The organism is Anaerozeibacter quisquiliarum, assembly GCF_051162045.1.
Classification (GTDB): domain Bacteria; phylum Bacillota; class Clostridia; order Christensenellales; family Aristaeellaceae; genus Anaerozeibacter; species Anaerozeibacter quisquiliarum.
On sequence record NZ_JBISDI010000019.1, the window covers coordinates 1 to 56914 of the forward strand.

Annotated in this window: 53 protein-coding genes (1 of these 53 cut by a window edge); 32 read left to right on the plus strand and 21 right to left on the minus strand. The window is 64.9% G+C overall.

What is annotated here, in order from left to right; genetic code table 11:
* Positions 1-120 precede the first annotated feature (120 nt).
* The 7 genes from ACH6CV_RS09690 (at position 121) to ACH6CV_RS09720 (ending at position 6513) form a co-directional block, all read left to right on the plus strand.
* On the plus strand, positions 121-1029 hold the full coding sequence (locus ACH6CV_RS09690; RefSeq protein WP_456357985.1) for a hypothetical protein: 909 nt from the start codon (positions 121-123) through the stop codon (positions 1027-1029).
* 54 nt (positions 1030-1083) lie between these two features.
* Positions 1084-1245: a small, acid-soluble spore protein, alpha/beta type gene (locus tag ACH6CV_RS09695; RefSeq protein ID WP_456357986.1), complete on the plus strand. Its 162-nt coding sequence runs from the start codon at positions 1084-1086 to the stop codon at positions 1243-1245.
* A 1-nt stretch (position 1246) separates the two neighbouring features.
* Positions 1247-1975 (plus strand): class I SAM-dependent DNA methyltransferase, encoded by a 729-nt coding sequence (locus ACH6CV_RS09700; protein WP_456357987.1) that lies wholly within the window; start codon positions 1247-1249, stop codon positions 1973-1975.
* A gap of 136 nt (positions 1976-2111) precedes the next feature.
* A complete protein-coding gene (gene hslO, locus ACH6CV_RS09705) occupies positions 2112-3002 on the plus strand; it encodes an Hsp33 family molecular chaperone HslO (protein WP_456357988.1) in 891 nt (296 codons plus the stop codon).
* 24 nt (positions 3003-3026) lie between these two features.
* Positions 3027-4655, plus strand: coding sequence for a tetratricopeptide repeat protein (locus ACH6CV_RS09710; protein WP_456357989.1), 1629 nt, complete (start codon positions 3027-3029; stop codon positions 4653-4655).
* Positions 4636-5466 carry a hypothetical protein gene (locus ACH6CV_RS09715; RefSeq protein ID WP_456357990.1) on the plus strand — a complete coding sequence of 277 codons (831 nt, stop codon included), beginning with the start codon at positions 4636-4638 and terminating at the stop codon, positions 5464-5466. The genes ACH6CV_RS09710 and ACH6CV_RS09715 overlap by 20 nt, the downstream gene beginning before the upstream one ends.
* 21 nt (positions 5467-5487) lie before the next feature.
* A complete protein-coding gene (locus ACH6CV_RS09720; RefSeq protein WP_456357991.1) occupies positions 5488-6513 on the plus strand; it encodes a zinc-ribbon domain-containing protein in 1026 nt (341 codons plus the stop codon).
* Between the two features lie 81 nt (positions 6514-6594).
* Here the strand turns inward: ACH6CV_RS09720 and ACH6CV_RS09725 are convergent, their stop codons facing one another.
* From ACH6CV_RS09725 to ACH6CV_RS09755, 7 genes are all read right to left on the minus strand, one after another.
* Positions 6595-8268, minus strand: coding sequence for a sensor histidine kinase (locus ACH6CV_RS09725; protein ID WP_456357992.1), 1674 nt, complete (start codon positions 8266-8268; stop codon positions 6595-6597).
* Entirely contained in the window at positions 8265-8942 is a 678-nt protein-coding gene (locus ACH6CV_RS09730; protein WP_456357993.1) for a response regulator, read from the minus strand. Before ACH6CV_RS09730 ends, ACH6CV_RS09725 begins: the two co-directional genes overlap by 4 nt.
* On the minus strand, positions 8939-9595 hold the full coding sequence (gene phoU, locus ACH6CV_RS09735; protein ID WP_456357994.1) for a phosphate signaling complex protein PhoU: 657 nt from the start codon (positions 9593-9595) through the stop codon (positions 8939-8941). Before phoU ends, ACH6CV_RS09730 begins: the two co-directional genes overlap by 4 nt.
* Entirely contained in the window at positions 9595-10344 is a 750-nt protein-coding gene (gene pstB, locus ACH6CV_RS09740) for a phosphate ABC transporter ATP-binding protein PstB (protein WP_456357995.1), read from the minus strand. The genes phoU and pstB overlap by 1 nt, the downstream gene beginning before the upstream one ends.
* Positions 10341-11177, minus strand: coding sequence for a phosphate ABC transporter permease PstA (gene pstA, locus ACH6CV_RS09745; RefSeq protein WP_456357996.1), 837 nt, complete (start codon positions 11175-11177; stop codon positions 10341-10343). Before pstA ends, pstB begins: the two co-directional genes overlap by 4 nt.
* Entirely contained in the window at positions 11174-12025 is an 852-nt protein-coding gene (gene pstC, locus ACH6CV_RS09750; protein ID WP_456357997.1) for a phosphate ABC transporter permease subunit PstC, read from the minus strand. Before pstC ends, pstA begins: the two co-directional genes overlap by 4 nt.
* A gap of 93 nt (positions 12026-12118) precedes the next feature.
* The gene (locus tag ACH6CV_RS09755; RefSeq protein ID WP_456358052.1) at positions 12119-12967 is read right to left on the minus strand and encodes a substrate-binding domain-containing protein; all 849 of its coding nucleotides are present in this window, start codon (positions 12965-12967) and stop codon (positions 12119-12121) included.
* A 226-nt stretch (positions 12968-13193) separates the two neighbouring features.
* Between ACH6CV_RS09755 and cysD the strand changes: the two genes are divergently transcribed.
* The 4 genes from cysD to ACH6CV_RS09775 all read left to right on the plus strand — a co-directional run bounded on the left by cysD (position 13194) and on the right by ACH6CV_RS09775 (position 17636).
* Positions 13194-14075 carry a sulfate adenylyltransferase subunit CysD gene (gene cysD, locus ACH6CV_RS09760; protein ID WP_456357998.1) on the plus strand — a complete coding sequence of 294 codons (882 nt, stop codon included), beginning with the start codon at positions 13194-13196 and terminating at the stop codon, positions 14073-14075.
* A 162-nt stretch (positions 14076-14237) separates the two neighbouring features.
* Positions 14238-16127: an adenylyl-sulfate kinase gene (gene cysC, locus ACH6CV_RS09765; protein ID WP_456357999.1), complete on the plus strand. Its 1890-nt coding sequence runs from the start codon at positions 14238-14240 to the stop codon at positions 16125-16127.
* Positions 16124-17014, plus strand: coding sequence for a sulfotransferase family 2 domain-containing protein (locus ACH6CV_RS09770; protein ID WP_456358000.1), 891 nt, complete (start codon positions 16124-16126; stop codon positions 17012-17014). Before cysC ends, ACH6CV_RS09770 begins: the two co-directional genes overlap by 4 nt.
* Complete coding sequence (locus ACH6CV_RS09775) at positions 16953-17636, plus strand: thiamine diphosphokinase (protein ID WP_456358001.1); 684 nt, start codon at positions 16953-16955, stop codon at positions 17634-17636. Before ACH6CV_RS09770 ends, ACH6CV_RS09775 begins: the two co-directional genes overlap by 62 nt.
* A 9-nt stretch (positions 17637-17645) precedes the next feature.
* Here ACH6CV_RS09775 and ACH6CV_RS09780 read toward each other — a convergent pair whose 3' ends face one another.
* The gene (locus ACH6CV_RS09780) at positions 17646-17768 is read right to left on the minus strand and encodes a hypothetical protein (RefSeq protein ID WP_456358002.1); all 123 of its coding nucleotides are present in this window, start codon (positions 17766-17768) and stop codon (positions 17646-17648) included.
* An 847-nt stretch (positions 17769-18615) separates the two neighbouring features.
* On the opposite strand from ACH6CV_RS09780, the gene ACH6CV_RS09785 reads away from it, so the two are divergent.
* A complete protein-coding gene (locus ACH6CV_RS09785) occupies positions 18616-20379 on the plus strand; it encodes a hypothetical protein (RefSeq protein ID WP_456358003.1) in 1764 nt (587 codons plus the stop codon).
* Positions 20380-20563: 184 nt separating this feature from the next.
* Here the strand turns inward: ACH6CV_RS09785 and spoVAE are convergent, their stop codons facing one another.
* Entirely contained in the window at positions 20564-20932 is a 369-nt protein-coding gene (gene spoVAE, locus ACH6CV_RS09790) for a stage V sporulation protein AE (protein ID WP_456358004.1), read from the minus strand.
* Complete coding sequence (locus tag ACH6CV_RS09795) at positions 20929-21939, minus strand: stage V sporulation protein AD (protein ID WP_456358005.1); 1011 nt, start codon at positions 21937-21939, stop codon at positions 20929-20931. The genes spoVAE and ACH6CV_RS09795 overlap by 4 nt, the downstream gene beginning before the upstream one ends.
* A 114-nt stretch (positions 21940-22053) precedes the next feature.
* On the opposite strand from ACH6CV_RS09795, the gene ACH6CV_RS09800 reads away from it, so the two are divergent.
* A complete protein-coding gene (locus tag ACH6CV_RS09800; RefSeq protein ID WP_456358006.1) occupies positions 22054-22527 on the plus strand; it encodes a GAF domain-containing protein in 474 nt (157 codons plus the stop codon).
* Here the strand turns inward: ACH6CV_RS09800 and spoVAC are convergent.
* The 4 genes from spoVAC to ACH6CV_RS09820 form a co-directional block, all read right to left on the minus strand.
* Positions 22509-22970, minus strand: coding sequence for a stage V sporulation protein AC (gene spoVAC / locus ACH6CV_RS09805; RefSeq protein ID WP_456358007.1), 462 nt, complete (start codon positions 22968-22970; stop codon positions 22509-22511). The two genes, ACH6CV_RS09800 and spoVAC, sit on opposite strands and share 19 nt — an antisense overlap.
* Positions 22967-23122: a hypothetical protein gene (locus ACH6CV_RS09810; RefSeq protein ID WP_456358008.1), complete on the minus strand. Its 156-nt coding sequence runs from the start codon at positions 23120-23122 to the stop codon at positions 22967-22969. The genes spoVAC and ACH6CV_RS09810 overlap by 4 nt, the downstream gene beginning before the upstream one ends.
* Before the next feature lie 90 nt (positions 23123-23212).
* On the minus strand, positions 23213-23401 hold the full coding sequence (locus ACH6CV_RS09815; protein WP_456358009.1) for a hypothetical protein: 189 nt from the start codon (positions 23399-23401) through the stop codon (positions 23213-23215).
* A gap of 68 nt (positions 23402-23469) precedes the next feature.
* Positions 23470-25980, minus strand: coding sequence for a hypothetical protein (locus tag ACH6CV_RS09820; protein WP_456358010.1), 2511 nt, complete (start codon positions 25978-25980; stop codon positions 23470-23472).
* A gap of 317 nt (positions 25981-26297) precedes the next feature.
* On the opposite strand from ACH6CV_RS09820, the gene ACH6CV_RS09825 reads away from it, so the two are divergent.
* The 9 genes from ACH6CV_RS09825 to ACH6CV_RS09865 all read left to right on the plus strand — a co-directional run bounded on the left by ACH6CV_RS09825 (position 26298) and on the right by ACH6CV_RS09865 (position 40435).
* Positions 26298-27725 (plus strand): CapA family protein, encoded by a 1428-nt coding sequence (locus ACH6CV_RS09825; protein ID WP_456358011.1) that lies wholly within the window; start codon positions 26298-26300, stop codon positions 27723-27725.
* Between the two features lie 63 nt (positions 27726-27788).
* The gene (locus ACH6CV_RS09830; RefSeq protein ID WP_456358012.1) at positions 27789-28019 is read left to right on the plus strand and encodes a LysM peptidoglycan-binding domain-containing protein; all 231 of its coding nucleotides are present in this window, start codon (positions 27789-27791) and stop codon (positions 28017-28019) included.
* Positions 28016-29101, plus strand: a complete 1086-nt coding sequence (gene mutY / locus ACH6CV_RS09835) for an A/G-specific adenine glycosylase (protein ID WP_456358013.1) — start codon at positions 28016-28018, stop codon at positions 29099-29101. Before ACH6CV_RS09830 ends, mutY begins: the two co-directional genes overlap by 4 nt.
* Positions 29098-30711, plus strand: coding sequence for a DUF4080 domain-containing protein (locus tag ACH6CV_RS09840; RefSeq protein WP_456358014.1), 1614 nt, complete (start codon positions 29098-29100; stop codon positions 30709-30711). Before mutY ends, ACH6CV_RS09840 begins: the two co-directional genes overlap by 4 nt.
* 90 nt (positions 30712-30801) lie before the next feature.
* Positions 30802-30975: a hypothetical protein gene (locus ACH6CV_RS09845; RefSeq protein ID WP_456358015.1), complete on the plus strand. Its 174-nt coding sequence runs from the start codon at positions 30802-30804 to the stop codon at positions 30973-30975.
* A gap of 1169 nt (positions 30976-32144) precedes the next feature.
* On the plus strand, positions 32145-33251 hold the full coding sequence (locus tag ACH6CV_RS09850; protein ID WP_456358016.1) for a tyrosine-type recombinase/integrase: 1107 nt from the start codon (positions 32145-32147) through the stop codon (positions 33249-33251).
* A 674-nt stretch (positions 33252-33925) separates the two neighbouring features.
* Complete coding sequence (locus ACH6CV_RS09855; RefSeq protein ID WP_456358017.1) at positions 33926-34366, plus strand: MarR family winged helix-turn-helix transcriptional regulator; 441 nt, start codon at positions 33926-33928, stop codon at positions 34364-34366.
* 467 nt (positions 34367-34833) lie between these two features.
* Positions 34834-39666, plus strand: coding sequence for an Ig-like domain-containing protein (locus ACH6CV_RS09860; RefSeq protein WP_456358018.1), 4833 nt, complete (start codon positions 34834-34836; stop codon positions 39664-39666).
* Positions 39667-40018: 352 nt separating this feature from the next.
* Positions 40019-40435: an endonuclease domain-containing protein gene (locus ACH6CV_RS09865; RefSeq protein WP_456358019.1), complete on the plus strand. Its 417-nt coding sequence runs from the start codon at positions 40019-40021 to the stop codon at positions 40433-40435.
* A 301-nt stretch (positions 40436-40736) separates the two neighbouring features.
* Here the strand turns inward: ACH6CV_RS09865 and ACH6CV_RS09870 are convergent, their stop codons facing one another.
* The 3 genes from ACH6CV_RS09870 to ACH6CV_RS09880 all read right to left on the minus strand — a co-directional run bounded on the left by ACH6CV_RS09870 (position 40737) and on the right by ACH6CV_RS09880 (position 43645).
* The gene (locus ACH6CV_RS09870; protein ID WP_456358020.1) at positions 40737-41291 is read right to left on the minus strand and encodes a DUF5317 family protein; all 555 of its coding nucleotides are present in this window, start codon (positions 41289-41291) and stop codon (positions 40737-40739) included.
* Positions 41288-42595: an HD-GYP domain-containing protein gene (locus tag ACH6CV_RS09875; RefSeq protein WP_456358021.1), complete on the minus strand. Its 1308-nt coding sequence runs from the start codon at positions 42593-42595 to the stop codon at positions 41288-41290. Before ACH6CV_RS09875 ends, ACH6CV_RS09870 begins: the two co-directional genes overlap by 4 nt.
* A 375-nt stretch (positions 42596-42970) precedes the next feature.
* On the minus strand, positions 42971-43645 hold the full coding sequence (locus ACH6CV_RS09880; protein ID WP_456358022.1) for a hypothetical protein: 675 nt from the start codon (positions 43643-43645) through the stop codon (positions 42971-42973).
* A 235-nt stretch (positions 43646-43880) separates the two neighbouring features.
* Between ACH6CV_RS09880 and prmA the strand changes: the two genes are divergently transcribed.
* The 10 genes from prmA to ACH6CV_RS09930 all read left to right on the plus strand — a co-directional run bounded on the left by prmA (position 43881) and on the right by ACH6CV_RS09930 (position 53002).
* Complete coding sequence (gene prmA, locus ACH6CV_RS09885; RefSeq protein ID WP_456358023.1) at positions 43881-44825, plus strand: 50S ribosomal protein L11 methyltransferase; 945 nt, start codon at positions 43881-43883, stop codon at positions 44823-44825.
* 3 nt (positions 44826-44828) lie between these two features.
* Positions 44829-45557: a 16S rRNA (uracil(1498)-N(3))-methyltransferase gene (locus tag ACH6CV_RS09890; protein ID WP_456358024.1), complete on the plus strand. Its 729-nt coding sequence runs from the start codon at positions 44829-44831 to the stop codon at positions 45555-45557.
* A 4-nt stretch (positions 45558-45561) separates the two neighbouring features.
* Positions 45562-46875, plus strand: coding sequence for a tRNA (N(6)-L-threonylcarbamoyladenosine(37)-C(2))-methylthiotransferase MtaB (mtaB, locus tag ACH6CV_RS09895; protein WP_456358025.1), 1314 nt, complete (start codon positions 45562-45564; stop codon positions 46873-46875).
* A 115-nt stretch (positions 46876-46990) separates the two neighbouring features.
* The gene (locus ACH6CV_RS09900) at positions 46991-47335 is read left to right on the plus strand and encodes a histidine triad nucleotide-binding protein (protein WP_456358026.1); all 345 of its coding nucleotides are present in this window, start codon (positions 46991-46993) and stop codon (positions 47333-47335) included.
* A 119-nt stretch (positions 47336-47454) separates the two neighbouring features.
* A complete protein-coding gene (gene rpsU / locus ACH6CV_RS09905) occupies positions 47455-47628 on the plus strand; it encodes a 30S ribosomal protein S21 (protein WP_456358027.1) in 174 nt (57 codons plus the stop codon).
* Positions 47629-47773: 145 nt separating this feature from the next.
* Entirely contained in the window at positions 47774-48169 is a 396-nt protein-coding gene (locus tag ACH6CV_RS09910) for a hypothetical protein (RefSeq protein ID WP_456358028.1), read from the plus strand.
* On the plus strand, positions 48126-48779 hold the full coding sequence (locus tag ACH6CV_RS09915; protein ID WP_456358029.1) for a hypothetical protein: 654 nt from the start codon (positions 48126-48128) through the stop codon (positions 48777-48779). The genes ACH6CV_RS09910 and ACH6CV_RS09915 overlap by 44 nt, the downstream gene beginning before the upstream one ends.
* Before the next feature lie 47 nt (positions 48780-48826).
* On the plus strand, positions 48827-51025 hold the full coding sequence (rho, locus tag ACH6CV_RS09920; RefSeq protein WP_456358030.1) for a transcription termination factor Rho: 2199 nt from the start codon (positions 48827-48829) through the stop codon (positions 51023-51025).
* 256 nt (positions 51026-51281) lie between these two features.
* The gene (locus ACH6CV_RS09925) at positions 51282-52154 is read left to right on the plus strand and encodes a DegV family protein (protein ID WP_456358031.1); all 873 of its coding nucleotides are present in this window, start codon (positions 51282-51284) and stop codon (positions 52152-52154) included.
* 2 nt (positions 52155-52156) lie between these two features.
* Entirely contained in the window at positions 52157-53002 is an 846-nt protein-coding gene (locus ACH6CV_RS09930) for a DegV family protein (protein ID WP_456358032.1), read from the plus strand.
* A 122-nt stretch (positions 53003-53124) separates the two neighbouring features.
* On the opposite strand, the gene ACH6CV_RS09935 is transcribed toward ACH6CV_RS09930, so the two are convergent.
* The 4 genes in view from ACH6CV_RS09935 to aroA are tightly spaced (each overlapping or abutting the next) and all read right to left on the minus strand, a layout consistent with a single transcriptional unit that may run on beyond the window.
* A complete protein-coding gene (locus ACH6CV_RS09935; protein WP_456358033.1) occupies positions 53125-54378 on the minus strand; it encodes a shikimate kinase in 1254 nt (417 codons plus the stop codon).
* Positions 54375-55514, minus strand: a complete 1140-nt coding sequence (locus tag ACH6CV_RS09940; protein WP_456358034.1) for a bifunctional chorismate mutase/prephenate dehydratase — start codon at positions 55512-55514, stop codon at positions 54375-54377. Before ACH6CV_RS09940 ends, ACH6CV_RS09935 begins: the two co-directional genes overlap by 4 nt.
* A complete protein-coding gene (locus tag ACH6CV_RS09945) occupies positions 55502-56521 on the minus strand; it encodes a chorismate synthase (protein ID WP_456358035.1) in 1020 nt (339 codons plus the stop codon). Before ACH6CV_RS09945 ends, ACH6CV_RS09940 begins: the two co-directional genes overlap by 13 nt.
* Positions 56511-56914 carry the 3' end of a 3-phosphoshikimate 1-carboxyvinyltransferase gene (gene aroA, locus ACH6CV_RS09950; RefSeq protein WP_456358036.1) on the minus strand. The gene runs 880 nt beyond the window's last position, so 404 of the gene's 1284 nt are visible here — the last part of the coding sequence; its start codon lies off the right edge, out of view — the gene reads right to left on this strand; it ends in the stop codon at positions 56511-56513. The genes ACH6CV_RS09945 and aroA overlap by 11 nt, the downstream gene beginning before the upstream one ends.

Consider the following 56914-nt stretch of genomic DNA (forward strand, 5'->3'; position numbering starts at 1 on the left):
CTCATCATCATTTTCCCCTTTCCATCCGAAATTCGGCGATTCGTGCCGAAAGGCGGCTTTTCACGCGCGGGATTCTGTGGTATGATATAGAATGGCAAATTGCCCTCGGGAGGGAGTCGCATGGCGGGGTTCAATTTTTTCCAGCGGTTCTACTACGGCAAGGCCGGACAGGCCGACTATACGCCCGACCAGCTGCCGGACAACCGGGTGCAGCTATTCTTCGAAATGCTGCGCATCCACTTCGCCCGGCTGTTTACCGTCAACCTGATCTACCTGCTGTTTTGCCTGCCGGCCCTGATCTGGTCGGGCATCAACTTTGCGGTGCTGCAGGCGGGCGACATGCAGAACCCGCAGGGGCTATTGCTGTCCTTCTACCTGCCGGGCATGATCCCCTGCCTCGGCCTCGCGGGCGTGGGCGCGGTCGGCGAGATGCGCATCCTGCGCAACTGGGCGCGCGACCAGCACGTGTTCCTGATGAGCGACTACAAGGACGCCATCGTGGGCAATTGGAAGCAGGGATTGCTGGTCGGGCTGGTCAACGGCTTCTCGCTGTTCATCGCCGCGATGTGCTTCTTCTTCTACGGCCAATTGGCGAAGGAGTCTGCGCTGTGGCTGCTGCCGCAGATGCTGGCGATGACCATCACGGCCGTGTGGTGGATGATGAACATGCTGCTGTTCCCGATGATGGTCACCTACGACCTCAAGTTCAAAGACCTCGTGCGCAACGCCGCGATCATGGCCGTCGCGCGCCTGCCCTGGTCGGTCTTGTTCCTGGCGGGCTCGGTGGGGATTCCCGCGATGATCGCGCTGTTCGTGCCCTACGGCGGGATCGCGATGGTCGTCTTTTACCTGGCCATCGGCTTCGCCCTGACCGGCTTCGTCTATGCGTCCTATGCCAACAGCTGCTTCGACAAATTCCTGAACCCCCGCATCGAGGGCGCGCAGGTGGGCATGGGGCTGCGGGGCCGTACCGAGGATGATTGGGACGACGAGCCCGAGGGCGAGGACGGCCCGGACACATTGGTTTAATCCACCCGCCCCCGCGCATACTACACGTATTCTGTGCGCAAGGGGATGAAAAAAGTGGCGCTGAATTGGGTGCCGATGAGCCGGGTGGAAGTGCTGAAATACGAGGCGGCCGAGGAGCTGGGGCTGCTCGAGAAGCTGGTGGAGGTCGGCTGGAGCGGGCTGACCGCGCGGGAGACCGGCATGATCGGGGCGAGGGTTTCCGGCAGAAGGGGATAGGATGTATCCGGCGGAGTTTGCTTCTGTATACGACCGGCTGATGGACGATGTGGACTACCCCGGCTGGGCGTCGTACTACCGGCGGATCGCCGGGCTGAAGGCGGGCGACGCAGCTTGCGAATGCGGCTGCGGCACCGGCTCCATGACCGTGGAGTTCCATGCGCTGGGCCTTGCCATGATCGGCGCCGACCTGTCCGAGGGTATGCTGCGCGTGGCGGCGGACAAGGCCCGGCTGAGGGGCGCGCAAATCGCGTTTATCCGTCAGGACATGTGCGCGCTTCAACTGCACCGGGGCGTCGACGCGGTGCTCGCGCCCTGCGACGGCGTGAACTACCTGCTTACCGGCGCGCGGGTGCGCGCGTTCTTTGACGGCGCGTACCGCGCGCTGAAGCCGCATGGCGCGCTGGCGTTCGACGTATCGACGCCGGGCAAGCTCAACCGGCTGACCCGTGCGCCTTGTTACGAGGATCGCGAGGACATCAGCTACTTCTGGGTGAGCGAGGCCGATGGCCCGCTCGTGCGCATGGCGCTGACCTTCTTTGCGCGCCAGGGCGGCGGGCTGTACCGCCGCTTTGACGAGCGGCAAACGCAGCGGGCGCACACCCTGCCCGAGTTGATCGCGGCGCTCGAGGCCGCAGGTTTTGAAGACATCCGCGCCTACGGCGAGCAGACATATGAACCCGCGACCGAGGCCGACGGGCGCTGGCATCTGGTCGCGCATAAACCGTAGGGGCGGCCATCTCCATTGCCCTCTTCGGAGGGGTGTCCCCACAGGGGCGGGGCGGCGGGCCTGTAGGCACACCGCCCAGGGGGGGAATGGGGATGAGCCACCCGTAAGCCGCGCAACAAAAGGAGATCAACTTGCGATGGATCACACGCTGAATAACGACGCCCTCATGCGCGTGAGCCTGCTGGACGGGCAGGCGCGCGCGTTGCTCATAAAGTCGACCGCGCTGTGCGAGGCCGCGCGGCGGATTCACAACACCAGCCGCGTGGCGACCGCGGCGCTCGGGCGGCTGCTGACCGCGACCGCGCTGCTGGGCTCGGAGCTCAAGGGCGAGGGCCATTCGGTCACCTGCATGGTCAAGGGAAACGGGCCGCTGGGCACGCTGATCGCCGTGGGCCGCGCGGACGGAGGCGTCAAGGGCTACGTCCAAAACCCCGACGCGGACCTGCCCCGCGCCGGCGACAAGCTGCCGGTCGGCGACGCGGTCGGGCGCGCAGGCACGCTGTCGGTCATCAAGGACCTGGGGCTCAAAGAGCCCTATACGGGCCGGGTGAACCTGGTCTCGGGCGAGCTGGGCGAGGACTTCGCCATGTACTTCACCGCGTCCGAGCAGGTGCCGTCGCTGGTATCGTTGGGCGTGCTCGTAAAGGATACGGTGGTGGCGGCGGGCGGGCTGATCGTGCAGCTGATGCCGGGCGCGAGCGAGGCGGCCATTCAATCGGTCGAGCTGAGCGCTAAGATGTTCACCAACATTTCGGCCACCATGCGGGAATACGATTTGCATGGGGCGGCGCAGCAACTGCTCAGCCACCTTCAGCCGCAGGCGCTCGGCGAAAGCCGTCCGCGCTACCACTGCGACTGCAGCCGCGAGCGCGCCGCGCGGGCGCTGATCTCGCTCGGACGCGAAGAACTCACGCAGATGATCGAGGAGCGTAGGGGGTGCGAAGTGGACTGCCACTTCTGCAATCGGCGTCAGAAGTTTGACGACGGAGAGCTGCGCGAACTGCTCGCGCAGGCGACACGCCCATAACCTGCGATCCGGGAGGATGTTGTTTTGAGCAAAGTTGTGCCCTTTGAGCGAAGCGTTGAATACCTGACCGCGCGCGCGGCGCTGGGCCGGCGCGAGGGGCGGCTGCTGGACGCGCTGTCGCTGTTCCGGCGCGCGGCGGAGCGGGAGCCGCACAACCTGAAGCACCGGATGGATATGGCCGAGACGCTGTGCGAGATGGGCTGCTACACGGAGTCCAACCGGGTGCTGGCCGCGATGCTGCCCGAGAAGTCCGCGCCGGACGACTGCTATTTCGGGCTATGCTGCAACTATTTCGGGATGAGCGAGCCCGAGAAGGCTTACCGCGCGATGGTGCAGTTCCTGGCGCGCGACCCCAAGGCCATGGAGCGCGAGGAAGTGCGCACCATGTTCAAGAACCTGACGCTGCTGCGGGCGCTGGGCGAATCGAAAAACCGGCGCGTCGTGCGCGCGACGAGGCTGCTGACCGAGGCCAACGAGCGGCTGAAGCGCGGCGACTTGGGCGCGGCGGAATTGCTCAGCCGCCGGGCGCTCAAGGCAAACGCGCGGCGGCAGGACGCGGGCGTGCTGCTGGCGCGAGCGCTGATGGGGCAAGGCCGCTCGGCCGAGGCGCGCGACGCGATCGAGCGGGCGCTTTCCTCGGGCCGTGCGCGCATCCGCACGCTGTTCACGGCGGTCGAGGTGTACCTTGCGGCGGGCGACCGGGCGGCGGCGCGGCAGGCGTTTGCGCGCATGAAGATCGACCCGGCTGACGCGGACGAGCGGCGGCTGTTGCTCGAAGCGGCCTGCGCGCTGGGCGACGACGATAAGGTGCGGCCGCTGCTGCCCAAGGCGCTCCGCGCCGCGCCCTACGACCGGTCGCTTTTGCACCTGTGCGCGGTCAACCGGGTGCGCGAGGGGCGCGAGATTTTACAGGCGGTCAGCTTCTGGACGCGCATGCTGCTGATCGACCCGAGCGACCCGGTCGCGCGCCACTACCTGCGCAAGGCCGAGTCCGGACAACTGAGCCCCGAGATGGGCTATGGCTACGCGCTGCCCGACGAGGAGCGCGCGCGGCGGCTCCACGCGCTCAAGCAGGCGCAGGTCATGAGCGACGAGCAATTGCGCGAGGACTGGCAGGTGCGCGCCTTCCGGGGCCTGCTCACTTGGGCGGTGCGCTCGGGCGAGCGCCAGGGCGCGCTGCTGGCGCAGGCGCTGCTCAGCCGCATCGACGCGAGCGACGCGCGCGCCCTGCTGTTCGAGGGCATGCTCGATCCGGGCGCGGGCGTGCCCAACGCCACGATCTCTTGGCCCGAGCGCGGCGGCGAGGTGGTGATGACCATCTCGGGCGGTTCGGGGATGCGCGTGCCGATCGTGCTGCGCAAGGCGATGAAGCTGGCGATTGGCCGGGCGAAGCCGCTGACCGGCGAGCTGTCCACGGTGGTGGTGCGGCTGGCGCTCGAGCGGTTCGAGCAGCTGCGGCGCCCGCTGCGCCCGCGCGACGCGGAGGGCTGGGCCGCGGCGCTGCTGGCGAGCGCGATGGGGGAGACCGGACGGGAAATGCACCCGGCCGCGGCTGCGGCGCTGCTCGATTGTCCCGCCCGGCGGGCCGAGCGCTGCGCGCGGCTGTTGGGACTTGCGGAAAAGGAGGATGCCCATGCGGATCATCGACTTTGACGCGCCGTTCCACCGGTATCTTACGGACTGGATGCGCGAGAACGCGGGCCGGTTCCGGAACGCCGAGGCCATGGAGGAGCAGGCGGGCGAAATCTACCTGCGCTTCATCAACCGGCGCGCCGATTGGCTGGACGGGCGCACGCCCGCCGATTACTTCGCGGCGTTTGAGGATGCGGACGAGCTCGTGCGCGCGCTTGCGGACTACGAGGCGGCGGGCGTGAGCGTGCCGGAGCTCATGCTGTCCCGGATCGTGCAGCTGGGTGAGCCGTCGGTGAAGCCGCTGCTCGCGCTCGTGCGCGACGAACAGGCGGGCGAGGCCGTGCGCCAGACGGCGCTGAATCTGCTGATCGAACTCGATACCGCGGAACCCATGGACGACTGCTTTCGGCTGATCGATCGGGCGGAAGCGGACGATGCGCTGGCCGAGGTGGCGTCGGAGCTGCTGCAAAACCTGGGCGCGGCCGCCGTGCCGGGCATGCTCGAGCGACTGGATTGCGCAAATGAGCACGCGTTGGCGATCTATCTCGACCTTCTGTGCAACTTTCCCGGCGATGAGCGCATCTATACTTATACAATGCGCGAGTTTTTGCGCCGGCACGACCGGCGCGCGCTGTTCGCGTCGCTGCTTTCGCGGCTGGGCGACGCGCGCGCGCTCGAGGCGCTCGGACGGGTCATTCAAATGGAGGACTTAGGGTATCTCGACTACCTCGAGATTGCCAACGCGATCGAGGCGCTGGGCGGCGAGCCCGGCGCGCGCGACCGTGATTTCACGGGCGATCCCTATTACGAATCCTTGGCGAGGATGGAATAACAGCGGATGGGGGGCGGGAGCATGTATTGCGTGAGTTGCGGCAAGGCGAACCCCGACGGCGCGGCGTTCTGCGCGTTTTGCGGAAAGCCCATGGCGGTGAGCGTCGAGGCCATCGAGGCGGAGTTGATGCCGGAGGAACCGGTGCTGGAGTCGGAACCCTGGGAAGCGCCCGCGGCGCCGGCGGAGGTGCCCGAGGCGGCTGCGCCCGAGGCGGAGGTGCCGGAGGCGCACGAGCCGTTCAGGCGGCCCGACCCGTCGCGCCAGGTGAAGCCGCTGGGCGACAACCCGGCGCAGCCGTCGCGGGGCGCTCGCAGCGCGCCCGACCTCAACCCCGATCGTACGGCGAGCGTCGAGCGCCGGGTAAACCGCGCCGCGCGGTCCAATGGGCGCATGCAGGAGCCGCCGGCGCGCAAGGCTCCGATCGCGCCCAAGAAAAAGGCCGGCTGGACGGCGCCGAGCACATTGGTTCCGAAGCGCAAGAAGCGCGGCGGGGACGACCTGTTTTTTGAGGACATCGAGCGTCCGGGCGAGCGCCCCTACGACGAGTTGGACGACGAGGTCGATTGGAATCGGCGGATCAAGTCGGGCGTGGCCGCCGCGTTCCTGTTGGTGGTGCTGGGCTTCGTGTTTTGGCTGTTGGTGATGCCCGGCGGGCAGATGCTGCGCGCCGGTATGGGCTGGGGCGGTTCGGCGGCCGGGTACGCCGCGCTGGGCGACCGGTACTTGAGCGAGAACAGTGTGCGGCGCGCGGCGGACGCCTATTATGAAGCGCTGCGGATGGAGCCGGAGAATTACGATTTCATGCTCAAGGTAGCCAAGACGCAGGCGCTGGTGGGCGACCGCGAGAAGGCGCTGACGGCGTATTTGAAGTGCATCACGCTGAGGGAGTCCGCATGGGAGCCCTACAAGGCGGTCTCCGAGCTGTACGAGCAGATGGGGGACAAGGACCGCGCGCTGAACGCGCTCAAGATCGGGTATGATAAGACCGGGCGGCTGGACTTGTTCCGCGCGTATGAAGCGTTGCAGCAGCGCGTGGAAGAGGGATGAGGATAGGGGGAGCAAAAAAGTTCCCCGCGTGAGCGGTCATGGGAGTCCGGAGGGCAAAGCCCTCCGGACTCCCATCAGCGTTCACGCGGGAAACTCTACCCGCACCTGCGTTCCCTTGCCCAAAACACTCTGCAGCGCAATCGTGCCGCCGCACAGCTGGGCGGCGTGTTTGGCGATCGATAGGCCCAGGCCGGTGCCGGGTACCTCCTTGGAGCGGCTCTTGTCCACCCGGTAAAACCGCTCGAACACCCGGCCTTGCTCGTCCTCCGGGATGCCGATGCCGGTGTCGTCGACCGTCAGCGACACCCCCTCCGGCCCTGTCCGCACGCTCAGCCGCACCGAGCCGCCCGGCACGTTGTACTTGACCGCGTTGTCCGCCAGGTTGAAGACCAACTCCTCCAGCAGCGTCCGCTCGCCGCGCACGCTCGCCGCCTCGCCGCCCGCCTCGATCGTCACCCCGGCCTTCTCCGCCGCAGGGGCCAGCCGCGCGGCCGCCGCTTTGCACAGCGCCGACAGCTCGACGAGCTCGTCCGCGCACGCGGCTGGCCGCTCGTCCAGCCTCGACAGGTGGATGATGTCATCGATCAGCGTCAGCAGCTGCGCCGCCTCCTCATGAATGCGCCCGGCGAACGCGCGCATGTCGCCTTCGCCCGCCAGCCCCCCGCTCATCAGTTCCGCGTAGCCCAGGATCGAGGTCAGCGGCGTCTTGAGCTCGTGCGATACGTTGGCCGAAAACGTGCGCCGCGACTGCTCCGCCAGCTGCTTGTCGGTCACGTCGAGCAGCAGCAGCAGCGCGCCCGCACGTGCGCCGTCCTCCATGACCGGGCTGGCCAGCAGTTGGTATTGCCGGCCGTTCAGCGCCAGATGCTCGGTCGCCGACGCGCCCTCCATCGCTGTGCGCACCGCGGAAAGCAGCGCCATATCGCGGCCCAGCGTCAGTACGTGCCTGCCGATTTGCGCCTGCGGATCGACGCCGAACAGCCGCGCGGCGCTCCGGTTGAGCATCAGCACATACTGCCGCGCGTCCAGCACCACCAGCCCCTCTTCCATGCCGCTTGTGATCGCCGAGAGCTGGTTCTGGCGCGCCGCCAACTCGCGCATCTGCGCGGCCGCGCGCCGGTTCGACTGGTCGAGCCGCGCGATCAGGGGCGAGAGCTCGACGTACGGCTGGTCGCTGGAGAGCGGGTCGTCGAGGTTCAGTTCGTTGATCGGGCGCACGACGGCGCGCGTCAGCCGCTCGGCCGCCCAGGCCGACAGCGACGCAATCACCAGCCACGCAAGCAGCAGCAGCCCCGCGAACCCCAGCGCCAGCGCGAACACGCTGGTGCGCGTGCCCGCCAGCCGCAGCACGCTGCCGTCCGCAAGCCGCCGGGCATAGTAGATCGTGGTCGCTCCGAGCGTCGTCGAGTGGCGCTCGCTGTGCCCGTCGCCGCCGTCCAGCGCCTGCACAACCTCCGGGCGCATCAGGTGGTTCTCCATGGCCCTGGATCCGGTCCGGCTGTCCAGCAGCACCTGCCCGTCCCCGGCGATCCAGGTGAAGCGGACGGATGGATTGGCCACCGCCAGCGCCTTGAACAGCGCCGTCTGGTCCTGCGCGAGTTCCATGGAGGCCGCGGCCGTATTCAGCTGCGTCTTCAGCTGCGCGTGGAAGCGGTCGAAGAACGCGTCGTAGGCGATGAGCGCCGCCGCCAGCACAAGCGCCGCCGCCGTGCCCAGCGTAAGGGCCAACATGCCGCGCATGATCCGCCGCTTCATGGCCCATCCCCCCGGAAGCGGTAGCCGAGCCCGCGGATCGTCTCGATGCGCGCGCCCGCCGCGCCGAGCTTCGCGCGCAGCGTCTGGATGTGCACGTCCACCGTGCGCGAGCCGCCGAAGTAGTCGATCGACCAGACCTCGGCCAGCAGTTTCTCGCGGTCGTAGGCCTTGCCCGCGTGGGTCATCAGGAAGGTCAGCAATTCATATTCCTTGAGCGTCAGCGCCACCGCGCGCCCGTACGCGCGCACGGCGTGTCCCTCGGGGTCGAGTTCGATGCCGCCGCAGGTGACCTTCGCGCGCGCGCCCGGCGCGGCGCTCCGCCTCAGCACCGCCTTGACGCGCGCCACCAGTTCCATCACGCTGAAGGGCTTCGCCAGGTAGTCGTCCGCGCCCGCGTCCAGCCCCTGCACCCTGTCCTCCTCCGCGCCCTTTGCGGTCAGCATCACCACCGGCACCGCCATCGTGCGAGGGTCGGCCTTGAGCCGACGCAGGATCGACACCCCGTCCTCGCCCGGCAGCATGATGTCGAGCAGGATCAGTTCGGGCAGCGCGCGCGTCAGCGCTTCGGAAAGCGCCGCGCCGTTTTCAAATCCCTGCGCCTGATAGCCGGTCTGGGTGAGCGCGTACACGACCAGGTCGCGGATGTTGCGGTCGTCCTCGACGTAGTAGATCACGCGCGCTCCTCCCCCTTGTGTACGCCGGTCACGGCGAACTGCACCCATTCGGCGATGTTGACCGCGTGGTCGCCGATGCGCTCGAGGTATTTGGCGATCATCAGCAGATCGAGCGCCTGCATCGCGCAGGACGGGTCTCGCGCGATCAGCTGCGCAAGTTCCTGTCTTACGGTGTCAAACAGCGCGTCCACTTCGTCGTCGGCCTCGATGACCGCGCCGGCCATGCCGGAGTCGCGCGCCACGAACGCGTCGATGGCCCGCTTGACCATGCCGATCGCGGCGCTCGCCATCGCGGGAATGTGCTCAAGCTCGGTTGCGTGCGGCGTCGCGCCCATCATCAGCACCAGTTCCGAGATGTCGGCCGCCTGGTCGCCGATGCGCTCCATGTCGGTAATCATCTTGAGCGCCGCGGAGATAAAGCGCAAATCGCGCGCCACCGGCTGCTGCTGCAAGAGCAGCTTCAGGCACAGGCTCTCGATATCGCGCTCCTTTTGATCGATCTCGCGGTCGTATTCCATGATGCGCTGCGCAAGGGCCAGGTCGCGCTCGGTCAGCGCCTTTGCGCCCGAGTCGATCGCGTACTCGATCATCGCGCCCAACTCGATCAGCTCGGTGTTCAGCTTCATCAGCTGCTCGTCAAATCGGCTCCTCATCATCCAAACCTCCCGGTGATGTAGTCCTCGGTGCGGGGATCCTTCGGCGTGGAGAACAGCGCCTCGGTCGCTCCCGCTTCGATCACCTCGCCCAGCAAGAAAAAGGCGGTGCGGTCGGAGATGCGCAGCGCCTGCTGCATGTTGTGGGTCACGATCGCGATCGTGTAGCGTTGCTTGAGCGACAGCGCCAACTCCTCGATCCGGGCGGTGGAGATCGGATCCAGCGCGCTCGTCGGCTCGTCCATCAGCAGCACCTCGGGTTCGACCGCCAGCGCGCGCGCGATGCACAGCCGCTGCTGCTGCCCGCCCGACAGCCCAAGCGCGCTCTTTTTCAGCCGATCCTTCAACTCGTCCCAGATCGCCGCGTCGCGCAGCGAGCGCTCGACCAGTTCGTCCAGCCGCGCCTTCGAGCGGATGCCGTGCGTGCGCGGGCCGTAGGCTACGTTATCGTACACGCTCATGGGAAACGGATTGGGCTTCTGGAATACCATGCCCACCCGCTTGCGCAACAGGTTCACGTCCATTGTACCATAAATATCCTGACCGTCCAGCAGAATCTCGCCCTCCACGCGGCAACCCTCGACCAGGTCGTTCATGCGGTTGAGCGACTTGAGCAGCGTGGACTTGCCGCAGCCCGACGGCCCGATCATCGCGGTGATTTGCCGGTCGGGTATCGTAAGGTTCACACCCTTGAGCGCCTGAAACGCGCCGTAGTACAGGTTCACATCTTCGATCGTAAATTTGTTCATGACAGCGACCCTTTCGCAATGCGCCGGGCGACGCGCATAGACAGCGTGTTAATCAGCACCACCAGTGCCATCAGCACCGCGGCCGTGGCGTAGGCTTGATTGACGTACAGCCCCTCGTTCGACAGCGCGTACATGTGAACCGACAGCGTGCGCACCGACTTAAGCAGCGATGTCGGCATCTGCGCCACGGTGCCGGCGGTGTAGATCAGCGCGGCGGTCTCCCCGACCACGCGCCCCACGCCCAGGATGACGCCGGCCAGGATGCCGGGCGCGGCGGCCGGCAGCGCGACGCGCGCCACGGTGCGCAGCCGCCCCGCGCCCAGGCCGAAGCTGCCCTCGCGGTAGCTGGCCGGCACGGACAGCAGCGCCTCCTCGGCGGTGCGCATGATCAGCGGCAGGATCATGATCGACAGCGTGGCCGCGCCGGCCAGCAGCGAGTAACCCCACTTAAGCTGCGTCACGAAGAACATCATGCCGAACAGACCGTACACGATCGAGGGGATGCCCGACAGCGTTTCGGCGGTGACGCGCACGAGCGACACCAGAGGGCTGCCCTTGCGGGCGTATTCAACGAGATAAATGGCCGCGCCCACGCCCAGCGGCACCGCGAACAGCAGCGATAAGAGCGTCATCATCAGCGTGCTGAAAATCGCGGGCAGCATCGACACATTGGTCGAATTGTACTGCCACGCAAAGAGCGCGGGCGTCAGGTGAGGCACGCCCATGACCAGCACGTAGCCGACCAGCCCGACGACCAGGGAAAGCGTGACGAGCGCAGCGCCCCAAGTCAGCGCCCGGAGCAGGGGGGACAGCCAATCGATCTTTTTCTTCATGCGGCCGTCCTCCGTTTGATGAGCGAAAAGCTCAGGTTGATGATTAAAATGAATACGAACAGCACCGCGGCGGTGGCGATCAGCGCATCGCGGTGCAGGTCGGCGGCGTAGCCCATCTCCAGCACGATGTTGGTGGTCAGCGTGCGCACGCCCTTGAGCAGCCCCGCGGGCATGCGCGCCTGGTTGCCGGCCACCATAATCACCGCCATCGTCTCGCCGATCGCGCGGCCCACGCCCAGGATCACGCCCGCCAGGATGCCCGACTTGGCGGCGGGCGCGACCGCGAAGAACACGCTGCGCTCATGGCTCGCGCCCAGCGCCAGGCTGCCCTCGTAGTAGCTCGCCGGCACGGCCATAAGCGCCGAATGCGCCACGCCCGTCACCGTGGGCAGGATCATCAGCCCCAGCAGCAGCGACGCGGTCAGCATGGCGTTGCCGCTGCCGCCAAACTGCGTGCGCACCATCTTAACCATCACCATCAGCCCGAAAAAGCCGTACACCACCGAGGGGATGCCGGCCATCAGGTCGACCGCCGGCCTGAGGATCCGGTAGAGCCGCCTGGGGCAGAAGTGGGTTAAGAAGATCGCCGTCATCAGCGCCAGCGGCACGCCTGCCACGATCGCGCCCGCGGTGACGTACAGGCTGCCGAGGATCATCGGCAGAATACCATAGATGTTGTTGCCCGGCTTCCACTTCTGCCCGAGCAGCAGGTCAAGCGGCCCGATCTTGATGATCGTGGGCAGCGCGCTCGCGAACAGGAACAGGCAGATCAGCGCGACCGCCGCGATCGACGCGCAGGCCGCGATGATGAACACCCACCGCATCAGCGCTTCCTTGTGTTTCAGCATAGAAACCCTCGCAATCCGTGAAGTATGGAGGACAGATCGGCCCTCCCGTCCCCCTCTTGGCGGGGGATGGGAGGGCGTCGCCCGCCGGGGTCGTTATCCAATCGCGTTCCAATCGGTCACTTCGCCGGTGAAGATCTGCCGCACGGTCTCGGCGCTCAGGTTCTCGATCGCGTTTTCCTTATTCACGATCACGGCCAAGCCGTCCATCGCGATCACGGTGGGCGCCGCGCCCTTTTCGAGTTCACTGTCCTTGAGCGCGCGCGAGGCCATGCCGATGTCGGCGATGCCGTCCAAGGCCGCGTTGATGCCGGTGGTCGAATCGCTCATCTGGATGTCGATCACAGCCTCCGGATTGACCAGCAAATACGCTTCCTTGAGCTTCTCCATGAGCGGGGTGACCGACGACGAGCCCGCGACCACGATGGACCCGGAAGTCGGGGCGCCCGAGTAGGCCGGCGCTTCCGAAGCGCGCACGTAGTGGTTGGCCTCGACGACCTGCTGGCCGTTTTCCGACAGGATGAAGTTCACGAAGTCCTGCGCCAGCGCTTTGAGCTCGCCCACAGTCGCGATGTTGAACGGGCGCGCCACCTTGTATTCGCCCGATTTGACGCCCTCGACCGTCGCGGCCACGCCGTCGATCTTCACGGCCTTCACGGTATCGGACAAGGAACCCAGCGACACATAGCCGATCGAGTTCGGATTGCCGGCCACGGTCGATAGCATGACGCCGGTGGTGCTGGCAATCAGCGCTTCCTCGTAAGTCTGATCGATCTTCTCGCCCGCGTCGTTCTTTACTTCCACCTTGAACAGCTCGATGAACGCGCCGCGCGTGCCCGAGCCGTCCTCGCGCGACACCACGGTGATACCGTCGAGCGCCGCCGCGCAGCTGGCCGCCCCCACGAGCAGGATCACAGACAGCATAATCCCCATCAGCTTCTTCATCATTGTTCTCTCCTTCTTACTTTGTACGCTGGTAGCATACCCCGGCGCGGTAAACCATACATACACCGAGCATCAAAAGCAGGTAAAGTGCGTCGATTCTTGCCGACCGGTTGCGGGCGGTTTATTACACTTCTGCCTACAATTTTCGCTTGAATAGACATGCCCGTTCAGTATAATATATGAGGTAAAATAAACACACCGGTCATGGGCGGGAGGGATATTATCATTGGATCATCTGAACCGATTGGAGAGCGTGAGCGTACATATTTTACGCGACGCCTACGCGGCGTTTGACAATTTGTGCATGCTGTGGTCGATCGGCAAGGACTCGACGGTACTCTTGTGGCTGGCGCGCAAGGCGTTCTTCGGCCACGTGCCCTTTCCGCTCATACACATCGACACGAGTTATAAGATTCCCGAAATGATCGACTACCGCGACAAGCTCGCGCGCGAATACGGGCTGTACATGATCTACGGCGAAAACCGCGAGGCGCTCGAGGCAAGGCGCACGTTTCCCGACGGCGCGGTGTCGCGCGTCGAGTGCTGCCGGCTGCTCAAGACCGAGGCGCTGACCCACACATTGAGCGGCAAGTGGCCGCGCTATCGGCTGAACCTCGAGACCGGGGCATACGAGGTCGACAAAAACCGCCAGGCGTTCACCGGCGTGATCGTGGGCGCGCGCTCGGACGAGGAGGGCTCGCGCTCGAAGGAGCGCTACTTCTCCCCGCGCGATAAAAACAACGACTGGGATCTGGACGACCAGCCTCCCGAGTTCTGGAACCAGTTCAAGACCGACTTCGCGCCCGGCACCCATGTGCGCATTCACCCGCTGCTCGATTGGACCGAGCTGAACATCTGGGAGTACATCGAGCGCGAAAACATCCCCACCGTGTCTTTGTACTACAATCAGGGCGATGGCAAGCGTTATCGTTCGCTCGGCTGCGCGCCCTGCACCGGCCCGATCGAATCTGAGTCGCGCAATGTCCGCGAGATCATCGAGGAGCTGAAGACCGGCGCGCTGTCGAACATCGCCGAGCGCAGCGGCCGCGCGCAGGACAAGGAGGACGGCGGCGGTCTCGAGACATTGCGGCGCAACGGCTACATGTAATGGGGTCACGCGCGTCTGGCGTAGAGTGCTGTGCGTGAAACGGGAACGGGGGAATCCATTTGAACCGGCGGAGCCGGCACAAGTGATTTGAACATGGAGGGCTTTGGCCCCTCCAACCCCCCGAGGGTTCAGAAGCATATTTGGTACCGAAGGGGTGCATCCATGAACGCGGTCAAAATGGACGAGGTCATGAACATCGTCACCGTCGGCCACGTCGACCACGGCAAATCCACCGTGATCGGCCGGCTGATGGCCGATACGCATACGCTGCCCGAGGGCAAACTCGAGTTCGTGCGCGAGCAGTGCCGTCGCAATTCAAAGCCCTTTGAATATGCGTTTTTGCTGGACGCGCTCAAGAATGAACAGGCGCAGGGCATCACGATCGACACCGCCCGCTGCTTTTTCAGGAGCGAGCTGCGCCGCTACATCGTGATCGACGCGCCCGGCCACATCGAGTTCCTCAAGAACATGGTGACCGGCGCTTCCCGCGCCGAGGCGGCGCTGCTGGTGATCGACGCTTCGCGGGGCGTGGAGGAGAACACGCGCCGGCACGGCTACTTTTTGTCGATGCTGGGCATCAAACAGGTGGCGGTGCTGGTCAACAAGATGGACCTGGTCGATTACCGCAGGCAGGTGTTCGAGGACATCCAGGGCGAATATGAGCGCTTTTTAAAGAAGATCGACATCGCGCCCGCCGCCTTCATCCCGGTCAGCGGCATGGAAGGCGACAACATCGTGAACCACTCGGCCAATATGCCCTGGTACGAGGGCCCGAATGTGCTTACACAGATGGACGCGTTTGAATCCACGCCGCTGCCCGATCAACTGCCGCTGCGCATGCCGGTCCAGGGGGTCTACAAGTTCACAGGCCGCGGCGACAGCCGCCGCGTCGTTGCGGGCACGGTCTCGGCCGGCGACATCCGCCCGAGCGATGAGGTGGTGTTCTACCCGTCGGGCAAGAAGACCCGGGTTAAGCAGCTGGAAATATTCAACGCCCCCGCTCCCGAGCGGTATGCCGCGGGGCAGGCGGCGGGCTTTACGATGACCGAGCAGATCTTCGTCAAGCGGGGCGAGGTGGTTTGCCGCGCGGGCGAGCGCGCGCCGTACGTGGGCGTGCGTCTGCGCGCCAACCTGTTCTGGCTGGGCAAGCGGCGTCTTACGGCGGGTATGGAGTACGGCTTCAAGTGCGGCACCGCTCACGTGAAGATGAAACTGGAGGCGGTGACGCGCATCGTCAACGCCGCCACGCTGTCGAGCGCCTTGCGCCAGTACGTGGAGCGCAACGAAGTGGCCGAGTGTGTGATTACGCTTGAGCGCCCGATCGCGTTCGATCTGGCCGCGGACGACGAGTCCATCGGGCGGTTTGTGATCGTCGACAAGTACGAGATCGCCGGCGGCGGCATCATCACCGAGGCGCTCGAGGCGTTCGACTACGACGTGCGCAACATCCGCTGGTCGCCCGCGCGGCTGACCGCGGCCGAGCGGATCAAACACGGAGGCCTTCGCGGGCTGGTGGTGTGGATGACCGGCTTGTCGGGCGCGGGCAAGACCACGATCGCGCAGGAGGTCGAGCGGATCCTGGTCGAGTCGGGTCGGCCGGCCTACATCCTGGACGGCGACGAGCTGCGGCGAGGACTGACCAGCGACCTCGGCTTTTCGCCCGAGGACCGCAAAACCAACATCCGGCGCGTGGCACATGTGGCGCAACTGTTCCGCAACGCCGGCCTGATTACGCTGGTGTCTCTGATCTCGCCCTATGAAGCAAGCCGCCGCGAGGCGCGCGAGGCGATCGGCCCGGACAGCTTCATCGAGGTTTACGTCAAGGCCAGCATCGAGACCTGCCGGCAGCGCGACCCCAAGAACCTGTACAAGAAGGCGATGGACGGCAAGCTCGCCGCCTTCACCGGCATCGACGAGCCCTACGAAGCGCCCGAGCACCCCGATCTGGTGCTGGACACCGAAGTATGGAGCGAAGAGGAGTGCGTGGAGAGCCTGATGGGCGCGATTGAGGCGAAGCTTGCGGAGATGACGGCCGAGGGTGATGCCGGATGAAGCAGGCGGTCAAGCAGGCGCTCCGGCATACCCCGCGGCTATACCGGGCGCTGAGCCGCACGTGCGCCAAGGCGCGCGAGCTGCGCCGGGGGCTTGCGCAACTCATAAAGCAGGGCATGTATATGTCGCGCAACTACCTCATCGATGACGAGCGCCGGCTGATCTATCTGTCCAACGCCAAGGCGGCCAGCACCTCGATCAAGGCCAGCATCCGAGGGCTGCATGGGGGGAGCGGCAACTATCGCGAGATCATCGACGCGGTGGCGCGGGACGAGCGCTACCTGAGCGACATCGACTTAGGCAATTATCCGGACTACTTCACGTTCACCTTCGTGCGCGATCCGTTCCGCCGGCTGGTCTCGTGCTATTTGAACAAATACCAGACCGACAAGCATCTGTTGGGCATGGCGAGGCACGGGCTGTACGAGAAAGACGGCTACTTCGATCACTACCTGCTGGGCTTTCTGGCCCGGGACCGGGGCTTTACGCGCTTCGCGCGCCGGGTGTGCCTGATTCCCGACGCTCTGAGCGATCGCCATTTCGTCAGCCAGCAGTTCATGCTGCGGGACGGCGATCGGCAATTGGCCCAGTTTGTGGGCAAGATGGAGGATCTGCCGGAGGCGTACGAGCCCATCCGCAAAAGATACGATCTGCCGCCGCTCGCCCGGCACAACAAGACGGACAGCGAGGACGGCTGGATGGACATGTACGACTTGGATACGGCGCGGCGGGTGGCGCGGCGCTACCGGCACGACATTGAGGCATTCGGCTATCAGGCGTCGCGGGACGCGCTGATGGCCTATCTCGAAAAAAAGAAGGGGAACGATGAACGGCATATGCCACGTGTTCGGCGCGGGCCCGCTTTTTTGGCCGGATCTCGCGATTGAGGACGGCGACTGCGTGATCGCGGCGGACGCCGGCTATCGGCACGTGCAGGCGCTGGGGCTCAAAGCCGATGTGCTGATTGGGGACTTTGACTCGCTGGGCGAGCCGGGGCGGGCCGATGCGGGCCATGCTTCGCGATGCTTCGCGAACGGCCCCCGCGGCGATTCGTTCCCGCATGTGATCCGGCTGAACCCGGTCAAGGACGAGACCGACGTGCTGGCGGCGCTGATGTACGCGCTGGACAAGGGCTACCGAGCCTTCCGGCTATACGGCTGCGCGGGCGGGCGCATGGCGCACACGCTGGCCAACATCGGCTGCCTCAATTATTTGGCCGAACGCGGTGCGCGCGGCTTCCTGTACGCGGACGGCGAGGTGCTGACCGCGGTCAAGGACGGTTCCTTGCGTTTCGGCGCCGCCTCGCGCGGGCCGGTGTCGGTATTCGCGCTGTCGGGCGAGTGCCGGGGCGTTACCGAAACCGGCCTCAAGTATGCGCTCGACGATTATGCGCTGCGCCCCGCCTATCCGATCGGCGTCAGCAACGAGTTCATCGGCCGACCCGCCGAGGTATCGGTCCGGGAAGGCACGCTGCTGATCGTCTACGGGCCGGAGGCGGCGCTGTCTTAGAATCATTTCCTACAATTTGTGATAGAAGGTACGGGCCAGGATATCCTGGTCGCAGTTGCCGAACTTGCGGCCGAACAGCATCGGCCCGCCTGCGTTTTGGGCGTCCTTGCCGACCTTAAATCGAAGCCCCACCGCCTATTGTTTCTGATCGGTACGTTTTCCGGCGTGACGGGGGAGACGCGTTCGCCGTCCGGCGGCGTACCGTTACGCCCGGTGCGCGGCATCTTAATAGACATACATGAAAAAGATCAACGTTACAGCAACACAATTTACCGTTTTTCCGTCCAATACATAACCATACTTGGATCGGTATCATGTCGCCCGCGGATGGGTTCGAGTCGGTCAGAGGTATATTGGTGGGGCGATTGGGAGCTTTCGGCTGTATGAGCACCATACATCGCAAGCAAGCGGCGCCTGCAATGCCGCCTGGTACCTGCAACTCGTTGAAGAAGCGGATTGTGAGCGATACGCCCTGCCCATTTCGCGCCATATAGAACGCCGATTCAACATGGCACAAGACTCGATGATGTATTTGGCGGATGAAATAGGAGGTGTACTTCATGCTCATCTTACGAGGGAGCGCACTCATGCTATCACTTCTCATGGCTGCCTGTTCTCCGATTCGGGTGCCGGGTCTGGATGATTGCGGCACCGGAGTTGCCGCCGTGCTCCATATCGGAACGGGCCTCGGGCTTATCCAAGAGGCGGGCGATACCTTTGGGTTTCATGGGGACGCGCAGGTTCAATGCCCTCAATGCGGATCGGCAGACGTAATCAGAATCGTCTATGGGTATCCGACGGAGGAGACGCTTCAGAGGGCCGAAGCGGGAGAGGTGCGTCTGGGCGGCTGCGTCGTCGGTTCCTGTGACCCGAATACATACTGTAAGCAATGCGGCCACGAATGGATGCAGAGATAGCGCGAAAAAGCATGCCGGACAATATGATCGCCTGGAACGAGCTTACATAAGGAGAGACAAATATGAAACAGATGGTCCGTTGCTCCTTGGCGTTCATACTCGTGATGGCGCTTATGGTGCCATCGGTGGCGGGGTTCGCAGAAGGTTACGACATGGCGGTGCTGACTGCGGACAGCTTTCGGTTGATTGCGGGAGGATCGACCACGGATATCGGCGCGGCCGTGCGGCTGTCCGCCGGAATTGACGAGGCGATGGCCCGCGGCCTGCTGGTGGCCGACATCTATGGCGGCAACGCCATCGTTCTCCAGATTCTGCTTGCGCTGGAAGATGCGCAGATCAAGGGCTATATGCACAATCAGTCGGGTGGGCTTTCCCACCTCATGCAGATCCCCCTACAGGACATTCAAGAGCTCCTAACGTCTGAGGCCGGCGCAGGAATGCTCTTGAGCCAAGCGCCGCCCGTCATGGAATCCCTTGCCGCGAGTATCGGAAGCTCGACCGGTGCCGCGTACTTGAACGCACTGGCGGATCGGATAAGACACAATGCGGCCGATGAATTCGCAATACAGCCGATGAGGCGGGAGCGCATCGCGCTGTTCAATCAGACCGTGGACGCAGAGGTTGTCGAAGCTACGCTCAAACTGGCGCAATATCTGGCTTTGATTGAAGAGATGGCGCAGTCCGATCCGCTGTTGCTTGCCGTTTGGCGGCAGGCGGGCATGTTGTATGAACAGCACAGCGGCAATGCCCTTTCGGAAGTCCCCGCCCTTTTGGACGCGGCGGGTGTGGAAACGGATGTAACGATCCGATTATATGATGCGGACGAAGGCGCTGGCCGGATTGTGACGGACGTATTGATTGCTGTCGGCGACGAGCAAATGCCCGTTGCCGTGAAGATCGACTACAGCGCCCACGAAGGGAACCATGCCGTTTACGGCGAGATGACGGCGACTTTGCCGGGGGAGGGGGATGTCTCCATGTACGTGCAAACGCAGGATGCCGTTGACGCAGACTCCAGCGACGCCCACGCTGCTGCCGGGCTCTGCGCCACGGCGGACGGTGAAACGAGCGAGGTTGGGTTTTCCATTCAAAAGCGCAGCACGGAAGCTGGAGGCGTGGTGACCGGCGGGAGCATAGGTGACATCATCGGCAAACAGACGGGCGGACAAGGCGCCGCCACAGACAGCGCGACAATCCTCCTAAAAGCGAGGATCCCCGATGAACAGCTGGATGTTTCGCTCGACATCCAATACGACGGAACGCATTACGATCAGGACGGCGATCGAGTCTGGTATGGCGAGGTCACATTCAATATCAAACAGGATAAAGCGGAAGTCGGGACCCTGGCTTTTGACACTGAATACCGTCTGACCCATATGCCGGAAGGCGTGCTTTTATCGCCTGGGGACATGGGCGTCATGAATCCCCTCAATGCAGACGAGGCGTCGCTGGGAGCGTTTCAAGAAAGCGCCAGGGTCGTTTTGCAGAACGCGCTTGCTGTTGCAAAGCAAACGACCGCGCTTGATGAGATTCTGAGAATCGGTTATGTTCGCAGTGTGCCCGCCGATTCATATCTCGCCGGAGAGGTAATGGGCACAATGGCCGGAGTTGACGCAGAAGCATTCACGGTTCAGGATCAGGACGGGGCGCTATTCACATTTTTCTTTGATTCGACATTTCCAAGGTCGGCGCTTGACGAGGCGCTCAGTTACGCAAGTCCGGTCCGCGTCGCATATGATGGAGAATTTGACGGGTATGGACGGTTCACGGGGACGTTTACGGTTTCTGCTGATCTGGGAACGGATGACGCAGGCGATGGCGAATAGCAAATGCCGCACATGCGGTTTCGCTTTTGGTTGCTGCTCATGATCGTGATCGGAAGTGGGCCGAGAAACATCATAATCGGTTCCCCGGGGAGAGTTCCGCATCGGACGATGGCGCGATCGGCGTGTCAAGACGCAGGGGGCCCGGGCGATCGCCCGAGCCCCCTGTCCTTGACTATGGCCTTGACTATGGCTTTGCCTTGGGTTTGGCGATCAGCGCGAACAGCAATCCGAACACGATCGCGGCGGTGATGCCGCCGGCGGTGTTGACCACGCCGCCCACGAACGCGCCGATCAGGCCGTGCTCCTTGACGCCCTCGATCGCGCCCATCGCCAGCGAGTAGCCGAAGCCGCTCAGCGGCACGGTCGCGCCCGCGCCCGCGAAGTCGACCAGCGGCTTGTACAGCCCGAGCGCCGTCAGTACCACGCCCGCGACCACATAGGCCACCAGGATGCGCGCGCTGGTCATGCCGGTCTTGAACAACAGCACCTGGCCGATGACGCACAGCAGCCCGCCGACCGCAAACGCCTTGACCAGCGAGAGAAATATGTTCATGTTTCGTCCGCCTCCAATGCCGCCGCGTAGGATATGCTGGGGATCGATTCGCCCTGCTGGGTGGTGGTGGGGCTGAGCATCGCGCCCGAGCCCAGCGCCAATATGCGCCGGGCCGCGCCCTGCGCAAGCTGCGGCACGAAGTGTGCCGCCAGCACCGAGGCGATGCAGCCACAGCCGCTGCCGCCCGCGTGCACGTCCTGCGACGAATCGTACAAGGTCGCGCCGCAGTCGATCAGCTTCTCGCCGGGAACGGGCGCGCCGCGCTCCTTGAGCAGTTCGAGCAGCAGCGTGCGCCCGATCGTGCCCAAGTCGCCCGTGACGATCAGGTCGTAGTCGCGTTGGGTGCGACCGGTGTCGTCCATGTGCGCGCGCAGCGTATCGGCCACCGCGGGCACCATTGCCGCGCCCATATGGTTGGCATCCACGATATCGTAATCGATCACGCGCCCGATCGTGGCGTGCGTCAGCCGCGCGAGCGAGGGCTTGGGATCCAAGTCCAGCAGCAGCGCGCCGGCGGCGGTGGCCGTCCACTGCGCCGACGGCGGGCGCTGGTTGCCCAGCTCCAGCGGGAAGCGGAATTGGCGCTCGGCCGTGCACCAGTGGCTGGACGCCGCGCAGACCGCGTGCCGGCGGTAGCCTCCGTCGACCAGCACGCCGCTGAGCAGCAGCGCCTCGACCATCGTCGAGCATGCGCCGTACAGCCCGAGGAAGGGCGCGCCCAGCTGCCGCCCGGCAAAGCCCGACGCCGCGATCTGGTTGAGCAGGTCGCCGCACAGCAGCGCCTCGAGTACCTGCTCAGTCTGTCCGGCCTTTTCAAGGCACAGCGCGACCGTGCGCCGACTGAGCTCCGACTCGGCCTGCTCGAAGGTGTCCTTGCCCAGCAGGTCGTCGGTCAGCACCTCGTCAAAATCCCGGCCGTAGGGGCCCAGCCCCTCCTTCTGACCGACGATCGCGGCGGCCGCGCGCACGCGGGGCCTGTTTCGGTACACGATGGTTTGGGAGATCATGCCAGCGCATCCTCCTGTGTGCATTTTTGGCTAGTATGCGCGCGGACGGCGCGCTTTATGAGCCTTGCGCGCTGCGCGCGCCTGCGGTACAATGGACAGGATGGAGGGATGTATATGACCGATTATCGAAAGCTCGCGTTCGAGCTCGCCGCGCTCACCGAAGGCGAACGGTTGCCCTTACCCAATCTGGCCAATGCCTCGGCGCTCATCATGGGGGGCCTTCAAGGCGTCAACTGGGCGGGCTTCTACCTGGACGTCGGAGGCGAGTTGGTGCTGGGGCCGTTTCAGGGCAAGCCGGCCTGCATCCGCATACCGTTCGGGAAGGGGGTTTGCGGCACGGCCGCAGCCGAACGGCGCACCGTGCGCGTGGACGACGTGCACGCCTTTCCGGGGCACATCGCCTGCGACGCCGCGTCCAATGCCGAGATCGTGGTGCCCCTGTTTTCGAACGGCGCGGTCGTGGGCGTGCTGGACGTGGACAGCCCGGCCCTTGGCCGCTTCGACGAAGCCGACCAGGCCGGGCTGGAGGCGCTTGCGCGCATCTTGGAGGCGGCGTGCGACTTTGAGCGCTATGCCCCCGCGAAGTAGTAGATCAGCCCCACCAGCACCGACGCGGTGATGCCGTAGGCCAGCACCGGCCCGGCCAGCGTGAACAGCTTCGCGCCCACGCCCAGCACAAGCCCCTCGCGCCGGTATTCGATCGCGGGCGCAGCCACCGAGTTGGCAAAGCCGGTGATCGGCACGATCGAGCCCGCGCCGGCATAGTTGCCGATGCGGTCGTAGATGCCCAGCGCGGTCAGCCCCGTGCCCAGGAACACCAGCACGCAGGCGGTGAACGAGGGCGCGGCGATCAGGCTCAGGTTCAGGTACTTCTCGCCCGCCAGCGTAATCAGCTGCCCGACGACGCAGATCAGCCCGCCCACCCAGAACGCGCGCAGACAACCCTGCAGCAAGTTGCTGTTGGGGGTCAGACGCTCGACGAGTTTGTGGTAATTGCGATGCTTTTGCTTCTCGTGTTCGGATGCGCTCATAGGCCCTCCGATCGTGCGCTTACGTAGACCGCGTCGGCGGGTACGTCGGGCGCGCCCGGCTGCATGGCCAGCAGCACCGCCGCAATCAGCAGCAGCAGCAGCGCTGCGAACACCAGCGGCTTCAGAAAGGCCAGCGAGGATTTGTCCTGCATGGGCATACTCCTTTGCGTGGTTTTTGCAATAGTATGCCGCGGTGAGAAATGGAATATGCCTGCGGCATTTCACTTGCCGAAGGACAAATTTTATTGCGGCCGACCGTCGGCCGCCTCGCGCTCCCGCCTTCGCAGATACCACAGAAGCCCCATGCCGCCCGCCGTGGATATCACCCACAGCATCAGCCCCGGCGCCGTCTGCTTCATAAACAGCGCGACCAGCCCCGCCGCGTAACAGGCGACGAGCACAAGCCCCACAACCGTCTTAACCGTGCGCATGCGCGCACCTCCTTCTCTTTCGCAAAGGAAGGCGGCGAGGCCGATGCCCCGCCGCCCCAGTCCGGGTCTTATTTTTTCCTCGGCGCGTTGCACTTGGTGCAGCGCACGTAGTTGAGCCTAAGCGCGGTGTTCAGCGAGACCTTGTAGGCGTTGACCGTGCCCGAGCAGGTGCTCTTGCGGTGGTACTTGGTGCCGGAGCGCGTCACGTAGACGTAGGTGTTCAGGTTCTGCGCGCAACTCGGGCAGGCCTTCTTGCCATTGCGCCGGGCCGCGGCCACCGTGGTCTTCTTGAGGCCCGACACGCAGTTGGAATCCTGGTGGTAGTACGCGCTCGACGCCGAGGCGTAGCAGACCGTGCGTTTGTCGGCGTGGGCGGTGGTCAGGTTGCCCGCCTTGACCTTCTTCAGCACGCACACCGGGCAGGCGGTCTTGCCGCGCGCCTTGGCGGACGCGAGCGGCACCTTCTTGAGGTTCTTCAGGCCCGAGCAGGTGCGATCCTTGTGGTAGTACCGGCTGCCGCTCGAGACGTAGGCGAACACCTTCCGGATGTCCTGCACCGGGACGTTCTTAAGGCATACCGGGCAGGGCGTCTTGCCCGCGCGCCTCGCCGCGGCCAGCGTGAGCGGCTTCCCGCCCGTCATACCCGTGCCCGAGCAACTGCTCTTTAAGTGGAAGTGCTTGCCCGACTTGGTGGCGTAGTAGAGCCGGTCGTTGGCCTTGAGACAGACGGGGCAGGGCTGCTTGCCGCTCGCCAAGGCGTTCGCGAGCGAGAGCTTCGAAGCGTTCTTCATGCCCGAGCAGGTGGCGTTCTTGTGGTAGTACTTGCCGGTCTTGGTGGCGAAGTAGTAGAGGTTCTTCGCCGCGGCCGACGGGTAGCACACCGGGCAGGCGGTCTTGCCGCGCGCCTTGGCCGTGGCCAGCGACAGATGGCGGGCGTTCTTCATGCCCGAGCAGTTGGCCCTGCGGTGGTAGTACTTGCCGCCGGAGGTGGCATACACCTGGATGGACAGGCTCTCAAGGCAGTCCGGACACGGCTTCTTGCCGTTCTTCTCGGCCGATGCGCGGGTTACTTTCTTAGCGCCCTTCATGCCGCCGCAGGTGGCTTTCTTGTGGTAGAACTTGCCCGCCTGGGTGGCGTAGTAGATCGCCGAGCCCGCCGCCGGATCCTTGCCGGCGCCCGGGCGGATGCACACCGGGCAGGCGGTCTTGCCGTTCTTTCGGGCCACGGTCAGCGAGATGCGGGCGGCGTTCTTCATACCCGAACAGCTGCTCTTGACGTGGTAGTACTTGCCCGTCTTGGTGGCGTAGTAGATGCCCGCCTTGACCTGCTTGCCGGTCACGCAGATCGGGCAGGGCGTCTGCTTGCGCTTCTTGGCGGTCTCGAGCGAGATTTCCACCGCGTGCTTCATGCCGCCGCAGGTCTTGTCGGTGTGGTAGTTCTTCCCCTTCGGGGTGGCGTAGTAGCGCGTGCCCTTGGTCGCGCCCTTCGCGGCGCCCGGGTAGCAGATCGGGCACTTGGTCTTGCCGTCGGCCTTCGCGCGGGCCTCGGTAATCAGCACCGCGTTCGTCATGCCCGAGCACTTGGGCTTCTTGTGGTAGTACTTGCCGGGCTTGGTCGCCCAGACGTTGCCGATGCACTTGGGACAGGGCTTCTTGCCCTGGCGCTCGGCGTCCTGCTTGGACACGGGCGTGAGGCCCGACAAAGTACCGCAACTCGATCCCTTGTGGTAGTACTTGCCCGAGCCGATGTAGAACGTCGCGGTAGACTGAGCGCTGTCGGGGAAGCAGGTCGGACAGCCGGTCTGGCCGCGCTCCCGCGCCAGCGCGATGTCCACCTTCGTGACGGACTCGCCCTCCCGGATCGCGGTGCAGGTGTCGGCTTTGTGGTATACGCTGCTCGTGGGCGCCGACCACACGTAGGTGGTGCCGGCAGTACCCGGGCTGTCCGGCGCGTCGCCGGTGGGCGCGGTACCAAGCCCGCCGGGGCGCGGCGTGGCCGCCGGGGGCGCGTTGACGAGGTCGAGCCCCTGCTGGGGGGCGGGGGTCGCAAGGCCGCCGATGGTCGGCGCGGGCGTGGCAATCGCGATTTGCGTGTTCACCCCCGTCGTGACCTGATCGCTGCCGCCCGGCGCGAACATCGCGGAGAACAGCCAGATCAGCAGCAGGATGAACCAGATGCCCGACGCCGCGGACACCGCAGCGCGCACGAGCGGCGAGAACCGCTCCTTCTTCCACAGGATCCAGATGCCCAGCGGGGGCAGCAGCACGAGCAGCGCGTACATGACCCAGTCGCTTTGGTACAGCACATCGTACCGGCCGACCTCGCGCGGCTCCTGATCGTCGTCGTAGCCGTCCTGGCCGCCGTAGCCCTGCCCGTATTCCGGGCCGTAGCTCTGGCCTTGGTCTTCGGGCGAGCCATAGCCCTGGCCCTGACCGTAGGCCTGGTCGTAGCCTTGCGCGGCATCGCCCGACCGCTTGCGCTGGAACGAGAAGCGGCGTATCTCACCGTCTCCCCATTTCCAGGCAATGCCCTTGGAGGACCAATGCAGCTTCAGCTTGCCGATCTGCTTTGTCGCCATCGTATTTACACCTCTGTCTACGCATCCACGAGTACACACACTTGACGCAATATAAGGATAGTTCAATACCAGTGTACAACATCCGGCCCGATTCGTCAATAAGCTTTGGACGCGCAGGGATTGGATATTGTTTCAGAAAGTGCACAAGAATGGAAGCTTTTTGGTAAAAAAATCAAGAAAAGCGCCACACTTCCCACTTCCGATTGAATTTGCGCCGTGATGTGATATAATAAGGGCGTCGGCCCCCCGTATCCATACTCACGCGCGGCAGGCCTGCGCCGGATGCGCGTGACTCCGGCTCCGAAGGAGGAATTACTGTGGCATCATTCAACTGGCGCGGCCTCCTTGCGCGTTCCGGCCGCCGGCGCGGGCGGGGCGCGCAGCCGCCGCGCTGGGTGCGGCTGGCGATTTCCGCCGGGGTGCTGGCGCTCCTGATCCTGAGCGTCGTGCTGATCGCGCGCGGTTGCGCCCGCAAGGACCCGGTGTCGCCGCCCGCAAATGACGCCGTGCCCGCTTCCGCGCCGGCCGTCCAGCCCGAAGGCGGTGATTCCGCCATGCCCGATGAACCCGAGCCGGACGCGCCCGATCCGGGTGAAGCCGATCCGGGCGCACAGGAAGCGGATGAACCCGAGGTCAACCTGGACGCCGATTTAAACGCTCCGCCCGCGCCCACCGCGAGCGCCGGCAACCGCGCGATCACCATCCGCGCGATCGGCGACATCGTGGCGCACGTGCCCATCCTGAAAGCGGCCTATGTGCGCGAGAGCAAGACCTACGATTTTTCGCCGATGCTTGAATTAATCGCCGATTCGATGGGCGCGGCCGACTACACCGTGATCAACGTGGACGGCCCGATGCCCGGCCGGAAATTCATCAACGGCTACAAGGGCTATCCGCAGTTTAACACGCCGCCGTTTTTGCTGGACGCGCTCCGGGACGCCGGGGTGGACATGCTGACGCTGGCCAACAACCACGCGCTGGACACCTACTTCGACGGACTCAAGGCCACGATCGACAATGTGGAAAAGGCGGGGCTCGACCACATCGGCACCTACCGCACGCAGGAGGAGTACGACACGCCCTTCGTCAAGGAGATCGGCGGAATCAAGGTGGGGTTCCTCAACTGCGCCACCGCCACCAACGGTATGGCCAAGAAGTCCGACCCGCTGGCCAGCCAGTTCGGGCTGCGCATGGTCAGCAATTCCAACGCCGCCAATGACATCGCGGCGCTGCGCGCCGCCGGAGCCGAGGCGGTGGTGGTGTTCATGCACTGGGGCGAGGAGTACCTGCGCGAGGTGCCGTCGAAGCTCAAGAAGATGGCCAAGAACCTGGTCGCCGCGGGTGCGGACGTGGTCGTGGGCGGTCATCAGCACGTGGTGCTGCCCAGCGAGTGGCTGGAGGTCAAGGGCGCGGACGGCTCGCAGCGGCGGGGGCTGGTGCTCTACAGCATGGGCAACTTCCTATCCGATCAGCGCGCGCGCTACCGCGATTCAGGCATCATCTTCGAGTTCACGCTCCGCGATAACCCGCAAACCGGCCGCGTGGAGCCCGACGCCCCGCGCTACGTGCCGGTGTACGTGCACAGAATCGAGCGCGGGGACGGCTACGACTACCGCGTTCTGGCCTGCGGCAGGGCGATCCGCAACACGCCCAAGGACGTGGACGCGGCCGCGCTCAAGCGCATCAAGCAGGTGTGGAACGAGCAGAAAGAGATCATAGGCGTAGCCGAACCGCTGGAGCGGTGAAATGTGCGCGCGGCATGACGCCGCGGGCGGCCGCATAAGCTTGCACCACAGGGAGGTGGGCGCGTGACGGTCGTTCGGGAAAATGAACCGCTGAGCGCGCTCTCGGCGCGCCTCGGGGTGCCCGGCTGCATGCTGCTCAGGGCCAACCGGCTGTACAGCCCGGCCTGGCTGCTGCCCGGCCGCGAGATCGAAGTGCCGGACGGCGACTTCTGTTTCCGAGACGGCTTTCCCTGCCCGGTGGGCGCGCTTCATCGCCCTGCCGCAACACCAACGGAGGATGAGTTGACCGATTGACGAAGCGCTCAGAGGCCATGCGTCGGGGCATCCTTACCTGGCATGACCAAAATGCGCGCGACCTGCCTTGGCGCGGGGCGCGCGACCCGTATTTGATCTGGGTCAGCGAGATCATGCTGCAGCAGACCCGCGCCGAGACCGTGATCCCCTATTACCGCGCGTTTCTCGAAGCATTCCCGGACGTATTTGCGCTCGCCGGGGCCGATCAGTCCGCCGTGCTCAAGCGGTGGGAGGGCCTCGGCTATTATTCGCGCGCGCGCAGTCTGCACAAGGCCGCGCAGCTGGTGGCGGAGCAGCTCCACGGGGAATTCCCGCGTTCTGTTGCGGGATTGCGCGCGCTGCCGGGCGTCGGCGAGTACACGGCGGGGGCGATTGCCTCGATGGCCTACGGCCTGCCGGAACCGGCGATCGACGGCAACCAGGTGCGCGTACTGTCGCGGCTGTTCGACATCCGGGAGCTGGTCACGAAACCCGACGCCAAACGGCGGCTGCGCGAGGCGGCGCAACAGCTGATCGACCGCGCGCGGCCGGGCGATTTCAATCAGGCGCTGATGGGGCTGGGCGCGCTGGTCTGCCTGCCGCGCAACCCCGCCTGCGAGCGCTGCCCGGTTGAGGCATACTGCGCCGCGCGCGCGGCGGGCGTCCAGCGGCAGTTGCCCCTGCGGCCCGAGCCCGTGCGCAAGAGGATCGAGCGGCGCGCGGTGGCGCTGGTCGTTTGCGGGGGCGAGGTGCTGGTGCGCCGCCGCCCGGAAGACGCTCTGCTGGGCGGGCTGTACGAATTCCCCAATTTCCTGGACGCCCGGAGCGACGCGGCGGTGCGCGAGGCGCTGGCCGAGTGGGGCGTAACTGCGCGCGGGCACCGGCCGCTTGAATCGGTGGAACACGTATTCACCCACCTCGTCTGGCGTATGACCGGGCACGCCTACCGGTGCGACCGGTGCGACCGGTGCGACCGGTGCGGACCGTGCGAACCGACCGGAGTCGTGTTTGTGGATGCGGAGGCGCTGCGCGCGCTGCCCATGCCCACCGCGATGCAGAAATACCGCGAGGCGGCGCTCCGGTTGCTGGAAGGTGACCTATGAAGGTTAGGCTGGTGGCGCTCAACGCGCACTACATGCACACGAATCTGGCGCTGCGCCAGATGCTGGCCGCGCTGCCGGAACATGAGGGCGCGGAGCTGTTCGAGGCCCACATCAACCTGCCCTTCCGCGAGCTGCTCGAGTGCGTCGCGGAAGGCGCGCCCGACGCGATCGGCTTTTCTACCTATATATGGAATGCGCCGCTCATCTGGCGGCTGTGCCGGGCGCTCAAGCTGGCGCTGCCGGGCGCATTTCTGTTCGCCGGCGGGCCCGAGGTATGCGAGGCGCGCGAGACGATGGAGGCGCACCCGGAACTCGACGGAGTGCTTTCGGGGGAGGGCGAGGCCGCGCTCGCGCAGCTGATCGCGGCGCTGTCCGGCGGTTTGCTCGCGGACGTGCCGGGGCTTTGCCGTCGGTCGGGCGGTGCGATCGTCGAAAACCCACCGCCTCAGCCGTTACAGACCGAAGTCTGGCCCGACGCCTGGGCGGGCGGGCTCGCGGGGCTCGAGGGGCGCATCTTGTATACGGAGACCTCGCGCGGCTGCCCCTACCGCTGCGCCTACTGCCTGTCGGGCGGATCGGGCGGCGTGCGTGCGCTGAGCGCGCGGGAGGCGGTGCGGCGGCTGACGCGCATGGCCGAAAACGGCGCGCGGCTTATCAAGCTGGTCGATCGCACGTTCAACTTCGACCGGGCGCGCGCGGCCGAGATATGGCGCGGCCTGATCGAGCACAGCGAAAAAAGCGGCCTCAAGCCGACGTATCATTTTGAAATCGGCGCGCACCTGCTGGACGAGGCCGCGTTCGAGGTGCTGGCCCGCGCGCCCGAGGGCCTGTTTCAGTTCGAGGCCGGCATCCAGTCGAGCGATGACGGCGTGCTGCGCGCGGTCGGTCGCGCCGTGCCGTTCGAGGCGCTGCGCTTAAAGCTCATGCGGCTCAAGGCGCTGGGCAGGGCGCACCTGCACGTGGACCTGATCGCCGGGCTGCCGGGGGAGACTACCCAGACGTTTGCGCGCTCGTTTGACGACGCGTTCGGGGTAGGCGCGGACATGCTGCAGCTGGGTTTTTTGAAGCTGCTGCCCGGCAGCGCGCTGCGCCGGGATGCCGAGGCGCTCGGCATCCGCTACGAGCCCGACCCGCCCTACGAGGTGCTCTCGACGCCGGGCCTGGGCTTTTTCGAGCTGTGCTTTTTGAAGGATGTGGAGCGCGCGCTCGACTGGTATCACAACAGCGGGCGCTACGTGCATGCGCTGCGCTGGCTGCTGACCGCGCGAGCGCCGTTCGAGCTGTTTGCGCAGATTGCGCGCTCGCTGCGCGCGCGGGGCGCGTTCGACCGGGCGCAAGGCGAACAAGCGCGCGCGACGCTGCTGCTCGAGCTCTATGATGCGCCCGAGCTGCGCGAGCTGATGACGCATGACCTGCTGCTGGCCGGCAGGCGCCGCGACCTGCCCGCCGCGCTTTGCTACGAAGAAGACGGGCCCCTGCGCGCCCTGCTGCGCGAGCGCTTCCGTCCCGTGCGCGGCCAAAGCGCCCGCCGCTACGCGTTCGACGTGGAGACGTTCGCAATGGGCGGCGCGCTTGAGCGGCGCGAGACGGTGGTCGTTTACACGCCGTAGGGGCGACCTGCGGCCGCAACCGATTGCGAAAAGAAAAACACTTGAAACGAGAATTATCAAAAACACTTGCAATAAGAGCGCAGATGTGCTATGGTCATGGCGACGGGAAGGCTGGCTGCACGTTTTGTGAATCACCCGCTGGATAGCAATTTAAAGGCGGAGTGGCGCCTGATGACGACCTTCGAGCGGATCGTGGTTGTACTGACGGTCATCGGATTGCTGCTTGGCCGGCATAACGGCAATGAGCACGATGAACGATGGTAAATGAGTTGCCGTGTAGCTTCCGTCTACACGGCGATTTTTTTGATGAACCAGCGGACGCGGACCCAACAAACGGGCGATGTCGCCTTGCTGTAACTATACTAGGACGTCGAACGGAATTCATATCAAACGCACTGTAAACGCAATAAAAAGCCAAGTAAGAGCAAAACTGAATTTGGATTTACTGGTTCGCAATATCACTTCAATTGCGAAATAACAGTGAGCATAGTTGTTCATTGCCATTATATGCTAATCCCAGGCGGCTGTCAAGCATTTCCAATCGTGTTCTTGCGGAAAAATGAATGAATTTCGAAGATGATTACAGAAGTGTGACCGCTTGATGAAAACCAGGGGTAGTGGGGGTATCCAATCACTGCTGCTATCGGTAGGGGGCGTTTACGGGCCCCCAGTCCCCTCTTTGGAGTGCGCGGGCGACGGGGCGCAGACCTGATGGCAGGGCAAAAGCGGATACGAAGGCCCGGGTTACGCCCTGCGGGGGTTACCACCCCGCCTTCGGGCACCCCTCCTGGGAGGGTAATAAATAGGTAGCCATTCCCCTCCCAGGAGGGGTGGCGCGGAGCGACGGGGTGGTGAACCTGATGGCAGAACGCGCAAAAGCAGGTGCAAAGGCCTTGGGTTACGCCCTGCGGGGGTTACCACCCCGCCTTCGGGCACCCCTCCTGGGAGGGGAATAGATAGGTAGCCATTCCCCTCCCAGGAGGGGTGGCGCGGAGCGACGGGGTGGTAAACCTGATGGCAGAACGCGCAAAAGCAGGTGCGAAGGCCTTGGGTTACGCCCTGCGGGGGTTACCACCCCGCCTGCGGGCACCCCTCCAGGGAGGGGAATAGATAGGTAGCCATTCCCCTCCCAGGAGGGGTGGCGCGGAGCGACGGGGTGGTAAACCTGATGGCAGGACGCGCAAAAGCAGGTGCGAAGGCCTTGGGGTTACGCCCTGCGGGGGCACCACCCCGCCTGCGGGCACCCCTCCTGGGAGGGGAATGGAGAGGGTTACGCCCGCGGGGGTTACCACCCCGCCTGCGGGCACCCCTCCTGGGAGGGGAATAGATGGGGAATAAGAAGAGGGAGCGGCGGGAAAACCATTTAACGGGAGTTGTCGGCATTGGCGGGAATAAGCCGTCAAATGAGCCGTCAAAAGAAAGGGAGCATTTTTATGGCGAAGCGAGGAGAAAACATCTATCTGCGCAAGGATGGGCGCTATGAGGGGAGGTACATCAAGGGGCGCAAAAGCGACGGGCGGCCCATATTCGGATCCATCTACGCCAGGCGGTACGCCGAGGTGAAGTGCAGGCTTACGAAGATCAAGTCGAGCCTGTACGGCGAACGAACGGCGCTTAAGGTTTACGGCAGCGGAGCCGTGGGCGACTTTCTGGAATTCCATCTGGAGGAACACATTCGTCCGACGGTAAAGCCGGGCACTTACGCAAACTACCGGCGCAATCTCACCCATCACATCCTCCCGCTGCTGGGAGACGTACCCATGGACAGGCTGACGTCGGGGCAAATCCAGGAGGCGGTCGAATTATGGCAAAAACGCCTCGCGGCGAGCACGCTGCGGGGTGTTTTCCGCATGCTCAAGGCGATGCTGTCCGCGGCGGCGGAGCGGGGGCTGCTTACGCACAACCCCTGTCAAAGCATCCGACTGCCCAAGGGAAAGACACGCCCGCCCCGGGTGCTGACCGTGAGCGAGCAAAAGCGGCTGGAAGAGGCGGTTCGGCATTCGGGCAATTGCGAATATCTGCTGTGTTTGTACACCGGGCTGCGCGTGGGCGAGCTGTGCGCGCTGCGCTGGGCGGATGTCGATTTTGCGGGGAGGATGCTGCGCGTCCGCCACGCGGCGCAGCGGATTCATGCCAAGCGGGCGGGCAGGAAGACCGCGCTGGTGATGGCGACGCCCAAGTCGGAATCCTCCCAGCGGGACATTCCGCTGCCCGATTTCCTTATGAAGATGCTGAAGGCGCTCAAAGCAGAATCGGGCGACTGCGCCTTTGTATTCAAAAGCGCGGCGGGCGAAATGCGCGACCCGCGCACCATGCAGCAGCAATTGGGCCGCATCTGCAAGGCGTCGGGGCTGCAAGGCGTGCACATGCACACCCTGCGCCACAGCTTCGCCACGCGCTGCCTGGAAAAGGGCATCCGCGTGGAGGTGCTCTCCGCGCTGCTGGGCCATTCCTCGCCGCAAATTACGCTGAAATACTACGCCCATTGCACTCCGGAAGCCAAGCGCCACAGCATGGCGCTGCTGACGCGGAGCGCGTGAGGGTAGCCATTCCCCTCCCAGGAGGGGTGGCGCGGAGCGACGGGGTGGTGAACCTGATGGTAGGACGCGCAAAAGCAGGTGCGAAGGCCCGGGTTACGCCCTGCGGGGGCTACCACCCCGCCTGCGAGCACCCCTCCTGGGAGGGGAATAGGAAGGTAGCCATTCCCCTCCCCGGAGGGGTGGCGCGAAGCGACGGGGTGGTGAACCTGATGGCAGGACGCGCAAAAGCAGGTGCGAAGGCCTTGGGTTACGCCCTGCGGGGGCTACCACCCCGCCTGCGGGCACCCCTCCAGGGAGGGGAACGGGAGGTGGCCATTCCCCTCCCAGGAGGGGTGGCGCGGAGCGACGGGGTGGTGAACCTGATGGCAGGGCTCGAAGAAGCAGGTGCGAAGGCCTTGGGGATACGGCCCTGCGGGGGCCACCACCCCGCCTGCGGGCACCCCTCCAGGGAGGGGAATGGGAGTAGGTTACGCCCTGCGGGGGTTACCACCCCGCCTGCGGGCACCCCTCCAGGGAGGGGAATGGGTTAGGGCCTCCGGAGCTACGATTTTAGAAGGATAAGCCGTCAAAAATGGTCACCGCGCTTCTTGAAAACTGCATACCGCCTGGGCTTTTGACCTACGCGCGCAATTGAAGTGATATTGCGAAAGCGCGGTTGGGCGGGGGATGGGGGGATGACGGTGGTTGACACGGAGCGGTTGGTTCGCGAAGTGATCGACTTGACGCCGCTCTTGAAGCGGCACATCCTCAGACCCATGGAGACCGCGGGGCACTCGCGCGTCGCGCCCAACCAGCTGAGCATCCTTTCCTCGCTCATGGAAAACGGGCCGCAGAGCATGGCCCGGCTGGGCCGGCAGATTTGCGTCTGCCGCCAGCAGATGACCGGGCTGATCGACGAACTGATCCGCAAGGGGCTCGTCGAGCGAAGTCGGGGCGAAATGGACCGGCGCACGGTGACGATCGAGCTGACAGACCAAGGTCGGGAAATGGTGCTGGAACAGGAACGGGAAATGATGCGAGCGCTGTACCCCATCTTCGACCGCTACAGCGAGGAACGTAAGGCGGGGCTGATTGAGACGGCCAGGACCATGCGCGACATCATCGCGCACGGCTGAGATATGGGCGATGTAAGAAACGGAGGTGAAGGCGGATGAAGCGATCGGCAGTCGGACAGACCGTATATCCCACCCAATTGATTGCATCGGCCATGTACTGGCCCCGCGGCCCTACGGCAACCGCTGATCCATTCTGACGCCGCCTGGCGGGTGCTTTTCCGCCCGCTCGTCCCCATTCAACCCTTGACGTAGCGCTGCTACGCCCGCGGGCTTCATAGGGACAATCGGACGAAAAATCCCCTCGCCATGAGGCGCCCGAACGAATCACGATTGCCGGTACCTACCCCATTCCCCTCCCAGGAGGGGTGCCCGCAGGCGGGGTGGTAACCCCCGCAGGACGATCCCCCACCGGGGCGGTTCCTTCGGATTTCCCCGAATGCCGATGGGCGCAAGCCCGTTTGCAGATACCCCGCCGCCCGCGCGCGGCGGCCCAGGCTGTTTACCATTATTTTGGAGGTGTTTGTTCCATGACCAAACGTTGGTTATCTCTGGTATTGGTGCTGACGCTGTTGTCTACGCTGTTTGCGGGCACGGCGTTTGCGGTGGGCGAGGTTCCCTTGACCTTCGATGCTGCGCAGACTCCATTTGCATTGATAGCAAACACGAAGTACGAGAACTATTCCCTCGGTACGGTGAAGGCGAACGGTTCTGCCGTGACGAATCTTGCGGCTTCTCCGGCCACAACAGTTAGCGATGGGAATAGCGGTGCCGACTTTACTGTTACGAGTGTTGCGGTTGATGCAACTGGTACACTTAAAGCCACGTTTACCACAAAAGGCGTAGAGAAGACGGTCGCTCAAACCGCTTCTGTAAGCCGCGAAGTTGAGACTGACGAGTACGAAGCGCTTACCGGGGCCTTCACCTACACGATTGCCCCGAAACCGCTAATCTTCACGCCTGCGGCAATTACGTTGAGAAAAGATGCTCCACAGCTTACGAATGTTGTGCTGGGTACGTTTGCCGACATAACGAACCTTGAAGTGGCTGACGTTGAACTAAACTCCACGCTTCCCGCTGGAGTTATTACCGGTGCTCTTTCAATTGATCCCATCACGAAAGAACTCAAGACTGCTACGCTTCAGGGAGCTACGGCGGGTAGCGGTAATATCACCGTACAGCTTACTTCCGCTGGCACGAACAAGAAATTCACGATGACTGCTGCCACCGTTCCTGTTACTACTACTGGGGCGGCGGAACTTTTCCCGGTTACCTTCACTGTCGATGACGCGACCAACCCGCCCAACGGCACGAAGCGCGTTACGCTTGTGAAGCCTGCGCCCGTGGGAACTGGAAACACCGTCAAGGTGTTCTACAACGTTGGCACCGGCACGGTTGCCGAGCCCACCAGCAGCAGCACGCTGTACACGGCTCCGATCAACCTGACGACTGCCGGTGATTATACCGTCAAGGCGGTTGCCTACGAGTATACTCCCGCAGGTGTCTATGTCGCGGACAGCAAGTCCACGGTGGCGAGCAAGGCCGTTGCGGTCAACACGGCAGTCGACAGTGTGACCATCAACCAGCAGGGCGTCGTCATCGTCGGCAACGGCTCGCAGGTCTACACCGCGACGGTCGTCCCCGCTTCCAGCAAGGAGACGGTTGCGTGGTCGATCGTTGGCGATCCCATTACTGGATTAACTGGTGCGCCCCAGGCCGACGGTTCCTACAAGGTAACCTCCAACGGCTTTGTCGGCACTTACACGGTTAAGGCCACGGTCGGTGGCAAAGAGACGACCTCCGCCGGCCTGGTGAAGGCGCAGAACGTCACCGATTTCGATCTGCCCGCGTCCATCACCGTGGCGAAGGGTGAAACCGTTCAGGTGACCGGCTCCTCGAAGCCCAGCAACGTAACGATTCAGGAGATTCAGGCCGCTGTAGCTACCTCGCCTGCCAATATCGCGGAGATCGTTCGTGTTGGCGCGGTTGGGGATATCGATCCCAAGACTGGCGTGAACACGTGGAAGGTAACCGGTACGAACGTGGGTACCACCACTGTGACTTTTACCGCAAGGAATCACGGTTCGGCTGGCGCGGTGAATGGCATCAGCCGCAACGTGACCATCAACGTGGTTGCCCCCACCAAGACCCCCCCGACACCCATCTTCTCGAAGCCTGATGGCACGGTATTTACTGTGCAGCACAGCGATACTATCGGTGCGCAGGTGACGGTCGATTCGGGCGTGGCTGCTGGTAGCGCCTCTGCTGTAGTAACGAAAGTATCTACAGACTATGGCGCGACTTGGACAACCTTAAGCAGCCCGATTGATATTAACATCAATAAGACCAAGACTGTTTGGGCCAAGAACGTTAAGGGCACAGGCACCACCTACGAAGGCGAAAGCGCGATTGCGAAGGCTACCTTTAAGAGCGAAGTCGCCGTGACAGGGGTCACCCTCTGGGACACCTTTACTGCTAGTACGGGTGCTTACACGGATGCAAGGACTGCTGCTGTGACCATCAATGGCTCCGGTACAAAGGATGTCTACGCGAAGGTCGCGCCGTACAGCACCTCCCTTAATCCCAACAAGTCCCTCGCCAAGGATCCCAGCGTGACCTTTACCTCCAGCAACCCGGCCGTGGCCAAGGTGGAGTATAAGAAGTACGACACCTCCAAGCAGGCTGCCACTGTGACGGGTGTCAGCGCGGGTACCGCGACCATCACCGCCAAGTCTGCGGACGGCAAGCAGTCCGCCAAGTTTGACGTGACGGTCGCCCCTGTGACGCCGACCCAGATCGTGGTAAAGCAGGGCACCATAGAGGTTAGCACCTCTCCCGCTGCGACTGTGACTGCCGGGCAGTATACCAAGCTGACCGCTAAGGTTCTGGGCACGGACGGTACTAAGCTCGCCTTCAACCAGAACGTGACCTGGGCCGTTGTGAACGGCACCGACAAGATCACTGTCACCGACGGCAAGGTGGTCGGCCTCAATGAAGGCACCGCCCAGATCAGGGTGACCTCTCAGGAGCTTCCCACTTTGGATAAGGTGGTTAACGTGACCGTGAGCCCCGCTTCCGGAACGGTCGCTCCGATTGCCCTAACCGCGACGAAGGCCGATAGCAGTGATGTAGTATTTGCCATTGCTGCTGATGGTACATCGACGGGTTCCGATACGAATATTGCTGCTGAGGTTACAGTAGAGTTGGCGACCGCCACTGAAGGTGCCACCATCTACTACACCCTGGACGGCACCGATCCGCTGGTTTCCTCTACCCGGATTGCCTATGCGGAAGGCGGCTTCAAGCTGAGCGGCCCGAAGAGCGTCAAGATTCGTGCGATCGCGATGAAGTCCGACTTGCCGAACTCCACCGCGTTGACGCAGGCGTTTACCTTCGCGATTCCGGTGACTGCCATCACCATGGACGCCACCGCGACCGTCGCCAAGGGATCTACCCTGCAACTGCAGGCCACCATCGCCCCTGCGAACGCGACGGACAAGACCATCACATGGAGCCTGGCGAATGCGGAAGGGACTACCGCCGGGGATGTCCTCGCCACCATCGACACCGCGACCGGTCTGTTGACCGCGAAGAAGGCCGGCGTGGTGAAGGTGACGGCTACTCCCGCTGATACCGCCGGTGGTGCTACAGCGGTGTCCTGCGTCGTGACCATCACCGGCGATCCTATCGCCACGCTGACCATCATCCCCAGCGAAGTGACGCTGAACGTTGCGGGCGTGCAGCAGTTGCAGTATAGGGCAACCCGCGTCAGCAAGTCGACCGAAGGCGGCACTTGGAAGTCCTCGGATGACAAGATTGCCACTGTGAACACAACCGGCAAGGTAACCGCTGTTAAGGAAGGCGAAGCGACCATCACCTTGACCTTGGACGGCCAAACTGCCACCGCAAAGGTGACCGTTACCGCCGATCCGTTGAACATCCCGGCCGAGCCGGCAAATGCCGCTAAGCCCACCTATACCGCCACCAAGAAGGAATTCAGCGGCATGGGCAAGTCCTCGCTGAGCGCTGTGGTCGGCAAGCTGACCCCCGCCGCCGGCACCACCTTGGAGCAGGTGTTCTACTACTACAACCTCAGTGTTGAAGTGGATGATACCAGTGTGGCAGCTGCCTTGAAGAATGAGTTTAACTTCGTGGTGGACAAGAATGGCGAAGTCACCGTGCACATCGCCAATCTGCCCAACAACAGCTTCTTCTTCAACTACAAGCTTAAGCTTGAGCAGAAGGGCAGCAGAGGAACGAACACGTTGGAGTTGGCGGATGCTACCGCTAAGGTAGTCACCGTAACCGGCAACGTCGTCACCATCACCGCCGTCCCGACCGCGATCAACGCCACCACGCCGGAGATCGCCGATCAGGAACTGCCGCAGAGCGGCACCGTGGCCATGGGTACTGTGGGCAACTTTGCGGACTTCCAGGCCACCGGTGTGGCGCTGACCGCGACGCCCAATGTGACCCCGGTTCCCAAGGCGACCAAGGACGGCTTCTCCGCCGCCATCGACGCCAACGGCCAGATCATCCTGACCGTGGCCGGCGCGCAGGCGGGTACCTACACCGTGACCGTGACCGTGAGCGCGCCCGGCTGTGCCGACGTGACCACCAAGGCCGTGAAGGTCACCGTGAAGGCCGACCCGATCCCCGCCGAGAAGAAGATCAGCGTTGACACCAAGACCCCGAAGTTCGACGCGAAGCCCTACAAGAAGAAGAGCGTGTGGGTGCTGAACCTGACGGATGGCACCGCGACCTTCAGCGTACCGGGCTACACCGCGACTGGCTGGAAGTCCAGCAAGACGAAGCTGATGTCGATCGATGCGAACGGCGTAGCGACCCTGAAGAAGGCCGGCAGCACGCGCATCACGGTATCCGCGAAGGTGGACGGCAAGACCGTCACGCAGCTCGTGGTGATCCGCAAGATGGCGGAGCAGGTCAAGCTGCAATACAAGCAGGGCAAGAAGTGGATCGACTTTGACGGCAACCCGCTGACCGTGAAGATTGGCAAAAAGAGCAAGGTGCTCACCCGCGTAGTGGTGGTGACGCCTGCGAAGGCGACGATCCTGGGCGGCAGCTGGAAGATCGAAGATCCCACCATTGCGACCCGCGGCACGAAGGGCTACATCGTGGGCCTGAAGGAAGGCAAGACGAGCGTAACCTTCACGGCGCACAACGGCATCAGCGTGAGCTGCGAGTTCACGGTAGCGAACCAGATCAAGGGTGCGGAAGAGATCGAAGAGATCATTCCCGAGACCGAAGTGACCGAGCCGGTCGAGGAGACCGAAGAAGTCGTGGAAGTCGTCGAGGAAGCCCCGGTGGAGGAAGCCCCGGTGGAGGAAATCCCCGCGGCGTAACCCCGGGTACCCCAAGGCCCCAGCCGTACGGCTGGGGCCTTTTCAACCCATTCCCCTCCCCGGAGGGGTGGCGCGGAGCGACGGGGTGGTGAGGCAGTCGGCAGGACTCGAAAAGCGGGTACGGGGGCTTGGGGGTACTGCCCTGCGGGGGCTACCACCCCGCCCCCTCGGGGGCACCCCTCCTGGGAGGGGAATAGGTGGCCATTCCCCTCGTTGGAGGGGTGGCGCGAAGCGACGGGGTGGTGAGCCTGATGGCAGGGCTCGAGAAGCGGGTGCGGAGCCGCTGAGTCAGCGAGGGAATGAGTTGATCTGCCTTCATGCAAGCAGTACAATCAGGACAGAGGTGATGACAGTGCGCAACCGAAAAGCATTTATGTCCTTACCGTACAACCCGGAACTGGCAGGGCTGGCGCGTGAGTTGCGTAAGGCTGGGAACTTGGCGGAAGTGCTCTTTTGGCGGCAAGTACACAGGGGGCGTTTCAAAGGCTACGACTTCGACCGTCAGAAAATCATCGGCAACTATATCGCTGATTTCTTTTGCGCGAATTGTGGGGTTGTTATAGAGATAGACGGCCACTCGCACGATGAGAGAACGGAACACGATGCGGAGCGCGACGCATTTTTTGAAGGGCTTGGCTTAGCCGTAATCCGTATTGCCGCGCGCGATATCTTGGGGAATTTGGAAGGCGTCATGATTATGCTGAGGGATCATCCGGCCCTGCGGGGGTCACCACCCCGCCTGCGGGCACCCCTCCAGGGAGGGGAATAGGAAAGTAGCCATTCCCCTCCTCGGAGGGGTGGCGCGGAGCGACGGGGTGGTGAGGCTGGTGGCAGGGCTCGAGAAGCCGGGTACGGGGGCTTGGGGGGACGGCCCTGCGGGGGCTACCACCCCGCCCCCTCGGGGGCACCCCTCCTGGGAGGGGAATGGGAGGGGGACGCCCTGCGGGGGAACCACCCCGCCCCCTCGGGGGCACCCCTCCAGGGAGGGGAATGGAGTGGGGTACGGCCTGCGGGGGTTACCACCCCGCCTGCGGGCACCCCTCCTGGGAGGGGAATGGGAGGGCCGGTGGCTATTGCGCTTTGCGGGGGCGTTTCATCAGGTTTAGGATCAGCGTGACCACCCCCGCGCCCATCACCCAGTCGCCGGCGCTGCCTAGCGCGCCGGGGAGGAGGGGGAGGTAGATCACGTCGCCCAGCAGATACAGCGGGGCGTCGGGGCGGGCGATGACGTACTCGAACAGCTCGCCCGATTGGATGCGCCGGGCGGTCGCCTGGGTCGAGGGGAGATGAAGCACCAGCTCGCTGACCGGCATGCGCAGGCCGTTGGCCGCGATGACCGCGAGGTTCATCAGTATCCCGGCAAGCATGAGCTTCATGCCCGTGCGGCGGATGTTGAGCGCGCAGAACAGGATGAGCAGCGCATACTCGAGCGGCACCGTTGTGAGTAGGCAGGTTTCGCTCGGCCAGCCGGTCAGGTGCTTAAGGTAACCCATCAGCGCCTCGACCATGAACGCCGCGATCGGCAGCCATATCGCGCGCAGCGGACTGTCCGCGTAGCCCTTGAACGAACCGCCGCGCACAAAGCCGATCAGCACCGCCAGCGGGATCAGGTAGGCCAGGATCATTCGCCGCGTACCTCCCGCGCCTCGTCGCTGTCGGCCAGCGCCACCATGCAGTCCACGACCTCGGCGCTGAACTGCGTGCCGATGCCCTTTTTGAGCTGCTCGACCGCCTCGGCGACCCGCATCGCCTTGCGGTAGGGGCGCTCGCTGGTCATCGCGTCGAACGCGTCGGCGACGCTCAGGATCTGCGAGCCGATCGACAGTTGGTTGATGTCCAGCTCGTCGGGGTAACCCTGGCCGTCCACGCGCTCATGGTGGTGCTCGATGATGTCGATTACCGCGCGTGGGAACCCCACCTGGCGCACGATGTTCGCGCCGACCGACGGGTGCGACTTGAGCGCCTTGAACTCCTCGGCGGTCAGGCGGCCGGGCTTGAGCAGGATGGCGTCGGGTACGCCGATCTTGCCGATGTCGTGCAGCGAAGCCGCCATCGTGATCGTCTCGACCATCGACGGGCGCAGGAGCATGTGGCGCGCGATCATCGCGGCGTAGCGGCTGACACGGCGCGAGTGGCCCTCGGTGTATTGATCCCTGGCCTCCATCGCCGTGGCGAACGCCTGAATCAGCTGGTATTGCTGCTTTTGCGCGTCGAGGTACAGCTTCCATGCGTAGCGCGCCAGCATCAGCGGCAGCAACGTGATAAGCGCCACCCAGTAGCCGCCCTCCTGCTTGAACACGAAGCAGGTCAAGAGGCCCAGCGGCATCGCCGCGAGTACGTTGGGCACTACGCTCCTCATGATGCCCAACGCCTCGCGCGGCTGGATGTCGCCGTTGAGCGCGAACATGGCCAGCAAAATGCCGCTGTTGAGCAGGAACGACAGCGCCGTGAACAGCAGCATGGGCATAAGCACCCATGGCAGGCCGATGTCGCCCGGCGTATGCCCGATCAGCCTCAGGCACAGCCCGGGCAGCAGGATCGAGATCATCAGGTTGGCGTTGTTGAAGGCACCCTTGCGCCAGGGGGTATTGTAGATGTTGATATGCTGCCCGCTCGCCATGTCGAACTCAAACGTCAGAAACGAGCTGGCCACATAGGTCAGCGTCGCGGCGTAGGGGCCCTTGAGCAGCACCGCCGTGATGATCGCCAGGATCGACACGTCAAGCGCGTGGTGCGTGCTGATGTAGACGGGCGTGGAGCGGCACACGCTGCAAATCACCAGCAGGCAGCCCATCTGCAGCCATTCGGTGCGCAGCGCGTCCCCGGATAGCGGGGTGAGCTGCAGGGCATAGCGATACACGCAATAGGGAAGCAGCAGGATACCGATCAGGATGACTGCGTCAATATAGCGCGTTGCGGCCCTTTTCAAGAGAATTCTCCTTTATTTGGCCTGCGAGACATGCAGGATGGCTGTAGATCAGATTTTTGGGGAAGGCGAACCCGCGCGCGAGTGCGGCCTCCGACTACTTCCAGGTCATGTAGGCGCCGGCAGACAGCAGCAGAGACGCCAGGGACATGAGCGCCAACCAGATATTGGCCTTCTTCATAATCAATAGCCCTCCTTTTGCAAGGCTCTGCCATTCGCTAACAGACAGGCTATTTTTCGCTTCGCTTCAGGCTCAACCAAATTGGCAGCGCGCGGGTTCGCAATCCTTCATTCAAGGTAACCGCCGATGGATTCCGACGCCATCTGGCGGACGCTTTTGCGCCCGCCAGCCATCGCCCGAATCAATCGTCGCCTACACTAGAGCGGACGCACCTTGAACAGCTTGCGGTTCAGGGCGTCCAGCGTGGCTTTTTGCACGGACAGCGCTTCGTTCTCGCCGCTCTCGGCAGCGCCGATCAGCAAGACGGAGCGCTCATTCTCAAGGCATTCGATCAGCACGACGAACACCGGGACGGGCGTGGTAATCACGCGCTGCACCGCCAGCAGCATGAAAATCGGCTGCTCTATGTTCAGGCTCTGATGCACCGCGTCCAGCACCGCCGATGCGACCGCCCGCTGGCGCTGGGTGGGACTGTTGTGGGCGTAGGCGTTGCCCTGGAACGAGGCGTCGCGCTCGTTCAGCGTGACCGACACATTGTAGCGCTCGCCCACCAGCGACTGTTGGATGCCGCCGCAGCGCAGCCGCTCATTCGGCGAGACCACGGGGGCGTCGCCCGTGCCCAGCGACTCGCCCAGCTCGTCGGACAGCTGCGCGATGGAGAACTTCTGGTAGTCGACGTCGACGTCGAACGAAGACAGCAGCGCGGTGCGCGCGTCGCGCACCAATTGTTTGGGATGGCGCGCCATGCCCGCAAGCAGGTGCACTTCCTCCGGATTGCCGTCCGGCCCCAGGCGCACTTGCGCGGCGTACACGCCGGGCAGGCGCTTAAGCAAATCGGTATAGCGCTGCGCGCCTTGCAGCTCGTCGGCCATGCAAAACGCCTCCCTCTTTACGGATAAAGCTCCCTAACAATTATAACCACAAATGTGTGGTATTGCAATGGTATTCCGCGGAGCACAATATGTTTTCCGGGCGGTAAAGATATTGCGTTGCGGTTAAATAATACGACATAACCATAAATTAACGAGCCGGCCGCACGCGACGGCGTCGCCCGCACAAAATATGCGATATAATGGAAAGAACGCAGACGCGGCGAGGAGTGGGTGCATGGATTGGATGCAACTGACGGTGACGACGACGAGCGAGGGCGCGGAGTTGGTCAGCGAGCAATTGATCGAGGCCGGGTCGGCCGGGACGCTGATCGAAGACAGGCGGGACGCGCTCGAATACGAGCGCTCGCGTCCCGAGGGGCGCTGGGATTTCCTCGACGAGAGCGTTATACAGAACATGCCCGAGCAGGCGCGCGTGACCGGCTACTACCCGGCGGATGAGCGCGCGCGCGACCGGTTGGCCGATGTGCGCGCGCGGATGAAGGCGCTCGGCGAACGCGCCGGGGCCGGCATGGGCGCGCTGACGGTCGAGGTTAAGACCTTGGACGACGAGGACTGGGCCGAGAACTGGAAGCGGCAATACAAGCCGTTCCGGCTGGGCGAGCACATGGTAATCAAGCCCGGCTGGTGCGCCTACGAGGCGCAGCCGGGCGATAAGATCATCGAGATCGATCCGGGGCTGGCGTTCGGAACCGGCACCCACGAGACCACCGCGCTGTGTGTGGCGCTGGTCGAGCAGTACGTGAAGCCGGGCGACCGGGTGATCGATGTGGGCACCGGTACCGGGATACTGGCGATCGCGGCCGCACGCAGCGGCGCGGCGGCGGTGCTGGCCAGTGACATCGACCCGATGGCGGTCAAGGTGGCCGCCGAGAACGTGCGCGTGAACGGCCTTGCGCATGTGATCGAGGCGCGCCCGGGCAACCTGCTCGAGGCGGTCGACGAGGTTTGCGACGTGCTGACGGCCAACATCATCGCCGACGTGATCGTTCAACTGGCCGCGCCGGTGCGCGCGCACATCCGCGAGGGCGGTGTGTTCATCTGCTCGGGCATCGCGCGCGAGCGGCAGCAGGCGGTGCTGGACGCGCTCAAGGCGGCCGGCTATCATGATATCGACGTGCGCGAGCAGGGCGAGTGGGCGGCCATCGCCTGCCGAAGGTAGGGTATGCACAGGTTTCTTTTGACGAAGATCGAAGGTGACATCGCGCTGCTGCCGCCCGAGGAGGCGCGTCACGCGCTGAAGGTGCTGAGGCTGTCCGTAGGCGACGAGGTGGCGGTGTCGGACGGGCGGGGCCTTTCGTGGATCGGGCGCGTCGAGTGGCTGGACGCGCGGGAGGCTCGCGTCCGGCTGGCGGGCGAGCTCGCGAGCGGCGAGAGCCCGGCGACGATCACGCTCTACAAGGGCCTGCCCAAGGCCGACAAGCTGGAACTGATTGTACAGAAGGCGGTCGAGCTGGGCGTCCATCGGCTGGTGCCGGTCGTAATGGCGCGCTCTGTGTCGCGTCCGGATGCGCGCGAGGCCGAGCGGAAGGCCGAGCGGCTGCGGCGCATCGCGCTCGAGGCCTGCAAGCAGTGCGGGCGCGCGCGCGTACCTGAGATCGCGCCCGCGATCGGCTTTGCCGAAGCGCTTGGCGACATGGCGCGCCGGGAACTGATGCTGATGCCGTGGGAGGAGGCGCGCGGCGCGCGCATGCGAGACGCGTTTGCCGAGCGCCCAGATGCCCGCGACCTGGGGCTGCTGATCGGCCCCGAGGGCGGGATCGAGCGCGCCGAGGCCGAGCGGGTGCTGGCGGCGGGCGGCATAGCGATCACGCTCGGGCCTCGTATCCTGCGCTGCGAGACCGCGGCGATCGCCTGTGTGGCGCTTTTGCAACAACTATGGGGGGATATATGACGCGATGAAACGCATTGCCTGTCACACGCTGGGCTGCAAGGTCAACCAGTACGATACCCAGGCCATGCTGGAGGCGTTTGAGCGGGCCGGCTATACAGGCGTAGGATTCGAGGAAGAGGCCGAGGTATACCTGATTAACACCTGCACCGTGACCGGTACCGGCGACCAGAAGTCGATGAAGCTGATCCGGCGCGTGCACCGATCGCACCCCGAGGCCGCGATTGTGGTGGCCGGTTGTCTGGCGCAGCGGGACGCGCCGCGCGTGATGCTGCCCGGCGTGCGTCTGGCGGTGGGCGCGAAGCGCCGGGGCGAGGTGGCCGAGCTGCTTGAGCGCGCGCTGCGCGAAAACGTGTCGCTAAGCGCGGTTGACGCAGATGGCGAGTGGACGTTTGAAAGGCTGTCGGTTGAGCGCCACGAGGGGCACACGCGCGCCACGATGAAGATCCAGGAAGGCTGCGACCGCTACTGCAGCTACTGCATCATCCCCTACGTGCGCGGGCCGATCCGGTCGATGCCCTTGGAAGCTGTGCGCGCCGAGGCGGAAACGCTGGCAGAAGCGGGCTACCTCGAAGTAGTGCTCACCGGCATCCACCTGGCCTCCTACGGCCGGGAGACGGGGCTGACGCTCATGGACGCGGTCCGCGCGGTGCACGAGTCGCCTGTACGGCGCATCCGGCTGGGCTCGCTCGAACCCACGGCGGTGGACGACGCCACCGTACAGGCGCTCGCGGGCCTTTACAAGGTGTGCCCGCAGTTCCACCTGTCGATGCAGTCGGGCAGCGACGGAGTGCTCAGGCGCATGCGGCGGCGCTACGACGCCGAGGGATACCTCGCGGCCGCGCGTCGGCTGCAACGGGCCTTTCCGCTCGGCGCGATCACGACCGACGTGCTGACCGGCTTTCCGGGCGAGACCGAACAGGAGGCGGAGGAGACCGAGCGCTTCTTGCGCGAGGTGGGCTTCGCGCGCATCCACGTGTTTCCCTACTCGCGCCGCGCGGGCACGGCGGCGGACGCGATGCCCGACCAGGTGCCCGAGGCCGTCAAGCAGGCGCGCGCAGCCCGGCTGATCGCCATTGGGAACGAATTGGAGGCGTCGTTCGTCCAAAAATTGGTTGGCAAGCGTTGCCAGGTGCTGTTTGAGACGGCGCTTACGGATGGCATTGCCGAAGGCTACACCGAGCAGTATGCGCGCGTGCGCGCGAAAGCTGCGCCCGGCGAACTCAAGGAAATCTTCATTGAGCGCGTGCAGGATGGCGTACTGATTGGGCGCGACCCATTCCCCTCATCGGAGGGGCGCCCCGAAGGGGCGGGGCGGTGATCTGATGGCACGGCTTGCAGATGCTGAGGCACGAGGCCCAGCCTCGGCTCCCCGTCAGAGAGAGGCAGGGGGTTGGGAGCCGCGGCGACATACTACCATAGAGGAGGCGTTCCCCATGGACGATTGTATCTTCTGCCGGATCGCGGCGGGGCAGATACCCTGCGACAAGGTCTACGAGGACGAGCAGGCGCTGGCATTTCGGGATATAGCGCCCCAGGCCCCGGTTCATATGTTGGTCGTCCCCAAGGCGCACATGAGGAATGTCGCCGAGTGCGAGCGCGATCACCCTGAACTCGTGGGCTGCCTGTTCTCGCTGGCCGCGCGGCTGGCGGCACAAGAGGGCCTGGCGAAAGGCGGCTTCCGCCTGGTGACCAACTGCGGCCCCGACGCCGCCCAATCGGTCGATCACTTCCACATCCACATTCTCGGCGGCGGTCAACTGAGCGGGCGCATGGCTTGAAGTTAAATGAAAGTTTTTCGGTTGACGAATTGCGTGTAGCTGCGGTATAATCATCTGTGTGGCGGACCCCATGCTACATTGGCTTACACGCCAGCAATCGCGAGGGGAGGGAAAGCACAATGTCAGAGGTACGTATCAAGGATAACGAGTCTTTGGAGAGCGCACTGCGCCGGTTCAAGCGAATGACTGCCCGTTCGGGTATTCTGGCCGAGGCCAGGAAAAGGGAACATTACGAGAAGCCCAGCGTAAAGCGTAAGAAAAAGGCTGAGGCCGCGCGCAAGCGTAAATACTGATTCCTACATTTAGGCTCCTTTCCATCAAGCCGGGAGAGGAGCCTCTTCCTTCGTCCATCACGATGAGCCATGTTTTTTGTGAATTAACGCGTTTCCGGCATATCGGGCGTGCGTATGGCATAGACTGATCCGGGAGCATTTTACAATGAAATACGGCATCCTCCTGCGGCCGCATGCCAACGGCCGCTATCAGCAGGCGGTGCAGCCCCTGGCGCTCTGCGAGGCGCTTGCGCTGCTGTCCGCGGCGGGCATCGACGCAAAGCCCCGGCTGGACGAACTTTTCGGCGCCGGCATCATTTGCTTCGAAGCGCCGGAGCTCAGTGAAAGGGCGTGCGCGCTGCTCGCTCTCCACTCGCTGAATTACCTGCTGTGCGAGGTGCACGGCGACCGGCTCGCGCCGGTTGGCGGGCGCGCTAAGGCGTTCCTCGGGCACGACCTGAACGGCATTCAAATACAAGGGCAAGACCAACGAACGCTTCACCGGCTTCTTGGTCAACATGGCGTTGCTGTCGAGCGCGTTTGCGGGTGCGTTCGACCATAAGCTTTGCCTGTTCGACCCCATGTGCGGCCGGCTCACCACGCTGTTTGAGGCCTGTAACCGCGGTTACGACGCCTGGGGGGCGGACCTCGACGGGCGGGAGATCGGCGAGGGGCTGACGTTCCTCAGGAAATACCTCGAGCACCACCATTTCAAGCACGCCCTCCGGCAGGACGCCCTTACGCTGCCCGGCAAGCGATCGGCGCAGATCAGGCGCGTTTCGTTCGCGGCCGACGCCGCGCAATACCGCGCGGGCGATCAGCGTACGCTGTCGGCGACCGCGCTCGATTGTGAGAGCGCCGCGCGGGCGTTTGGCGCGGGCCGGTTCCACCTGGCCGCGTTTGACATGCCCTACGGCGTGCAGCACGGGCCGGGCGGGCGCGAGTCCTTCGAAAAGCTGCTCGGGCGCATGGCGGGGCCGCTCCTTGCCGCGCTCAAGCCGGGCGGCGCGGTGGCGTTGTCGTTCAACAGCCACACGCTGAGGCCCGAGACCGCGCGTGCGGCGCTCGCGGACGCCGGTTTCAGCGTATGCCGCGGAGAATCCTACGACCACCTGGCGCACTGGGTCGAGCAGGCCATCGTGCGCGACGTAGTGGTCGCCCAAAAACCGTGAATTTTAGTGGAGATACTTTCAATACCACGCCGAGAGGAGCAAACTTTGTGGATTATCGATCACTGCATATGAAGACGGTGGCTCAGTTGCGCGCTCTGGCCAAGGCCGAGGGCGTCAAGCTTCCGGCCGGCCTGAACAAGGCCCGGCTGGTCGAGCAACTGCTCGAGGGCTTGCAGTCGGCCGGACAGGGCCGTACCCCGGCTCCGGCGGAAGCTTTGCTTCCGGCAACGGCGCCCGCGCCCGCAGGGGAGGATAGCACCCGCCCGGCTGCGACGGCGGGGGCGGAACGTCCCTCGGAGGCGGAGGAACCGTCCACACCGGAAGCCCCGCCCAAGCGCCCCGGCGGTCGCCCGCGCAGGACACCGCTGCCCGTCGCGCCCGAATCGGCCCCCCAACCGCAGCCCAAGGCCGAAGTCCAACCCGCGCGGGCCCCCCAACCGCAGCCCAAGGCCGAAGCCCAACCCGCGCGGGCCCCCCAACCTGAGCCCAAGGCCGAAGTCCAACCCGCGCGGGCTCCCCAACCTGAGCCCAAGGCCGAAGTCCAACCCGCGCGGGCTCCCCAACCTGAGCCCAAGGCCGAAGTCCAACCCGCGCGGGCTCCCCAACCGCAGCCCAAGGCCGAAGTCCAACCCGCATCGGCGATCCAGCCCGAACCGAAGGCCGAGGCTCAACCCGTAGGGAGCGATGTCCATATCGCCCCGCCCCCATCCCCGTACGCATTCCAGCCCCGGCGCAGCCACAACCAGCCCGACGGCCGCGCGCCTTCGAGGACGCCCATGCGCGCCCTGGCGACCGGCCCCGCCGCGCATCCGCGCGTGCAGCGCGCGCCCGGACGCGGCCTGCCCGCGCAGCCGGCGCAGCAGCCCGCCCCGGCGTTCGTCCGCCCGGCGGCCCAACCCGGGACGGGGGTCCAACCCGGGACGAGGGTCCAACCCGGGTCGGCCGTCCAGCCCCAGCCGGCGGGCCAGCCGCCCGCTGCAAACGAGCTCCCGGCGCAGCGCGCGTTCGTGCGGCAGCCGCCGCGCCGAGACGGCTACTACAACCAGGAGTACGGCACGTCGAATCCGGCGGTACCCGACCTGCTCAGCAGCGGCGAGTGCAGCGACGGCGAGGGTGTGCTCGAGATCCACCCCGAGGGTTACGGGTTCCTGCGCGCCGACAACTATTTGCCGGGCAACCGGGACGTGTACATATCGCAGGCGCAAATCCGCCGCTTCAACCTGCGCACCGGCGACTGCGTGCAGGGCAAGACCCGGCCCACGCGCGAGGGCGACCGATACGGCGCGATGATCTACATCAACCAGATCAACGGCGAGAGCCCCGAGCGGGCGAACCATCGGCGCAGGTTCGAGGACCTGACGCCGCTGCACCCCGACGAGCGGCTCCGGCTGGAATCGCCCGGCGAGAAGACCGACCTGGCGTTGCGCGTGATCGACATGATCGCGCCGATCGGCAAGGGCCAGCGCGGGCTGATCGTATCCCAACCCAAGGCAGGCAAGACGGTGCTGCTCAAGAAGATCGCCAACGCCATCACCAAGAATCACCCCGAGGCGCACCTGATCGTGCTGCTGATCGACGAGCGGCCCGAGGAAGTCACCGATATGCAGCGCTCGACCCACGGCGAGGTGGTGTACTCCACGTTTGACGAGATGCCTGAAAACCACACGCGCTGCGCCGAGATGGTGATCGAGCGGGCGCAGCGGCTGGTCGAGCACGGCCAGGACGTGGTGATCCTGCTCGATTCCATCACGCGGCTGGCGCGCGCGTACAACCTCGTGGTACCGCCGACCGGGCGCACGCTGTCGGGCGGCCTTGATCCGGGAGCGCTGTACAAACCCAAGCGCTTCTTCGGCGCGGCGCGCAACATCGAGCACGGCGGCAGCCTGACCATCATCGCCACCGCGCTGGTGGAGACCGGCAGCCGCATGGACGACATCATCTACGAGGAGTTCAAGGGCACCGGCAACATGGAGCTGCACCTGGACCGCAAGCTGTCGGAGAAGCGCATCTTCCCCGCGATCGACCTGAACAAGTCGGGCACGCGCCGCGAGGACCTGCTGATGACCAAGGAGGAGCTCGAGGGCGCGTACCAGGTGCGCAGGCTGATGAGCAACGCCAGCAATCAGGAGACCGCGGAACAGCTGATCGGCATGATGGAAAAGACCGCCAACAACGAGGAGTTCTTCAAGCGGCTCAGGGGCTGGATCGGGATCTACGAAAAAGAAGGATATACGCATTCGCGCTGAGGCGTAGGCCCAGGCGGCAGCCAATCGGTTCCGGCGCTGCCCGGCGGGTGTTTTACCGCCCGCTCGTTGCCGCAAAACGCTCGACGAAGCGCCATGACCGGGCGTTAATTGCTTCGAATTCATAATGCTTCGCGCATGGCGGGGCATAGGCGGGCGGCCACGCCGCCCGAATTGACAGATTGCCCGCGATGTGTTAGCATGAGATTGTCGATTTATGGGGGATACACGCGACTTTATGACGGAAGGGAGCTCGGATATGGGCGACTATAGGATCGTAACCGATTCCTCGTGCGATTTGCCCCACGAGTTGGCCGAGGAGCTGGGGCTTCTGGTGCTGCCGCTGTCGGTGACGATGGGCGACCAGGCTTACGCGAACTACCTCGACGGGCGCGAGATCGGGTTTTCTGAATTCTACCGGCGGCTGCGCGCGGGCGAGATGGCCAAGACCAGCGCGGTCAACGTGGAGGCCTTTGCCCAGTTGTTCGAGCCGCTGCTTGAGCAGGGCCGCGATGTGCTCTGCCTGGGGTTTTCCTCGGGGCTGAGCGCCACCTGCCAGCACGCGCAGATGGCGGCGGAGGCGCTTCGGGGGAGGTTTCCCGAGCGCAAGCTGTATGTGGTCGACACGCTGGCCGCCTCGATGGGCCAGGGGTTGCTCGTATACCTGGCGGTCATGAAGCAGCGCGAGGGCGCGTCGATCGACGAGGTACGCGACTATGTGGAGGGGATCAAGCTCAACCTATGCCACTGGTTCACCGTGGACGATCTGCACTTCCTCAAGCGCGGCGGGCGCATCTCCACCGCCACCGAGATCGTAGGCTCGATCCTTTCCATCAAACCGGTGATGCACGTCGACGACGAGGGGCATCTGGTCAAGGTGGAGGCGGTGCGCGGGCGCAAGGCGTCGATTCGCCGGATGAAGGAGAAGATGGAGGAGACCGCCATAGAGCGCGAAGGCGCGGTGGTGTTCATCAGCCATGGCGACTGCCTCGAGGAGGCGGAACAGCTGGCCGACATGGTGCGCGAATCGATGAACCCCAAGGCCGTGTACGTCAGCTACGTGGGGCCGGTGATCGGCGCGCACTCCGGTCCGGGCACGATGGCGCTGTTCTTTTTGGGAAGGAAGCGATAAGCATGGCGTATAGAGTTGTCTCGGACAGTTGCGCCGACCATCCCGACCGGCACGACGCGCTCGCCCAGGTGTCGCGCGTGCCGCTGACGATCCGCCTGGGCGACGACACCTTAATCGACGACGATAGCCTCGACACCGATGAACTGGTCGAGCGCATGAAGCGCGAGCCGCAGGCCCCGACCTCGGCCTGCCCTTCGCCGGGGGCGTTCGTGGACGCCTGCGGCGAGGACGACGCCGACGTGTACATGGTGGCGATGTCGGACAAGGTGAGCGGCTCGTACTCAAGCGCGGTGGTGGCCGCCGACATGATAAAGGCGGTTAAGCCCCAGCGCAATGTGCACGTGTTCAACACGCTGTCGGCCTCGGCGGGCCAGGCGGCGGTGTGCCTCAAAATCTGCGAGTTGGCCGGGCGCGCGCTGCCGTTCCGCCAAGTGGTCGAGCAGGTCGAGGCCTTTATCGCGTCGCTGACCACGCTGTTCGTGCTGGAGGATTTGAGCGTCCTGAAAAAAGCCGGGCGGCTGAGCCACCTGCAGGCGCTGATCTCCATGGCGCTGCGCATCAAGCTGGTCATGGGCGCGCGCCCGGACGGCAGCATCGACGTACGCGGCAAGGCGCTGTCGATGGAGCGGGCGCTGATCTCGATGATCGGCATGATTAAGGAAAAATGCGCCGCCCTGATCCCCGGCGAGCGCAGCCTCGTGATTACCCACTGCTGCGCGCTCAGCCGTGCGGAGGCGATTCGCGACGCGGTAGAGCGCTTCTGCGGGTTCAAGGAAGTGCTGATTTGCCGCCCGAGCGGCATCAGCGCCATGTACGCCAACGACGGCGGCGTGGTGGTGGGATTCTAAATCATGAACGACTGTGCGCTGCGGTTGACACGGGGGCTGTCGAGGGGGTTTTGGGACGGTACAAAGCACCGTCGGTGTGAAGACGACGCGTGCAAATGTACCGCAGGGGCCGTTCGCGGGGGTTACCCGTTGTGCGCCCATGTCTTTACGGCTCGCGCCAGAGCCTGAAGCGCTTCTTCCGGCCCTGCGTCGTTTTTTACGGTGATGTGCGCCGCGCGCTCGTAGAGCGCGCGGCGCTCGCGTTCGAGCGCGTACAGGCGCGCGGCGCCCCCGGCGAGCAGCGGGCGGCCGCTGACGTCGATGTCGGACAGGATGCGGCAGGTTGGGCGGTCGAGGAAGATCACCAGGCCGCCCTCGCGCAGCGCGCGCACGTTTTCGTCGCGCTTAACCACGCCGCCGCCGCAGGACAGCACCGCGTACTGCCCGGCATGGCGTCGGACGGCGGCGCTTTCGGCGTCGCGGAAGCAGGCCTCGCCCTGTTTGAACAGCTCGGGGATGGTGCGCCCGGTCTCGCGCTCAATTGCCCGGTCTAGGTCGACGAACGGCCGGCCGATGAGCGCGGCCAGCCCCTGGCCCAGCGTGGTCTTGCCCGAGCCGGGCAGGCCGATCAGCGCGATGCCGCGCATCTGGGCGTAGATGAAGCGGATGGCGTCCCTGTCGATCGGCTCGCCGCGCCAGAACGCCTCGGCGGCGACGGCCTGCGCCACCAGCATGTAGAGCCCGTTTTCCGCCCGCCGGCCCGCCGCGCGGGCGTTTGCCATCAGCGCTGTTTCGGCCGGGTTGTAGATCATGTCGAGCACGTCCGCGCGCGCGGCCACCTCGCGCGGCACGGGCGAAGCGTCGATGTCGGGGAACATGCCCACCGGCGTGCAGTTGACCAGCAGGTCGAAATCGGCGCGCGAAAGATCATCGTAGGTCATGGGGCCTTGCCGGCTGACCAGGTACAGCTCGGCCCCTCCCGCGCGCAGGGCCTGGGTAGCGGCCTTCGCCGCGCCGCCGGTCGCGCCCAGCACCGCGCAGACGCGGCCCTTGGGTTCGATGCCCGCGTGGGCGAGCAGCGCTTCGAAGCCGTACCAATCGGTGTTGTGGCCGATCAGCCGGCCGCCTTTGCGCAGCAGCGTATTGACAGCGCCGACGCGTTGCGCACTGTCGGTCAGCTCGTCGCACAGCGGCATCACCGCCTGCTTGTAGGGGATGGTTACGTTGAGAGCGCCAAACCCCTCGGCCTCCATCAGCGCGCGCAGATTGCGCACCTGATCGGGCTCGAGCTCGAGCAATTCGTAGCTGTCCGCAAGGCGCCGGCGCTCGAAGAACGCCCGGTGGATCGGCACCGACAGGCTGTGGGACAGCTTCCGCCCCAAGAGGCCGTACTTCATGGGGCGTCCCTCCGATTGTTGGCGTAGAGCCCGAGCAGCGTGAGGCTCTGCGCGTCGCGCCCGGCTTCCTCGAGCGCCGACAGCAGCGCGCGCCGGCCGGAGATCCACTCGAGGTCGGCGTGGAAGCGGTAGGTCCAGGGCGCTTCGGGCACCGGGCGCGACTGGAGGCGTTTCAAGTTGATGCGCCGGCGCGCGAACGCCGCCATCACCCGCGCAAGGGCCCCCACCTCGTCGGGCAGCGTGAACACCACGCTGGCCTTGTCGGCGGCGGGGGGCTCGACCGGCTCGCGCGTCAGCACGGCGAAGCGCGTGGCGTTGCGCTCGGCATCCTGCGCATCCCTATGCAGCACGGTAAGGCCGTACAGCGCCCCGGCGCGCGCGCTCGCCAGCGCGGCGACCGACGGGTCGCGCGCGTCCCGCACCGCGCGCGCCGCCAGCGCGGTGTTCTCGCAGGGCACGACGCGCCATTCGGGGTGGCCCAGCAGCAGCGCGCGGCATTGCGCGATCGCCTGCGGATGCGAGCGCACCTCGCGCACGTCTTCGAGCTTTGCGCCCGGCGCGCCCAGCAGGTGGTGCGCGACCTTCACGTACTGCTCGCCCGCGATGTTGAGGCGCATGTCCTCGATCAGGGCGTAGCTCTCGTCCACGCTGCCGGCGGTGGAGTTTTCCAGCGGCAGCACCGCGCAGTCGGCCCGCTCCTCGGCCAGCGCGCGCGCCGCCTCTTCAAAGGTGTCTACGGCCAGCGTGCGCGCCTCCTCGCCGAAAAAGTCGAGCGCAGCCTGCTCGCTGAACGAGCCCGGCGCGCCCGGATAGGCCACGAGCGGGGCTTCGGGCAGCGCGCGCCCGGCGGGCGCTTCGGCGCGGCCCGAAGCCAGCGCTTCATGCTGGAGCGCCCGGCTGGCCGCCATCAGCGCCTCGAACAGCATGCGCGCGCCCGGCGCGTAGTCGGGATTGCCCATGCGCGCGGCGGCGCGCTCGAGCACGGCGCGCTCGCGCTCGGGCTGCAGCACCGGCATATTCCGCTCGCGTTTGTAGGCCGCGACCGCCCGGGCGGCGTCCATGCGCGCCTCGAACAAGCGGCAGATTTGGGCGTCAATTTCGTCGATCGATTCGCGCAGCCGCGCTAGTTCGTCCATGTCAGCCGCTCCTTCCAAAGCTCGGAAAGCGCCAGCGCCACCGCCGATTCGACGACCGGCAGCGCGCGCGGCGCGATGCAGGGGTCGTGGCGGCCCTCGACGGCGAGCACGGCGTCGACGCCGCGCTTCAGCGACACCGTGTGCTGGCTGCGCGCGATCGAGGCCGGGGGCTTGATCGCGACGCGCACGATCAGCGGTTCGCCGTTGGTGATGCCGCCGAGGATGCCGCCCGCGTGATTGGTCAGGTGGCGGATGATGCCGTTCTCCGTCACCATCTGGTCGTTGGAAACGCTTCCGCGCAGCGCCGAGATCGCGAAGCCGTCGCCGAACTCGACGCCCTTGACCGCCGGAATCGAGAACAGCATATGCGCCATCACCGATTCGACCGAATCGAAGAACGGCGCGCCCAGCCCGGCGGGCAGCCCGGCGGCCCGGCACTCGATCCGCCCGCCGACGCTGTCGCCGTCGGCCTTCGCGGCCAGGATCGCATCTTGCATCTCCTCGGTCAGACCGTCGCCCGAGAGCGGGCCGATGCCGATGATCTTGGCCGCGATCTCGACGCCCTGGCTTGAGAGCCACTGCAGCGCCAGCGCGCCGGCAAACGTCAGAGCCGCGGTGATCCGGCCCGAGAAGTGGCCGCCGCCGCGCGGGTCCTCGTACCCCAGGTAGCGCACGTGGCCGGTGTAGTCGGCGTGGCCGGGGCGCAGCAGGTCGGGCATGCCGCTGTAATCGGCCGAGCGCTGGCCTAAGTTGCGGATGATCGCGGTCAGCGGCGTGCCGGTCAGCTTGCCCTGATAGAGCCCGGACAGCACCTCGAATTCATCCGCTTCTTTGCGCGGCGTGCTCAGCGGGCTGTTGCCCGGCGCGCGGCGCGCCATGTGCGCGCGCACGGCGTCCATGTCGGGCGCGAAGCCCGCGGGCAGGCCGTCGACGGTGACCCCGACCGCGGGGCCGTGCGACTCGCCGAAGATGGTGATTTTCACATGGTTGCCCCAGCTACCCGGCATGTACGATCCCTCCCAACGCCTGAAAATCCTTGAAGAAGTTGGGGTAGGACTTGTTCAGGCATTCCACCCCGGTCAGCGTCACCGGCGCGTCGGCGTGCAGCGCCGCCACCGCCAGCAGCATCGCGATCCGATGGTCGCCCGCGCAGCCGACGGTCACGCCGCCGCGCAGCCGCTTCACGCCCTCGACGACCATCCCGTCCTCGGTCTCTTTCGCTCGCGCGCCCAGCGCGCTGAGCGCCTCGCAGGTGGCCGCGATCCGGTCGCTCTCTTTCAGGCGCAGCCGCGCGGCGTTGACGATGCGCGTCTCGCCCTCGGCCAGCGCGCCCGCCAGCGCCAGGATGGGCAGTATGTCGGGGCAGTCGCGCCCGTCGATCACCGCGCCGTGCAGTTCGC

What these genes read in the sequence shown, in the direction of transcription:
- ACH6CV_RS09690 (WP_456357985.1), top strand. Translation starts at nt 121, where the DNA reads ATGGCGGGGTTCAATTTTTTCCAGCGGTTCTACTACGGCAAGGCCGGA.
- ACH6CV_RS09700 (WP_456357987.1), top strand. Translation starts at nt 1,247, where the DNA reads ATGTATCCGGCGGAGTTTGCTTCTGTATACGACCGGCTGATGGACGAT.
- hslO (WP_456357988.1), top strand. Translation starts at nt 2,112, where the DNA reads ATGGATCACACGCTGAATAACGACGCCCTCATGCGCGTGAGCCTGCTG.
- ACH6CV_RS09715 (WP_456357990.1), top strand. Translation starts at nt 4,636, where the DNA reads ATGCGGATCATCGACTTTGACGCGCCGTTCCACCGGTATCTTACGGAC.
- ACH6CV_RS09720 (WP_456357991.1), top strand. Translation starts at nt 5,488, where the DNA reads ATGTATTGCGTGAGTTGCGGCAAGGCGAACCCCGACGGCGCGGCGTTC.
- ACH6CV_RS09725 (WP_456357992.1), bottom strand. Translation starts at nt 8,268, where the DNA reads ATGAAGCGGCGGATCATGCGCGGCATGTTGGCCCTTACGCTGGGCACG.
- phoU (WP_456357994.1), bottom strand. Translation starts at nt 9,595, where the DNA reads ATGAGGAGCCGATTTGACGAGCAGCTGATGAAGCTGAACACCGAGCTG.
- pstB (WP_456357995.1), bottom strand. Translation starts at nt 10,344, where the DNA reads ATGAACAAATTTACGATCGAAGATGTGAACCTGTACTACGGCGCGTTT.
- pstA (WP_456357996.1), bottom strand. Translation starts at nt 11,177, where the DNA reads ATGAAGAAAAAGATCGATTGGCTGTCCCCCCTGCTCCGGGCGCTGACT.
- pstC (WP_456357997.1), bottom strand. Translation starts at nt 12,025, where the DNA reads ATGCTGAAACACAAGGAAGCGCTGATGCGGTGGGTGTTCATCATCGCG.
- ACH6CV_RS09755 (WP_456358052.1), bottom strand. Translation starts at nt 12,967, where the DNA reads ATGAAGAAGCTGATGGGGATTATGCTGTCTGTGATCCTGCTCGTGGGG.
- cysC (WP_456357999.1), top strand. Translation starts at nt 14,238, where the DNA reads ATGAACGCGGTCAAAATGGACGAGGTCATGAACATCGTCACCGTCGGC.
- ACH6CV_RS09770 (WP_456358000.1), top strand. Translation starts at nt 16,124, where the DNA reads ATGAAGCAGGCGGTCAAGCAGGCGCTCCGGCATACCCCGCGGCTATAC.
- ACH6CV_RS09775 (WP_456358001.1), top strand. Translation starts at nt 16,953, where the DNA reads ATGAACGGCATATGCCACGTGTTCGGCGCGGGCCCGCTTTTTTGGCCG.
- ACH6CV_RS09785 (WP_456358003.1), top strand. Translation starts at nt 18,616, where the DNA reads ATGAAACAGATGGTCCGTTGCTCCTTGGCGTTCATACTCGTGATGGCG.
- spoVAE (WP_456358004.1), bottom strand. Translation starts at nt 20,932, where the DNA reads ATGAACATATTTCTCTCGCTGGTCAAGGCGTTTGCGGTCGGCGGGCTG.
- ACH6CV_RS09795 (WP_456358005.1), bottom strand. Translation starts at nt 21,939, where the DNA reads ATGATCTCCCAAACCATCGTGTACCGAAACAGGCCCCGCGTGCGCGCG.
- ACH6CV_RS09800 (WP_456358006.1), top strand. Translation starts at nt 22,054, where the DNA reads ATGACCGATTATCGAAAGCTCGCGTTCGAGCTCGCCGCGCTCACCGAA.
- spoVAC (WP_456358007.1), bottom strand. Translation starts at nt 22,970, where the DNA reads ATGAGCGCATCCGAACACGAGAAGCAAAAGCATCGCAATTACCACAAA.
- ACH6CV_RS09810 (WP_456358008.1), bottom strand. Translation starts at nt 23,122, where the DNA reads ATGCAGGACAAATCCTCGCTGGCCTTTCTGAAGCCGCTGGTGTTCGCA.
- ACH6CV_RS09815 (WP_456358009.1), bottom strand. Translation starts at nt 23,401, where the DNA reads ATGCGCACGGTTAAGACGGTTGTGGGGCTTGTGCTCGTCGCCTGTTAC.
- ACH6CV_RS09820 (WP_456358010.1), bottom strand. Translation starts at nt 25,980, where the DNA reads ATGGCGACAAAGCAGATCGGCAAGCTGAAGCTGCATTGGTCCTCCAAG.
- ACH6CV_RS09840 (WP_456358014.1), top strand. Translation starts at nt 29,098, where the DNA reads ATGAAGGTTAGGCTGGTGGCGCTCAACGCGCACTACATGCACACGAAT.
- ACH6CV_RS09845 (WP_456358015.1), top strand. Translation starts at nt 30,802, where the DNA reads ATGGTCATGGCGACGGGAAGGCTGGCTGCACGTTTTGTGAATCACCCG.
- ACH6CV_RS09850 (WP_456358016.1), top strand. Translation starts at nt 32,145, where the DNA reads ATGGCGAAGCGAGGAGAAAACATCTATCTGCGCAAGGATGGGCGCTAT.
- ACH6CV_RS09855 (WP_456358017.1), top strand. Translation starts at nt 33,926, where the DNA reads ATGACGGTGGTTGACACGGAGCGGTTGGTTCGCGAAGTGATCGACTTG.
- ACH6CV_RS09860 (WP_456358018.1), top strand. Translation starts at nt 34,834, where the DNA reads ATGACCAAACGTTGGTTATCTCTGGTATTGGTGCTGACGCTGTTGTCT.
- ACH6CV_RS09870 (WP_456358020.1), bottom strand. Translation starts at nt 41,291, where the DNA reads ATGATCCTGGCCTACCTGATCCCGCTGGCGGTGCTGATCGGCTTTGTG.
- ACH6CV_RS09880 (WP_456358022.1), bottom strand. Translation starts at nt 43,645, where the DNA reads ATGGCCGACGAGCTGCAAGGCGCGCAGCGCTATACCGATTTGCTTAAG.
- prmA (WP_456358023.1), top strand. Translation starts at nt 43,881, where the DNA reads ATGGATTGGATGCAACTGACGGTGACGACGACGAGCGAGGGCGCGGAG.
- ACH6CV_RS09890 (WP_456358024.1), top strand. Translation starts at nt 44,829, where the DNA reads ATGCACAGGTTTCTTTTGACGAAGATCGAAGGTGACATCGCGCTGCTG.
- mtaB (WP_456358025.1), top strand. Translation starts at nt 45,562, where the DNA reads ATGAAACGCATTGCCTGTCACACGCTGGGCTGCAAGGTCAACCAGTAC.
- ACH6CV_RS09900 (WP_456358026.1), top strand. Translation starts at nt 46,991, where the DNA reads ATGGACGATTGTATCTTCTGCCGGATCGCGGCGGGGCAGATACCCTGC.
- rpsU (WP_456358027.1), top strand. Translation starts at nt 47,455, where the DNA reads ATGTCAGAGGTACGTATCAAGGATAACGAGTCTTTGGAGAGCGCACTG.
- ACH6CV_RS09910 (WP_456358028.1), top strand. Translation starts at nt 47,774, where the DNA reads ATGAAATACGGCATCCTCCTGCGGCCGCATGCCAACGGCCGCTATCAG.
- ACH6CV_RS09915 (WP_456358029.1), top strand. Translation starts at nt 48,126, where the DNA reads ATGGCGTTGCTGTCGAGCGCGTTTGCGGGTGCGTTCGACCATAAGCTT.
- ACH6CV_RS09925 (WP_456358031.1), top strand. Translation starts at nt 51,282, where the DNA reads ATGGGCGACTATAGGATCGTAACCGATTCCTCGTGCGATTTGCCCCAC.
- ACH6CV_RS09930 (WP_456358032.1), top strand. Translation starts at nt 52,157, where the DNA reads ATGGCGTATAGAGTTGTCTCGGACAGTTGCGCCGACCATCCCGACCGG.
- ACH6CV_RS09935 (WP_456358033.1), bottom strand. Translation starts at nt 54,378, where the DNA reads ATGAAGTACGGCCTCTTGGGGCGGAAGCTGTCCCACAGCCTGTCGGTG.
- ACH6CV_RS09940 (WP_456358034.1), bottom strand. Translation starts at nt 55,514, where the DNA reads ATGGACGAACTAGCGCGGCTGCGCGAATCGATCGACGAAATTGACGCC.
- ACH6CV_RS09945 (WP_456358035.1), bottom strand. Translation starts at nt 56,521, where the DNA reads ATGCCGGGTAGCTGGGGCAACCATGTGAAAATCACCATCTTCGGCGAG.